Below are 56,183 nucleotides of genomic sequence, written 5' to 3' on the forward strand. Positions count from 1 at the left end.
CGCTCGCTCTCGCCGCCCTGGCTGCCGGTGACCCAGTACGCGTACACGTTCGCGGTGTCGACGAAGGTGCCGCCCGCTTCGACGTACCGGTCGAGGATCGCGAAGGACGTCTCCTCGTCGGTCGCCGAGCCCAGCAGCATGGCGCCGAGGCTCAGCACGCTCACCTCGCGGCGGTTGCGGGGGTCCTGGCCGATGGTGCGGTAGCGCATGCGGTGTCCTTGTCGCTCGAAGTGGCCGGTGCGGACCGGTGCGGAAGGGAGTCTCGCGTTTGGAGCGCACTCGAAGTCAAGGGCGGGACACGGTTGTGGATCTTCACTCAAGTGTAGTACTTCTTGTACATGAGTGAGCAGGTCTACAACAGGCTGGCAGTGGTCCGCGCGGAGCGGAAGGTGTCGCGGCAGGCGCTGGCGGACGCCGTCGGCGCGCACTACCAGACCATCGGCTACATCGAGCGCGGGCAGTACAACCCGAGCCTCGACCTGGCTCTGCGCATCGCGGCCCACTTCGGGCTCCCCGTCGAGGCGCTGTTCTCGCTGGAGCCGTTCGACCCGCTCACCGAAGAGGTCTACGGGAGGAAGCAGTCATGACAGGGACGGGCAGCACGGCGACGCGCTACGACCGGCGCGTGTACGAGCTGATGAACGACCGCAGGGCGGCGGCGCTGTACGCGACGGCCGCCCGGCGCAGGGTCCTGGTCGGCGCGCACGTCGCGCTGAGCGCGGCCGGGGCGGGCCTCGGCTTCGTGCTGCCCTTCGGGGAGCGGCCGTGGGTCCTCTTCGCGCTGCTCGGACTGCTCGTTCCCTGGTGCGTGGCGACCGGCGCGATCAACGGCGCGACGCGCGGGCTGCTGGAGCTGCGCGGCCGGATGCTGGACGAGCGGCAGCTCGCCGAGCGCGACCGGGTGCACGCGCGGGCGCACCGGCTGACCACCGGCGTGCTCGCCGCGACCGGCCTCGGCACGGCCCTGCTCGGCTGGGCGGGCGCCTTCCGCTTCGAAACGCTGGTCGCGCCCGTGCTGCTGGCGGCGCTGGCCGTGCACTGGCTGATGCCGCTGTGGGTGGCGGGCCTCGGCGTGCGGGACGAGCCCGCGGACGACAACGAGTTCTAGGAGGTACGGAGTTGTTCAGGAATCGTACGGAGACGGTACTGCTCGCGCTGCGCGAGGCGGACGCCATCACCGAAGCCCTGCGGGGCGCGCTGGAGAGCGCACCGGAGGCCGAGCGCGCGGGACTTGAGCGGGCGCTGGCGGTGGTGGCGGAGGCGACGGCCGCCGACGACGCGGCGCTGAAGGCGCGTTGGGTGCGGAAGGTGCTGGCGGAGGCGGGCTGCGAGGAGGCGCCGGACTCGGTGGCCGCGATCAAGGCGCTGCGCGCGGCGGAGCCGGGCCTGAGCCTGCTCCAGGCGGTGACGCTCGCGAAGGCGGCGGCTCCGGAAAAGGCGTGAGCGGGGGCGGGGCCGGGATCGGGGACGGGGTCCGGGGCGGAATCCGGGGCGGGGTCGGCCCGACGTGCCGGGCCGGTCAGTTGGGCGCCGGGTTCCGCACCACCCGGTAGTCCTGGACCCGGCCCGCCGATGTGAGCAGCGCGAGGAGTTCGGCGCGGCGGCGCTCCGGCATGCGCTGGGCCGCCGCGCGCAGGACGCCGTCCGCCTCCTCGTCGAGATCGTTCAGCCGCAGGTCCCGTACGAGGTCCGCCACGGCGTCGGCGGAGCGGCCGACGCCCGCCGACTCCAGGTAGGGCGCCGCGTGCGCACACAACGCCCGCCAGCGGCCCAGCACTTGGGCCGTCGGCAGGTCGGCGCCCGTGTCCAGGACCGTGTCCACCAGCCCTTGGTGCCCCTCGGCCTGGAGGACGTGCGCGAGGGCGGCGAAGGAGACCGCGCCCAGGTGCCCGGCCACGTGGTCGCGCAGGAGCAGCAGGGACGCGGGCGAGTACGCGACCCCGCCCCCGGCCGCCCCGCTCTCCGCCTCCGCTTCCGCGTCCGCGTCTCCCTCCGACTCCGGCTCCGGCTCCGCCTCCAGGAGTGCGGCGCTCTCCTCGGCCAGGACCAGGGCGGCCGCCAGTCGGCCCACGGGGTGGGCGTCGAGGGCCGGGGCCGCCAACTCGGCCGCCGGGCCCGGACCGAGAAATCCGACGAGCGTTCCGATGAAGTCCAACAGGGCTTCCGGGGTGGCCAGTTCACCCACCATGTCCAGCACGAGACCGGCCCGGAACGGCCCGTCCGGCACGTGGGCCACGGTCATGGCCGCCCGGCGGGGGTGCTGCGACAGGCGGTGGACGCTGGCGGGGTCGTCGAGGTCCGGCAGCCTGGTCTCCAGCTCCTGGAGCGACTCCTCAAGTTGGACGACCTTCCGCTGGGCCTCTTCGAGCGTACGGATGAGCCCCGCGACCTGCCGTTCCATCGCCTCGTACCGGTCCGCGACGCGCTCCGCCCGCTCTTCGGCCTCCTCTGAAGAAGCTCCCCGCTCCGCATCCCGTTCGGCGCCGTCGGCGGAGAGGTCCGCGAGCGCCCGCGTGAGGTCGTCGCCCAGCTCGCCCAGCTCCTGGCGCGCGGCGGTCAGGGCCCCGCGGAGCTCACCGGCGCGGTGCACCGCGCTCGTGCGCTCGGCGGCGAGCTGGGCGATGGCGCGCTCCAGCGGGTTGGAGTCCAGCTGCGCCGCACTGTGCAGGGTGCGGAGTTCGGCGACCGCGCGGGGCGTGGGCGGGCGGTCGGTGGCCCGGAGCGCCTCGATGATGGCGTCCAGCGTCTTCAGCGGGACGTCGACCGGCTGCCGTACGAGCTTGGAGAGCCGGGGCGTGGAGTACCGGATCTCGCCGGCGATCCAGGACCGCTGCACGCCCGCCAGGATGCGGTGCAGCGCGCTCTTGAACTCGTACAGGTCGGGCCGCCCCCGGAAGTCGTCCTCGTCGGGCGGCAGGGGAACCCGCCCCGGGCCGCGCGGGCCTTCGGGACCACCGGGGCCCTCGGGGCCCTCGGGGCCGCCAGGGCCGCCGGGACCATCGGGACCGCCGGGGCCGGGCGGGTCGCCGGGAGGGCGGGGGCCCTTCGGAGGTGGGAGCGGGTCGTCGAGGAAGCCCAACGGGTCGAGCGGGTCGACGCCTTGCGCGTACGCACCGGAGACGCCCGCGTCAGGGACGTACGCGGAGAAGTCGTCGACGACGGGGATCTCCTGGGGCGACGGGTCCGGCTCGGGCGGCGGCACCCGCGGTCCGCGCGGCCTGTCAGGACGCGGCGGCCCGCCTCCCATGGAAAACCCCACAGGTCCCCCTTCCAGGCCCCGCCTGTTTCCTCTTTTCCGGCAACAACTCCCCGGGATTCTTTCTCACTTGAGGCAATTTTTCAGCCCTGGTGTCCTCGAAGCGTCCATCCGTACCGGTCACCCCGGGTCACCCCGGACCATTCCTGGAGGCACCATGCGAGGCAGCACACCCCGACCGCTCTGGCGGCGGCTCGGCAGGACGGCCGCGTTCGGCCTGGTCCGAGGGCTCTCGTACGGCTGCGGCGCGGCGCTGGCCGCCGCTGCGGCGTGGTGGGCGCAGTCGCGCTGAGGCGGCGCGCTACGCCTTGGCGGGTGCGCCGCGCTGGTAGAGCGGCAGCCGCATCCCGAACTCGTAGGCGCGGGCGGCGGCGCGGATGCGGGCGGCCTGGTACGGCAACGCGTGCCGGTCCAGGTCGCCCATGGGCACCCACCGCAGCGCGGACAGCTCGGCGATAGCGCTCTCCGGAAGGCGCACGGCACGGGCCTCCTGGGGCGTCAGAATCCCCCCGTCCACGACGATGTTGATCCCCTCGGCACTGTCCTCGTGCGCGGGCATCTGGTCGATCATCAGCGCGTGCGAGATGTGGCGGCGCAGGCCGGTCTCCTCGAACAGCTCCCGCGCGGCAGCCGCCGCCACGGTCTCGTCCGGATGGGCGCCGCCGCCGGGGAGTTGCCAGCCGAGGCGGCTGTCGGCGTGCTTGTACGTCGGCTTCACCAGGAGGACGGAGCCGTCCTGGTCGCGGATGAGGACGACGGCGCCGATGCGGCGGCGGGGCGGGTTGGCGGGGTCGATGTCGGCGTGCGCCATGGGTGTTCCGTTCTCGTGGAGGGTCGGGAAGTCCCGTAGTCCGGTGGGTACGGGGAGCAGATGACCGCCGGGGTGGTCGGCGAACAGTTCGCACGGGGTGCCGCAGGGGTCCATGACCTGGACACGGGTGTCGGTGTGCTGCCAGCGCACCCACACCGCACGCCCGGAGGGTCCGGGCAGGAACAGCAGGTGCGCGGCGTGGTCGGCGTCGCCGTGCCGGGTCAACTCGCACTCCACGGACGGCAGTACGTCCTGCGGATCGGCATCACCGCCGGCGAGTTCGACGGCACGGCCCACCACCGGGGGCGTATGGAAGAAGCGTTCGGAGCAGCGGTTCACGAAGGGGTCCCCCAGGGACTTCATGGGCGTGCGAGGGGTGCGGCGAGGAGCCAGCCGATCGCGGCCCACGCGGCGAACGTGGCCGCGAAGACGAGCGCGGTACGCAGGTACTTCACGTGCGGGCGGGGCGCGGGATGCGGGGCGTTCGGCGGTACGCCCGTATCGGGGGCACGGCACCCACACGTACGGCATGCAGCACGTACGTCCCGGTGTGATCGGTCGCCGAGACCGCGACGGGCAGCCCGTGGCGCAACCGCTCGTACGCCACCTGCCGACTCGCCGGATCCGCACACCACGCCCGCAACTCAGCGGGCACGCTCGGGAGTTCGTTCAGCGCGGGACTGGTCACCAGCACGCCCCGCTGCGCGGGCTCGACCCAGTGCGCATCCGGGCCGGGATCGAGCCCGTCCGCCACCCGATGCGCCTGCGCGAACAGCCACCCCACCGCCATCCCCACGTACGGAGTACGGAAAGCCCCCAGCACGACCCGGACCGTCCCGCCGTCCACCGGCCCAGTCGCCGCCACCTCGGCGCGGTAGTCGCAGCGGGGAGCCTGTCTGGCGGCCTGACGTACGGCGGTGTTCACGTCCACGAATCGGCTCCATCCCCTAGCCACCTCTGCTACCTCTAAGCAACCGCACGACCACACACAGCGGTACTGTTGGCGCAGCGTGAACGTTTTAAGGCGTTTAAAGCGCCTAGGAGCGTGGGGAGTTGGGCGACCGTGGCGAACGAACCAAATCATCGCTTGGAACGGCTGTTCACAGAGAGCGGCTGGACGCTCAGCCAATGGGCACGCGCCGTTAATCTCGTGGGAAGCGAGAACGGCACACCCCTGCGATACAACGCCTCAGCCATGCACCACTGGCTGGCCGGGACGACCCCTCGAAGTCAAGTACGGCGGTTCGTCGTCGAAGCGTTCTCACGGCGACTCGAACGCCCCGTGACCTTTGCCGAGGCAGGATTCAGCGATCTTCCCGATCATTCGACACAGCAGCCGGATACGGTGGAGGGGCTGCTTGAGCTAGGGAAGGACGACATGGACCCGTCACGGCGCAGAGTGCTCGGTGCTGGTCTCTTCTCGGTGGCGCTGACCATTCCTGGTTGGCCGGACTTGGTGAGCCGGGCTGAAGCTGCACAGACCGGGCGGACAGCGCGTATCGGCATGGCCGATGTGGACATGGTCATTGCCATGACAGAGCGCGTGTCCGGCCTGGACGACGAGTTCGGCGGGCGCTATGCGCGCCCCATGGCCGCAGCGTTCCTGGTCAACACGGTCGCCCCGGCATTGCGCGCCGACGGCTCCGAAGCGGTCAAGAACGCCATGCGGTCCGCAGCCTCGGACTTGTGTTACCTCACGGGCTACATGGCCGTGGACGAGGGGTTCCACGGTTTGGCCCAGCGGTACTACCTCAAAGCCCTTGAGCTGGCCGGTACCGCGAATGACCACATCACGTACTGCACCACGCTACGCGGAATGAGCGTTCAGGCAGTTAACCTGGGCCACGGGCAGACCGCCATGCGGCTCGCGAATTCCGCAGCGGCGGCCTCCCCACAGGCGGGACCGCGAATGCGTGCGTTCCTTGCGGGCCAACAAGCGCACGCAGCGGCACAGATCGGCGACCGGCACGCGGCTCTGTCGTACCTGCGCGAAGCGGAAGCGGCCATGGACAAAGCCGAGTCGCGTGCCACCACGTTCGCTTCGTACGACCCTTCGTCGCTCACCTACCACGTGGGACAGGTGCGGTACGAACTCGGCGACGTGAAGGGCTCCATCTCGGCACTTGCCGAGTCGGACAAACTCCGCCACCACACGTTCCGCCGAAGTCGGGTGCTACACCTGTCCATGATGGCCGAACGCCAATTGGAACTCGGCCATCTCGAAGCGGCCTGCGACACGTGGGGGCGGGTGGTGGACATCTACCCGCACATCGAATCCGGGCGGTGCGACCAGCGCCTCGCGACACTCCTCGAACGCGTCCGCCCCTTCACGAAGAACCAGACAGCGCGCAGCTTGTACGAGCGGGCGGCGCTCGTTGCTCCGCCTTCGTTCACGGCTTAGCGCACCGAGCCCCGCGCACGCGGCCCCGCCCGCCGTACCGGGGACGGCAGAGACCCGCCGCCCCCGCTCCCCCGCGCCCTCCGCCCCCGCCCGCCGCCCTCGCCCGGCGCGCAGCCGACCTCAGCCGACCGGGCGGCGCGGCGCGCTCGCCACGCCCGACTCGCGGCCGCTCAGCTCCGCGTCCAGCGTTTCCTGCGCCACCCGCATGGCGTCCGCGTACTTCGGCTCCGCCATGCGCTGCCAGGCGAGGTCAGGCGCGACCTCCTCGACGCGGCTCGTCACCCACCAGATGTTGCCGAACGGGTCCCGCACCCGGCCGCCCCGGTCCCCCCACGCGCTGTCGACGACCTCGGTGACCACCTGCGCGCCGTGTGCGACCGCCGCCGCCATCGCGGCGTCCGCGTCCGGGACGTAGACCCGCAGCAGCGAGGGCATGGCAGGCCAGTCGGGGCGGCGGTCGAAGGCCAGCACCACCGTGTCGCCGACGCGGATCTCGCCGTGGCCGATGGTGCCGTCCTCGACCGGCACCCGGGCGATCTCCTCGCCGTCGAACGCGGCGGCGACGAAGTCGAGCAGGGCGCCGGTGTCGTCGGTGACCACCCACGGCGCGACGCTGGTGTAACCCTCGGGTGCGGTGCGGTTCATCGGTCTCGTCCCCTCGTCCGGTTCTTCGTGACGTGACGACAGTAGGGTTCAACTAGGACTGTTTCGGTCCTAGTTCGGACAGGGAGCGGCGGGAGCGACGGAAGCGGCGGGCGACCGCGTCGCGCCGGAGCTCATGGGGGGGGCGACGCCCCCTCACACCCTCCGCAGCACGTGCAGCAGGTACTCCTTGCGGTCCAGCGGGTTGTGGTCCGTGCGCGCCCGGACGGGATGCTGCCCGCCCGCCACCGCCGCGTAGTGGTCGAAGGCCGCCTCCAGCACGCCCTCCCCGCTGGTCAGCGTCGGCAGCCGGACCTCCAGCGCGTGGACGGACGCCGCCGGGACCGTGCCCTCCACCACGTACGCGTCCCCGCGCGCCTCGGACGTCGCCGGGACCGCCCGCAGTCGGCCGAGCACCGGCAGCACCGCGCCCAGCGCGCCCGACGGCACTTCGAGGCGGAAGCGGTGCACCGGCTCGTGGACCCGCGTCCCGGCCTCCCGCAGCGCCGCCACCAGGACCAGCGGGGCCAGCGCCCGGAAGTCCCCGGCCGTGCTGGTGATCGAGCAGAAGCCGGAGTGCGTCACGGTCACCGCGCAGTCGGGCACGGCCCATCCGCTCAGGCCCTGTTCGAGGGTCGCGCGCACCGCCTCCTCGACCGCGACGAAGAAGGCGTACGGCATGGAACCGAGCTCCACGCCGAGGCGCAGTTCCACGCCGTGCCCCGGGGGCGCGGGCTCCACGCGCAGGCCGACCGTCGCCCGGAACGGGTTGCCGTCCCGGCCCATCGGTTCGTGCGCCGCGCCCGCCCCGACCAGCCGCTCCACGCAGATCGTGGACGTCTGCCTGAAGGTCACCCCGATCCCGAACTCCTCCTGGAGCGTGTCCCGGACGACCTCCTTCTGCACCTCCCCGTACAGCGAGACGGAGACCTCGCCGCGCACCGGGTCGTGCCGCAGCCCGATCAGCGGATCCTGCTCGGCGAGCCGCCCCAGCGCGGCGTGCAGCGCCGCCCGGTCCGCCGCGCGGCACGGCACGACGACCGTCTCCAGCGAGGGCGGCGGGAACACCCCGGCGTCCGCGCCGGAGCCCGCCCGGCCGCGCGGCCGCTCGCCCAGCACGTCCCCGACCCGCACCGCGTCGAGCCCGCGCAACTGCCCGATCTCCCCCGCCCGCACTTCGTCGCGGCGCGCCACGGCCCCGCCCGCGAAGACCCCGACACCGGTGACCCGCTCCGGAGCGCCGCCCCGGAACGCGTACCGGTCGCGCACGCGCAGGGCGCCGGAGAACATCCGGACGTACGCGACCTTCTCGCCCGCCGCGCCGCGCTCGACCTTGAACACCGTGCCGGACAGCGGCCCTTCGGGATCGCCGCCCGCGCCGGGCAGCAACTCCTTGATGCCGCCGATCAGTTCGGTTACGCCCTCGCCGGTGAAGGCGGAGCCGAAGTAGACGGGGTGGACCTCGGCGCGGCCCGTCTGGCGGGCCAACTCCGCGTGCAGTACTTCTTGTTGGAGCGCCGCCCCCTCCACGTACGCCGCGAGCAGCGCGTCGCTGCGCTCCGCGAGGAGTTCCACCGTGCGCTCGGCGAACGGGTCGACCGGCACCGCGCGGACCGCGCGCGTACCGAGGTCGCGGGCCGCGCCCATGGGGACGACGGCCGGGGAGAGCTTGCGGGCCAGCTCGGCCAGGAGCGCGTCGCCGCGCGCGCCGGACCGGTCGATCTTGTTGACGAAGACGAGCGTCGGGATGCCGAGCCGCTGGAGCGTCCGCATCAGGACCCTGGTCTGCGCCTGGACGCCCTCGACCGCCGACACGACGAGCACGGCGCCGTCGAGCACGCCGAGGACCCGTTCCACCTCGGCGATGAAGTCGGGGTGGCCGGGGGTGTCGATGAGGTTGACCGTGACGTCGTCCACGGCGAAGGAGACGACGGCGGACTTGATGGTGATCCCGCGCCTGCGCTCCTGGTCGAGCGAGTCGGTGCGGGTGCTTCCCTCGTCGACGCGGCCGGGCTCGTCGACGACGCCGGCGGCGTACAGCAGCCGCTCGGTCAGGCTGGTCTTACCGGCGTCGACGTGCGCGAGGATTCCGAGATTCAGCGTGTGCAATGCGTGTCATGTCCTTCGAACAGGAGGAATTTCCCTTCGCCTGGGGCATGAACGCACGGCGCATCGACATCTCCGGATCTCTCGGCAGGGCCCTTCGACCGAAGGACCCCGCCCAGTGGAGCAGAGGCGCCGCGGCGGCGGCAACCGAATTCCCCCCTCGTGTGCGTACATTGTTCGCATTGCGCGTACGTCGTACGCTATGGTGGGCGGGCGAGCCACGGACCGACCGAGGAGGCCCCATGACCGCCGCCGACCAGCCCATCCCCTCCGTGTGGACCCGTCCGCGCAAGCAGCGGGAGCAGCTGAGCCGCGAGCAGATCGTCGCCGAGGCCGTCGCGCTGCTGGACGCCGACGGGCTCGAAGCCCTGAGCATGCGCAAGCTCGGCACCCGCCTCGGCGCGGGCGCCACCTCGCTCTACCGGCACGTCGCCAACAAGGACGAGCTGATCGAGCTGGTCGTGGACGAGATCTACGGCGAACTGTCCGTCCCGGGCGTCGGCGACCCGGCGGCCGAGGGCCCCGACGCCTGGCGGAACGCGGCGGCCGGCGTCGCGCACGGCCTGCGCGACATGGTGCTGCGCCACCCCTGGGTCGCCTCGGTGCTCGGCCAGGTCGGCCTGGTCCACCTCGGGCCCAACGTCACGGAGATGACGGAACGCATGCTCGTGGTGTTCCGCACGGCGGGCTTCTCGGACGAGGAGACCAACCGGGCGATGGGCTCGGTCATCGCGTACGTCATCGGCATGGCGATCAGCGAGGCGGCGTACCTCTCGCTGATCGCGCGCAGCGGCCGCAGCGAGCAGGACTTCATCGCGTCGCTCGGCGGGGAGCCCGGCGTCGAGGCGGGGAAGGACCCGGCCGCGGTGCGCGAGGAGAGCTTCGCGTACGGCCTGGACCGCATGCTCGACGGGCTGGCACTGCGCGTCGACAAGCCCTGAGCCCCCGCGGCCCCTACTCCCTCCCCGCCCGCTCCCGCGCCGTCTCCTCGAACACCGCGACCCGCGCCGTGCGCCCCGCGCGCCGCCACACCAGCCCGTACTCCAGCGGCGGCGCGTCGCTGAGCGGCACGTACGCGACCCCGGGCCGCACGAGGTAGCGCGCGCCCTGCTCCGCCGAGACCACCGCGCCCCGGCCGGCCGCGACGAGCGCCAGCGCCTCCTGCCAGTTGGTGTACGCGCGCTCCCGCACGACCGGTGCGCCGCCGGGCGTGCGGGGCGGATAGTGGAAGTCCAGCCAGTAGTCGGGGAGGTCGCCGTACGGGATCAGCAGCGGGATCCGCGTCAGGTCCTCCAGCGACACCGAGGCGCGCCGCGCCAGCGCGTGGTTGTCCGGCACCACCAGCGTCCGCCGCTGCGAGATGAGCACGGGGCCGGTCACCAGGTCCGGCTCCCTGACCGGGAACTCGGTGAGCTGGAGGTCGTACTCGCCGGAGCGCAGGCTGCCGAACGGATCGGACGGCGCCACCTCGCACAGCCCCACCTCGGAGCCCGGGTGACGGGTGCGGAACTCCTCCGCCGTACGCATCAGGAAGTCGCCGCTCCACGGACCCGAGAAGCCGATCTCCAGGCCGCCGTCGATGCCGCGCCCGGCCGCCACCGCCCGCTCCACCGCCTCCCGCATCGAGGCGTGCAGCGGCGCGAGGTCGTCGCGCAGCCGCTTGCCGATCGGAGTGAGCGCGACCCTGCGGCTGGTGCGCTCGAAGAGCGGTGCGCCGATGCGGCGCTCCAGCTTCTGCACGGTCTGGCTGACGTGCGCGCGCGAGACCCGCAGCCGCTCGGCCGTCCGCCCGAAGTGCAACTCTTCGGCGAGCGTGAGGAAGGACTCCAGCTCCTGCCGTTCCATGACCAACCCCCCTGGTCGACCAGGACCGTTCAGTCCCAGTGACCGATCATTCCACTCTTCGGCGTTGTTCGCGATCCCCGAACGATCGAAGGTTGAAGCATCAACCCACCGCTTCAACCACACCACTCCGAGGAGTATTCGATGTCCGGCGCCCCAAGTCCCCTGTCCCTGAGCGGTCGCTCCTGGGCCGTGCTGTTCGTGCTCTGCGGCGCGATCTTCCTGGAGGGGATCGACGTCGCCATGCTCAACGTCGCCCTTCCTTCCATCAGGTCCGACCTCGGGCTCTCCACCGGCGAGCTCCAGTGGGTGATGAGCGCCTACGTCCTCGGCTACGGCGGCTTCATGCTGCTCGGCGGGCGCGCGGCCGACCTCTTCGGCAGACGGCAGATGTTCGTGCTCTGGCTGACGGTCTTCCTTCTCTTCTCCGGACTCGGAGGTCTCGCCACCGAGGGCTGGATGCTGATCGCGGCCCGCTTCGTGACCGGTGTCGCCGCCGCGTTCATGACCCCCGCCGGGCTCTCCATCATCACCACCGGCTTCCCCGAGGGCCCGCAGCGCAACAAGGCGCTGCTCGTCTACTCCGGCACGGCCGCGGGCGGCTTCTCCATCGGCCTGGTCGTCGGCGGTCTGCTCACCGCGGTCCACTGGCGCTGGGTGTTCTTCGCCCCCGTCGTGCTCGCCGCGCTGATCCTCGTCGCCGCGCTCGCCTTCATCCCCAGGTCCCCGCGCCCCGACCGCACCGGGCAGCGCGTCGACCTGGCGGGCGCGCTCACCGTCACCGGCGGCATCGTGCTCCTCGTCCTGACCGCCGAGCGCGCCGCGCACGCCCCGCTCGGCCCCACCCTGGGCGGACTCGCCGCCTCGCTCGCCCTCTTCACCGCGTTCGTGCTGATCGAGCGGCGCGCGAAGCACCCGCTGGTGCGGCTCGGCGTCCTGCGCGACGGATCGCTGCTGCGCGCCAACGCCATGGGGCTGCTCTTCGCCGCGGGCTTCTTCGGCTTCCAGTTCGTCGCCGTGCTCTACCTCCAGGAACTGCGCGGCTGGTCGACCCTGGAGACCAGCTTCGCGCTGCTGGCCATCGGCACGGACGCGATCCTCTCGCCGCTCGTCACGCCGAAGCTGGTGGAGCGGTTCGGCAACGCGAAGGTGACCCTGGGCGGACTCCTCGTCGCGGCCCTCGCGTACGCGCTGTTCCTGCCCGTCGGCACGGACACCGTCTACGCCGCGATGTTCCCGACGATGCTGCTGCTCGGCATCGCCTTCTCGCTGGTGTACGGCCCGCTGACGATCGTCGCGACCGAGGGCGTCGACGAGGCGGAACAGGGCCTGGCGGGCGGGCTGTTCTACACGTCCTTCCAGTTCGGCGCGGCGCTCGGCCTCTCGGTCGCCACCGCCGTCGGCGTCGCGGCCACGGACGGCACCTCGCCCGGCGCGGTGCTGGACGGCTACCGCGCGGCGCTCCTGGTCCCGCTGGCCGCGGTGCTCGCGGCGGCCGTGGTGGGCGCGTTCGGCCTGCGCGGCGGCAAGGGCCGGGGCACGGTCGCGGTCTCCGGGACGCAGGCCGCCCCGGAGACCGCGGAGGCGCTGCGATGAGCGCCACGAGGACCGGCTCCTTCGCGGAGCTGCGGGACGAGTTCTTCGCCACCGTACGGGAGGTCAAGTACGCCACGATGGTGACCCTCGACCGGCAGAACCGCCCCCGGGCCCGGGTCCTCTTCCCGGTCTGGGAAGAGCCGGAAGAGGCGGAAGGGATGGAAGGGGCGGAAGACCGTCCGGTCGGCTGGCTCGCCTCGTACCGTACGCCGGTGAAGGCCGCGCACCTCGCGCACAGCCCCCACACCACGTACTCCTACTGGAGCCCGCGCCAGAACGCCGCCCACGTCGACGCGCTCTCCGCCTGGGCCGACGACCCGGCAGACAAGCTCCGCGCGTGGCGGCTGTACGAGCGGGGCGGCCCGCCCGGCGTGGGCTACGACCCGGCGCGCTACTGGCCGGGCGGGCCCGACGACCCCGGGTTCCACGTGATCCGGATCGACCCGTGGCGGATCCAGGTGGTGCGGGGGACGGACCTGCGCGGCAGGATCTGGCAGCGGCCGGTGTGACGGAGACGGAAGACGGAGGACGGAAGGGGCGGGACCCGGAGGGGTTCCGCCCCTTCCCCGCGTACGGCCCCGCTGCTCGCCCTTCCCCGCGTACGGCCCCCTACTTGCCCTTCCGCGTGCCGAACGCGACCGCGCTGACCGCCGCCACCGCCGCGCCCAGGACGCCCGTGGCCGGGGCCACCGCCCCGTGGTCGATGAAGTACTTGGCGATCCACAGGACGCCCGCGAAGGACGTCGCCGCGAAGCAGGCGCCCGCCAGCTGGAAGCGGAAGTTGATGATGTCCATGCGCATCCGGTGCCTGCTCTCGGAGCGCTGGATCTCGCGCAGCGCCGCGGAGTCCTCCTCCACGATCCGCAGCACCCGTTCGGACGCGCCGGGCACCACCTGCTCCCACTCCGTCATGTCCGTGCCCGACGGCAGCGGCCGCAGCGGCCCCGCGGGCGGGGGCTGGTCGCCCTGGCCACCCGCCCCGCCCGTGCCCGGCGCGGGCGGCTGCGGGGGGACCGGGGCCGTCACGAGAGGTCCTCGTCGGAGCGGTGCGCGGCCTCCGCCAGCCGGTCCGCGGTGCGGCGCAGGGACTCCTCCACCCGCGCGCGGGCCTCGACGGGCGGCGGTGCGGGGGCGGCGGGCGGCGCGGGCAGGCCGTGGAAGGCGCGCGGGAACACCAGGACGGTCAACAGCCCCCGGGCGAAGGCCCGTCCGGGGGTGTCGGGGACGGCGGGGACGCCGGGGGCGGCGCCGACACCGGCCGCCCGGCTCCGCACGGCGGTGATCCCGGCCGTCAACAGGGCCGACCAGACGAGGAACAGCGTCCCCGGCCACCACCCGGCGAGCAGCGCGACCGCCCCGGAGGCCGAGAGCAGGGCGAGGGCCGTCCACCGGCGCGGCCAGGCGGCGGCGCGGTGCCCGGCCGCAGGGGCGTCACCGCGCACGTCCCAGCCCTGTATGGCCTGGTCCCAGTCGGCCTCGGCCCGTACGGCTCCGGTACGGCCCCCGCGCGACCGCCGCCACACGGCCCGCCCGCCCCAGCGGGCCCAGCGGGCCCAGCCGGTCCGCCTGGCCCGCCTGGCCCGCCCGGCGCGCCCGGGGCGCGGACGGGTCTCCGGCTGGGCCCGTCCTCCGGCGCTCCAGCCCTGGGTGTCCGCGTCCCAGAGCGGATGGCTGATGCTCATGGCGCCCCGCCTCCAGTGCCGCCCCCGGAGCCGGGCCCCGGACCGTCCCCCGCGCCGCTCTCCCGCACCCGTACCGCCCCGTGCGCCACCGCCTGCACCACCGCCTGCGACGCGGCCGCGACCCACTGGCCGCCCGGCGGCACGTAGAGGCCGCCGTCGGTCACCCGCGCCGCCCTCGCCTCGAACTCGTCCGTCCGCAGGCCCGCTCCGCGCAGCGCGTCCACCACGCCGTCGACGACCGCTTCCTGGACGGATTCGACGTAGCGCCGGGTGTCCATCTCCCGGAAGGCCCCGACCGAAGGGGCCGAGCCGAGCTCGCGCACCGAGACCGCGGGCCCCTCCGGCAGGCTCACCCCGTAACCGCCGATGGCCAGCCGCCAGCTGTTCTTCACGGACCGCCACAGCACGACGGGCGCGAAGGCCACCGACACGGGCAGGCGCACCAGCGACCGGGCCACCAGAACGGGGGGCGACGTGTGCCGCTGCCGGTGCGCCCACCGGTCCGCGGCGTGGAACTCGGCCCGCACCGGGCCCAGTACGTACGGCACCACCTCCAGCCCCAGCAGCCCGCCCTGGGTGTGCGCGCGCACGAAGACGGTCGTCACGACCTCCTCGTCCCAGCCGCCCACCTGGATCCGCAGGAAGAGCCGCCGCGCCTCGCCGCCCTCCTCCGCCGCCGACTCGCGGTGGTGCTGGAAGTGCTCGGACACGTACGAGGCGACGGAGCGGGCGGGCAGCCCGTCCACCGGCAGGAAGACGACCTCCTCGACGCGGATCTCCCGCAGCCTGTCCCGCACCCCCGTGGCGTTCGGGTTCGCCTCGCGCAATGCCTCGATCCGCGTCTGTACGTACCGCAGCACCTGCCCGTTGACGAGCTGTCCGGCCTGCCTCAGCCCGACCGTCCCCTGCGGGGGCCTCAGGGGCACGGCGAGCGTCCACGCCCCGCACGCGGTGCCCGCGCCCAGGAACGGCGCCGTGACGTCGTACAGCACCATCGGGGAGTGCTGCTCGACGCGGATCCTGTCCTTGAGCCGCCGGAACCGGAAGCCGACCGCCTGCTCCGCGGGGTCGGCGGGGACGTCGCCGAAGCGCTCGCGGGACAGTTCGAGCGCCACGACCCGGGCGGTCTGCTGGCGCTGCACCACCCCCGCGACCCCCAGGGCGACGACGCCACAGGCCACGGCCCACACGTCGACGCGCGTCCAGCCGGAGTCCTTCCCCGCGCCGCCCGTGCCCCAGAGGCCGCCGAACGAACCCGGGTCGCTGTGGAGCGAGTAGAGGCTGGACGCGACGGCGAACAGCAGCAGCCGTCCCGCCCAGCGCAGTGCCGAGGCGGCCAGCCGCCGGGGGCGGCTCGGCTCCGGGCTCCCCTTCGATGCCGTGCGGAGCCGGGAGGCCGCGGCCAGCAGGGCGAAGGGCGGCAGGAAGAGGTAGACCAGTCCCCCGCTGAAGAGTCCCGTCAGCAGCCACAGCGCCACGACCGCCCCGGCCCAGGCGACGGCCAGCCGCCTGGCGCGCAGCGCGTGGGCCAGGACGCGGGCCGCGTCGAAGCCGAACGAGGGGGCGACGACGCGCTCCTCGTGGACGTACAGCTCGTCGATGACGGCGTCGCGGAAGGAGTCGTCGACGTAACTGCCGACGCACAGCAGCCGGGTCGCCTCGCTGCTGGACGGCGTCGGCGGAACGGGCGTCGGCGGGACGGACGGGGGCGGGACGGGCGAAGCCGGGACGCGTGCGGGCACCAGGCGTCCCCCTCCCCCCGTCGTCCACACCAACTGACCTGTTTCGCGGATCAGTTGATGATTAGCGGACGGCGACGGCACGCGTCAACCGGTTCCGGGAACGACGACGCCCCCGGGTGGCGGGTCGGTCGACCTGCCACCCGGGGGCGGGAGTCCGTGCGGGAGTGCTCCCCGGACGCCGTACTAGATCAGGCCGAGGCCGCGCACCGCGTCGCGCTCCTCGACGAGCTCGGCGACGGACGCGTCGATGCGCGCACGCGAGAACTCGTTGATGTCCAGGCCCTGGACGATCTCGTACTTGCCGTCCTTCGTGGTGACCGGGAAGGAGGAGATGATGCCCTCGGGGACGCCGTAGGAGCCGTCCGACGGGATGCCCATCGAGGTCCAGTCGCCGTCGGCGGTGCCGTTGACCCAGGTGTGCACGTGGTCGATCGCGGCGTTGGCGGCCGAGGCGGCGGAGGACGCGCCACGGGCCTCGATGATCGCGGCGCCGCGCTTGGCGACGGTCGGGATGAAGGTGTCGGCCAGCCACGCCTCGTCGTTCACGACCTCGGCGGCGTTCTTGCCCGCGATCTCCGCGTGGAAGATGTCCGGGTACTGGGTGGCGGAGTGGTTGCCCCAGATGGTCAGGCGCTTGATGTCGGCGACGGTCGAGCCGGTCTTCCGGGCCAGCTGCGAGATCGCGCGGTTGTGGTCCAGGCGGGTCATCGCGGTGAAGCGCTCGGCCGGTACGTCCGGGGCGGCGGCCTGCGCGATGAGCGCGTTGGTGTTGGCCGGGTTGCCGACGACGAGGACCTTGATGTCGTCCGCGGCGTTGTCGTTGATCGCCTTGCCCTGCGGCTTGAAGATGCCGCCGTTGGCCTCCAGGAGGTCACCGCGCTCCATGCCCTTGGTGCGGGGGCGGGCGCCGACGAGGAGGGCGACGTTCGCACCGTCGAAGCCGACGTTCGGGTCGTCGGTGATCTCGATGCCGCGCAGCAGCGGGAAGGCGCAGTCGTCGAGCTCCATGGCGGTGCCCTCGGCGGCCTTCAGGCCCTGCGGGATTTCGAGGAGGCGCAGTTTGACCGGCACGTCCTGGCCGAGCAGGTGGCCGGAGGCGATGCGGAAGAGCAGCGCGTAGCCGATCTGGCCGGCCGCGCCGGTCACGGTGACGTTGACGGGAGTGCGGGTCATGGCGATCTCCGTAAGACAGCTGGCGGTGGGGGTCCCTGCCCCTGGTGCGGGACATCTCCTTGATCGATCGGTGTCTCGACGTGAAGAGATATCCAGCGGTCAGGCTATCCGACCCCGGGGGTGCTGCACCCCCGGGGCCTTGTGGGACGGCTCACCCCGCGCGGCGCCCGGGGGAGCTAGGGTCCGGGCGGGGCGGTGTGTCCCGCGGGGCGCGGGGCCGGGAACGGAGCCGAGCGCGGGGCCGAGCGCGGGGCCGGGAAAGGGGCCGGGGCCGAGCGCGGGGCCGGAGCCGCGGGCGGGGCCGGAGCCGAGGCCGAGGCCGGGGCCGGGGCCGGGGCTGGTGCCGAGGCCGGGGCTGGTGCCGAGGCCGGGGCCGAGGCCGGGGCCGAGGCCGAGGCCGGGAGCGGGGCCGTCAGCCGTCCGTGCAGCCCTTCGTGCCGGAGGCGAGCGTCGCGCACGCCTTCGCGTCGGCCGCCGCCTTCACCGCCACCATCGGCGTGTACGCGTCCTTGCCCGCGTTGACCGTGCCGTTGCCGGTCTTGCCCGCGGCCTCGACGGTCACCTTGGCGCCGGGCGCCGCCTTGGTGAGGCGGGCCCAGGAGGCCGAGCACGTCTCGCTGTAGCGGACCTCGACGGTGGCCGTGCCGACGGTCGCGCGGGAGACGGTCCTGGCGTACTGGCCGCCGCACCCCATGGTCTCGGGGTCCTGCCCCGTGCACTTCGCGCCCGTGCACTTCACGTCAGCGGGCGGCTCGACGGGGGTGCTGCTGGCGGGCGCGGGCGGCGGGGTCTTGGCCCGCGGCTCCTTCTCGTCGCCGCCGAGGTCCAGGAGGAGGACGGCGGCGGCGATCACCAGGAGCGCGCCGACGACGCCCGCGAGGAACAGGGTCACCTTGCGCTTGCCGCCGCCGGTGCCGCCGGGGGCGCCGTGCCTGCCGGGGGCGCGGCCGTCGCCGCCCCGGCCGGGCCGCTGCGGGGCGGTGCGCGGCGGTACGGGGCCGTGGCCCTGGTGGGCGTACGCGTCGCTCGCGTCGCCCGCGCCGCGCTGCTGGGGCACGGCGCCGGGGTAGCCGCCGTGGCCGGGGGCGCCGGGCGCCGCCGCGTGCCCCCTGGGCGCGTCGCGCCCTTCGGCCACGGACGTCCGTGCGCCGCGCTTGCCGCGGCCCTCGTCGGGGGCGCCGCCGAACTCTCCCAGGGCCGCGCGCGCCTGGGAGATCTGGATGGCCTCCATGGTCATGTCGTGCCGCATCTCGGACCGGCTCCAGGCCCGCTCGGCCAGCTCCCACAGGGTGATGAGGTGGACGGGGTTGGCGCCGGTGACCTCCGCGAGGGCGACGATGGCGCCCTTCGGGGCGAGCAGCCGCCCGTTGAGATAGCGCTCCCAGGAGGTCCTGCTGTACCCGGTGCGGTCGGCGACGGCGGCGATGCCGAGGCCGCTCCGGTCGACGAGTCGCCGCAGCTGGTCGGCGAACTCCCTGACCTCCGGGTCGAGCTCCTCCGGCAGTGCTTTCCAACGAGGCATCGGTTCCCCCCTTGTCCCCCCGGACGTTGCTGAATCGGTCGTGCGCGGTGGTGGCCCGTAGTGCCCCCCCGGCCTCCGGATCCCGACCCGTGTCCGCTGCGGACTACCCAGTCAGATGCGCGGAGCCAGGATGTCAGTTCCCGGGGTGGGAGCGCACGGGAGCACTGTCGGCGCACGCGTGCGCCGTCGCGCGCCCCTACAGAATCCCGCCCGAAGTGTCCCACCGCCATCCCCCTCGGGCGACCACGGTTGCGTGACGATCACACGGTGGCGGAATGGTCACTTCCGTGCCACAGGGGACTGTCAACCCTTGAACGGGGTTGGCGCGTCCATGACGGTGGAGATCGCGGCGGTGCCCGTCCTTCCTCGGGGGAGGGGGCGGTCACCGTCGCTCCCCGGACGGGGGTGCGGGGCGCTGCCCGCCCCGCGCCCCCGCGAGCCGGGCGCCGCCCCTCTTTCCCACGCCACCAGGGCGGCGCCGGGCTCGTGTTTCCCACCCGACAGGGCGGCACCGGGCTTGTACTTCCCACCCGACAGGGCGGCGCCGGGCTCGCGCCCCGGCCTCACGGACGGCGCCTCACCCGCCGGCCGGTGGACGGGCGGTCGCGGGCCGGTGGACGGCGGGCCGCCTCACCTCCGCAGCTCCCGCCAGGTGCCGGGCCCGACGATCCCGTCCGCCACCAGGCCCCGCGCCCGCTGGAAGTGCCGCGCCGCGGCCTCCGTGCTTTCCCCGTACGCCCCGTCGACCGCGCCCGGGTCGAAGCCGTGCCGCCGCAGCAGGCACTGCGCCTCGACGACCTCCCAGCCGCTGCCGCCCCGGTCGAGCGACACGTCCCGGGTCGGGCTGTAACCGGCGCTCCGCGCCCCGCCCTCGCGTCCGTCGGTGCGTCCGTCGCCGCGTCCGCCCTCACGTCCGTCGCCGCGTCCGTCCGTACGTACGCCGTCGCGTCCACCCTCGCGTTCGCGTCCACCCTCGCAGTCGTACGTGCGCGTCGCGTCGTACGAGAACGCCCCGCGCCGCTCCGGCCCGGCCTCGCCCGGCCACTGCGCCGCGGCGACCAGCAGCCCCGCGGCGAACACGGCGGCCACGCAGGCCACGGGCCACGTCCGTACCGTCGGCGCGGCGAGCGGCCCCTTCCCCTTCCCATCTTTCCCACGCGGCATGCCCACTCCATGCGGTGTTGACGGTCCCCCGAGGCCCACGCCCCGCACCGGACAAGAGGGTGCCGCCGGGCACGGGGTTGGTCCGCGCTCCGCGATTGGCCTGTTCCCACCGACCCCCCGCGCCCCGGGCCCCGCCGCCCCGGGATCCGCCCTGGCCCGTCCCCCGCGCGGCGCGGCACGGGCGGCGGCACACGGGCGGCGGCAGACGGGCCGCGGCCGAAACGCGGCAGTGGCCCGCACGCCCCTCGGGTGAGGCGTGCGGGCCACTGCCGCGTCGAGCCGGTCCGTCAGCCCACCGTCTTGTGGACCGCGTCCTCCAGGAACGGGATCTGGAGCCAGGGATCGGGCTGCACCATCAGCGCGAGCACCACGATCGCGGTGCCCAGCGTCCCGTACGTGACGATGTCGGTGAAGCGCGAGCGGACCGCGAGCATGCCCACGGACGGCAGTATCCAGCGCAGGACCGCGCCCGCGACCATCCCCATGCCGATCAGGATCGTGCCGATCCGGAACGCCTCGGCGAACGGGTCGAGGCCCACGATCACCAGGCCGAGCGCGACCGCCCCTATGACGCTGAGCAGCGGCCACTGCCGTGCGGGCGCGGGCGCGTCACCGGGGGCCGCGCGTCCGCCGCCCTCGGGGCGCGCGGTGTCGCGGGTGATCGAGGGGAACCGCCGGGAGACGCGCCCCCGCACCCCGCCGCCGGACGACGCGGCCGCGGGCGGGGCGGCGGCAGCGCCCCCGCTCCCGTCCCCGGCCGCGCCTCCCGCGGCGTCCTCAGCCGGCACTGCGTTCCGCCGCCTCGACCACGTTCACCAGCAGCTGCGCCCGGGTCATCGGGCCGACGCCGCCGGGGTTGGGCGAGATCCAGCCCGCGACCTCGGCGACGCCCGGGTGCACATCGCCGACGATCTTGCCGTTCTCGTCGCGCGAGACGCCGACGTCGAGCACCGCGGCGCCCGGCTTCACGTCCTCCGGCTTGATCAGGTGCGGCACGCCGGCGGCGGCGACGATGATGTCGGCGCGCCTGAGGTGGGCGGCCAGGTCCCGGGTGCCGGTGTGGCACTGGGTGACCGTCGCGTTCTCGCTGCGCCGCGTCAGCAGCAGCGGCATGGGCCGCCCGATGGTGACGCCGCGCCCGACGACGACGACCTCGGCGCCCGCGATCTCGACGCCGAACTGCCGCAGCAGCGTGATGATGCCGTACGGGGTGCAGGGCAGCGGCGCGGGCTCGTTCAGCACGAGGCGGCCCAGGTTCATCGGGTGGAGGCCGTCCGCGTCCTTGTCCGGGTCCATCAGTTCGAGGACGCGGTTCTCGTCGATGCCCTTGGGGAGCGGCAGCTGGACGATGTAACCGGTGCAGGAGGGGTCGTCGTTGAGCTCGCGCACGACCGCCTCGATCTCCTCCTGCGTGGCGGTCGCGGGGAGTTCGCGCTGGATCGACGCGATGCCGACCTGGGCGCAGTCGCGGTGCTTGCCCGCGACGTACTTCTGGCTGCCCGGGTCGTCACCGACCAGCAGGGTGCCGAGACCGGGCGTGATTCCCCGGTCCTTGAGCGCCGCCACGCGCACGGCGAGTTCGGACTTGATCGCGGCCGCGGTGGCCTTGCCATCGAGAATCTGAGCGGTCATGCCGCCATCTTCGCGGATGACCCCTGCCCTGTTCCAATTGCGGGGAAGCACCGGGGGAACAGCGGGTTCCGCACAGAAGGCGCGTACGGCCGACGACTGGACAAAAAGTCGGCGGTAATACCACGATGACGGCGCAATGCCGCGGCGGCGCAGGGGGACAACACCGCTCGTAACCACACGTTCCTCCGCCCGTACCGCACCGTCCCCAGCGCATCACGGAGGAACCCCGCCATGAGCTTCGGCGACCCCAACAACCCTTACGGCCAGCCCCCTCAGGGCCAGCAGCCGAGCTACGGCTACCCGCAGCAGCCCCAGCCCCAGCAGCCGGGGTACGGCTACCCGCAGGCCCCGCCGATCGACCCGTACGGCATGGGCGGCGGCTTCCCCGGCGGTCCGGTGACGATGCCGGGCGGGGTGAAGGCGGCCCGCGTGATGATCTGGGTCATATCCGGCCTCCAGATCATCGCGGCGCTCCTGATGTTCGCCCTGGCGAGCCAGGTGGACAAGCTGGACGACGACGGCTCGGAGGACGTCCAGGCCATCCTCGACCTGGGCAAGGGCGGCATCACGTTCGTCGGCGTGCTGTCCCTGGTCTTCGCGGGCCTCGGCATCGCGCTGGCGCTGAAGTTCGCGAAGGGCGGCAACGCCACCCGGACCTGCGCGATCGTCTACGGCTCGTTCATCGTGCTGTTCGCCGTCTTCCAGCTGCCGCTCGGCATCGTGTCGCTGGTGCTCGGCATCCTGATCATCGTCTTCTGCGCGAAGCGGGACGGCGGCGCCTGGTTCAACCGGCCGCGCCACCAGCAGTACTGACACCGCCCCCGGCACCACCGCTGAAGGCCGCGCCCCGTCGCACGACGGGGCGCGGCCTTCCGGCTTCTCCGCCGATCGATCGACCGACCGACCGGCGGATCAGCCGGTCAGTGGAAGAAGTGCCGCGTCCCCGTGAGGTACATCGTCACGCCCGCCTTCTGCGCCGCCTCGATCACCTGCTCGTCGCGGACCGAACCGCCCGGCTGCACCACGGCCTTGATGCCCGCGGCCGTCAGGATCTCCAGCCCGTCGGGGAAGGGGAAGAACGCGTCCGACGCGGCGTACGAGCCGCGCGCCCGCTCCTCGCCCGCGCGCTCCACCGCGAGCTTCGCGGAGTCGACGCGGTTGACCTGGCCCATGCCGACGCCGACCGACGCGCCGTCCTTGGCGAGCAGGATCGCGTTGGACTTCACCGCGCGGCTCGCCCGCCACGCGAACGCCAGCTCCGCGAGCTCGTCGGCGGACAGCGCCTCGCCCGTCGCGAGCGTCCAGTTGGCCGGGTCGTCGCCCTCGGCCTGGAACACGTCGGTGTGCTGGACGACCGCGCCGCCGGAGACGAACTTCACGTCGCCCGGCTGCGCCGGAGTGCCCTCGACCCGGAGCACGCGGATGTTCTTCTTCCTGGCCAGGACCTCGACGGCGCCCTCCTCGTACGAGGGGGCCGCGATGACCTCGGTGAAGATCTCCGCGACCTGCTCGGCCATGGCCACCGACACCTCGCGGTTGACGGCGATCACGCCGCCGAACGCGGAGAGCGGGTCGCAGGCGTGCGCCTTGCGGTGCGCCTCCGCGACGTCCGCACCGATCGCGATGCCGCACGGGTTGGCGTGCTTGATGATCGCCACGCACGGCTCGTCGTGGTCGAAGGCGGCGCGGCGCGCCGCCTCGGTGTCCACGTAGTTGTTGAAGGACATCTCCTTGCCGTGCAGCTGCTCGGCGTTGGCGAGCCCGCCCGGCTGGCCGTCGGTGTAGAGCGCGGCGGCCTGGTGCGGGTTCTCGCCGTAGCGCAGCGTCGACTTGCGCTCCAGGGCCTCGCCGACGAACTCGGGCAGCCCGTTCGAGTCGTCCTCGGGGGCGTACGCGCCCGTGAACCAGGTCGCCACGGCGGTGTCGTACGCGGCGGTGTGCTGGAACGCCTCGGCGGCCAGGCGCTTGCGGGCGGCGAGGTCGAAGCCGCCCGCCCGGACGGCCGCGAGGACGTCCTCGTACCGGCGCGGGCTGGTGACGACCGCGACGGAGGGGTGGTTCTTGGCGGCGGCACGGACCATCGAGGGGCCGCCGATGTCGATCTGCTCGACGCACTCGTCGGGGCTCGCGCCCGACTGCACGGTCTGCGTGAAGGGGTAGAGGTTCACGACGACCAGGTCGAAGGGCTCCACGCCCAGCTCGGCCAGCTGCTCGCGGTGCGCGTCCAGGCGCAGGTCGGCGAGGATTCCGGCGTGGACGCGCGGGTGCAGCGTCTTGACCCGGCCGTCCAGGCACTCGGGGAAGCCCGTCAGCTCCTCGACCTTGGTCACCGGGACCCCGGCGGCGGCGATCTTCCCTGCGGTCGAGCCGGTCGAGACGAGCTCGACCCCGGCCTCGTGGAGCCCGCGGGCCAGGTCCTCAAGACCCGTCTTGTCATAGACGCTGATCAGCGCGCGGCGGATGGGCTTGTTCGGCTTATTCACCGACATGAACCTTTCGTCCCTCTATGCGGTAGCCGTTGCGGGCCAGGCGCCCCACGACCTCGACGAGCAGCGAGCGCTCGACTTCCTTGATCCGCTCGTGCAGAGCGGCTTCATCGTCCGACTCCCGCACCTCGACCACGCCCTGGGCGATGATCGGGCCGGTGTCGACGCCGTCGTCGACGAAGTGGACGGTGCACCCGGTGACCTTCGCGCCGTACGCGAGCGCGTCGCGGACGCCGTGGGCCCCGGGAAAACTGGGCAGCAGGGCGGGGTGGGTGTTCACGAACCGGCCGCCGAAGCGGGCCAGGAACTCCTTGCCCACGATCTTCATGAACCCGGCGGACACGACCAGGTCGGGCTCGTACGCGGCGGTGGCGGCGGCGAGCGCCGCGTCCCACTCCTCACGGGTGCCGTGGTCCTTGACCCGGCACACGAAGGTCGGCAGCCCGGCGCGCTCGGCCCGCTCCAGGCCCGCGATGCCCTCGCGGTCCGCGCCGACGGCGACGACACGGGCGCCGTAGCCCTCGGGGTCCGCCGCGATGGCGTCGAGCAGGGCCTGGAGATTCGTGCCGGATCCGGAGACCAGCACCACGAGACGGGCGGGAGCTGCGGCGGGGGACGGCGAGGCCACGTCGGGGCCCTTTCTCACGTTGCGGTGCTCTTGTGTGGTCGTACAAACGAATCGAGCCCCCGGATACGGGGAACTCTACGAATGCGCCGACCGTCAGCAACGATACCGGCACACCGGGCGGCCCCCACGGGACGGGTGGACGCCCGGCAGGTAGCGTCTGGGAAGCAGACGCCCGCCCCGGGGCGCGCCCGAGGCGGGAACGGGGACGCGGCCGACGTACGACCGCTGTGCGACTGATGTGCGACCGACGCTCAACCGACCAAGATGGGGAAGACGTTCACCACATGCCGGACCTTCGACGCCGTACGGATCCCACCTCACCGCTGACCGAAAGGGCGGGCGTGCTGCTGCGCGAGCGCGGCTCCCGGACGCCCCGGCCGAGCGGTGACGGCGGCAGTGGCGGCGCCCAGGACGACAACCCCTTCGCGGCGCCGCCCGAGGACCGCCCCGACCAGGAGTGGCGCCCCCGGCAGCCCGCGCAGCCCTCGCAGCCCCCGCAGGGCGAGAACGGGGACCAGGAGGGCTCGGGGCAGACGCCGCCGTCCGCGTGGGGCGGTCGCTGGAGCAGCCGCCAGCCGGGCCGCCAGGGCGGCGACTTCGGCAGCCGCCAGGGCAACGGCCAGGGCGGCCCCGGCCCGAACGGCAACGGAAACGGACCGGGGAACGGCGCGGGCCCGCGCTGGGACCCGACGGACCCGTCGCAGCGGCGTGCGCGGTACGCGCTGCTCGCGGGCATGTGGGCGTTCTTCTTCGCGATCTTCCGGCAGGAGGAGATCGCGCTGCTGCTCGGTGCGCTGGCGGCGTACTGGAGCATCAGCTCGCTGCGCGCGAAGCCCGCGGGGGCGGCAGGAGCCGCCGGTACGGGTGCGGGTGCGGGTGGTACGGGAGGTGCGCAGCCCGCGCCCCAGGCCCCGGCGCCCGCGCCCCCCGGCAACGGCCGCAGGCAGCAGCGGACGGCCGCGGTGAGCGGTCTGGTGACGGCGTCGATCGCGCTGGTGATGGTGGCGGGGTCGTTCACGGCGCAGCTGGTGTACCGGGACTACTACACGTGCCAGCGGGACGCACTGACGAAGTCGGGAGAGCTGGCCTGCAACGACCAGCTGCCGAAGCCCCTGCGCAAGATCTTCGGCACGACGGAATAGCCCCGCGCCCCGGGGGTGGACGGGGTGACCCGGCCAAGGGTGGACGCGCGGGCCGGTGGCGGCTCGCCCGCGCAGTTCCCCGCGCCCGATGTGCGGCTCCGCCGCGTGGGCGCGAGCACCAGGCGCCCCGTCAGGGGCACGGGACTGTGCCCGATGTACGACTCCGCCACACGGACACGAGCACAGGCGCCCCGTCAGGGGCGCGGGACTGTGCCCGATGTGCGGCTCCGCCGCGTGGGCGCGAGCACAGGCGCCCCGTCAGGGGCGCGGGGAACTGCGCGAGGGTGGGGCAGATGCCGCGCGTACCCACCCAGCCCCCGGCAGGGTTTCGGGAAGGGGTGGGGTGGGGAGGGGACCCGCCCGCCGCAGGTGAAAGGCGCCCACCCCGAGCCCGGGACCCTCCCGAAACACACGCCCCCTACTCCCGCTCCTCCGACGCCGCCTTGAGCGACGCCCACCGGGACTCCCGCGCCCCCTCCTCGTGCCAGGAATCCCACGCCCCCCAAGAATCCCCGCCCATGTAGTCGTACGACTCGAACTCCTCCGCGCCGCCCGGCACGGCAGCCCCCTCCTCAGCCCCCTCTTCAGCCTCAGCCTCGGCCTCCGCATCCGGCCTCCGCCAGAACCGCCACCAGGCCCGCTCCTCCACCGCCCCGGCCGCGCCAGGCAGCACCGGGCCGCCCGCCTCCTGAGCATCCCCGGCCGACGCCGCACCCTCCGGCAGCCCCCCACCCCCGGCCAACGCCGCACCACCGAGCGGCACCGCACCACCGGGCGACGCCGTGCCCCCGGTAGACACCGCGTCCCCAGCCGGCGCCACGCCACCCGAAGGCACCGCACCCTCGGCCGACACCACGCCCCCGATCGGCACCACACCCCCCGGCGGCACCGCGCCACCGACCGGCACCGCGCCCCCGATCGGCGCCGCGCCACCCCACGGCACCCGGACACCCGACGGCACCGCCCCCGAAGGCGCCGCTCCCCACTGCGGCGCGCCCGCGCGCCCCCGTACCCGCCATGCCCGAAGGCCCAGCGCTCCCGGCACCCCCACCCCCGCCGTCCACACCAGCGCCGCCGCACCGACCCGCCACCACACCGGGCCGAACTCCGCGAGCGCGCCCCGCCCCAGCGGTCCGCCCGCCGCCGCGGCGAGCCCCGCGGCGGCGACCGCGCAGAACCCCGCCGCCAGCCCCGCGACCAGCGCGGTCTCCCGCACGCTCCAGACGTCCGCCCGCTCCCCGCCCCGCGGCGCCGCCTCCCGCGCCGCGAACCACGCGATCACCGCGCCCGCCGCGACCGGCACCAGCGCGGCGAGCCAGTTCAGCCAGGTCCCCCGCCCCTCGGGCACCGCCGCCAGCAGCGGAAAGCTCGGCAGGGCCGGGCTCCCGGCGACCGCGAGCGGGGTCACCGTGGCCCCCGTACCGAGGGCGAACCCGGGCCCGAGCCCGTACGCCGCACCCCACACCGCCGCGTTCGGCACCAGCGCGAAGCAGAGCAGCAGCACCGCGAACCGCCCGGACCACTCCCCGGAGAGCCGGAGGAACGACTGCTCCGCCGCGCCCGCGTGCCACACCAGCGAGGCCCCGACGAGCAGCGCCCCGCCGCCCAGCAGCACCGCGACCGCCGCGCCCCCCGCCCGCAGCGCCGTCGCCGCCCGGAGGCGCGCGAGCCCACCGCGTACGCCCTCCGAAGCCTCCGCACCCCCCGGGAGCACCGCGCGCACCCATCCGGGCAGCGGTCCCGCGGGGCGGCCGTTCGCCGTCCAGACCCCCGCCCCCGCCGCCGACGCCACCACCGCCGACAGCCACAGCGCCGCGACGAGCGGCCGCACGGTGAGCGCGCCGCCCCGCACGTACAGCACGACGAGCGCGGCCACCACGAGGTACCCGCACACCACCGCCCCGAACGCCCCGCCCGACGACGGCCTGGGCCGCCCCTCGTCCGGCGACAGCGCGTCGCGCGCCGCGCGGTACGCCAGCCAGACGGGCAGGGCGACGAGCAGCAGCGGTACGACCCCGACCGGCGCGGACCCCCCGTTGAGCGTCTGTTCGCGCACGAGCTCCGTGCCGTGCGCGAGCAGCCAGAGCCCGGCCGCCACGTGGAGCGCGCCGCCCGGACCGCTGTCCGGGTACGGCGAGCTGATCCACACCACCATCACCAGCACCGCGAGCGTCCCGAGCCCGAGCCCCGCGGCGATCGTCCCGCGAAGGAACGCCGAGGCCAGCGCGGCGAAGCGCCGGTTCCGCTCGGCGGAGAGCGACAGCGAGGGGGGCGTCGACGGGGACGGGGCGCGGTCGGACGTCACATGGGTCACCCCGCCATGCTGCCAACGACACGCGCTTTTCCGGCGTAACAGGCGAATGGCTGTCGTGTCGCCCAATATACGTTTATGTACTTTTTCGGCCAGGGGAGGACGTCATGACGCAGGGCACGACCGGTGCCACCCCGCTGCCGCCCCCCAAGGAGCGGCGCAGGCTGCGCGAGGCGCGGGCGCTGACCGAGGAGCAGCTGGCGGCGGCGATGGGCGTCACCCGTGCGACGGTCAGGTCCTGGGAGGCGGGCCGTACGAGCCCGAGGGGCCGCAAGCGCGACGCGTACGCGAAGCTCCTCGCGTCGGGGTCCTGGGCCGCGCCCCCGAACCGTACCGGTGCCGCCCCCGCGGGCGAGGCCCGCGCCCAGGGGAGCGCCCGGCCCCGGGGCACCTCACGCACGCGGGAGCAGACGTACGCGCGAGAACCGGCCCGCCCCCTGCGGCAGGCCCGCGCGCGGGGACCCGTCCACACCCGGGAGGCCACCGGCGCCCGCGAACGGACCCGCCCCGCAGCCGTCGAGGAACCCGGCCCCACCCGAAAGCCCGGCCCCACCCGGGACCCCCGTCCCGACCGGGGATCCGGCCCCGCCCCGGAGTACCGCCCCGGCCGGGACGTCACCCCCGTGCCCGCGTCCGTGCCCCTGTCCGCGTCCGCCCCCGCCTTCGCCACCCCCGCCGAGGCGTTCGACGCGCTCTACTCGCGCACCGCGCCCGGTCTCGTACGCCAGACGTACCTCCTCACCGGGCGCCGCAAGCTCTCCACCGAGTCCGTCGAACGGGCGTTCCACCTCGCCTGGCAGCGCTGGCCCGAGGTCGCCGTCGACCGCGACCCCGCGGGATGGGTGCGGGCGGCCGCGTACGAGTACGCGATGTCCCCGTGGCACCGCCTGCGCCCCCTGCACAAGCACCCCGACGCCCCGCCCAAGGCCCCCGGCCCGCGCGCGCTGCGCGACGCGCTGCTGCGGCTGCCGCCCCCGTACCGCCGCACCGTCCTGCTCTACGACGGGCTGGGCCTCGACCTGCCGGAGACGGCGGCCGAGACCGAGGCGAGCACCCCGGCGGCCGCGAACCGCCTGCTCCACGCGCGCGCCGAGATCGCGCACCGCGTCCCCGAGCTGGCCGAGCCCGAGCTGCTCCACGAGCGGCTCGGCGACCTCGCGCTCGCCGTGCCCCCGGCCCCGCTCCCCGCCGCCCGTACCGTACGGACGGGCAGCGAGCGCCGCGCCCGGTTCTGGACCCGCGCGGCCATCGCGTTCACCGCGCTGATCATCGGCGCCACGGCCTTCACCCTGACCACGGCCCCGACGGCCTACGAGGCCCCGCACGCCCCCGGTACCCCGGTCAACGGCCTGCCCGTCTACAGCGGACCGCTCAAGCTGACCCCGCAGGACCTCGAACTCCAGCAGAGGCTCAGGGCGGAACCGGCGAACGGCCCCGGACGGCTGGTCCCCGAGCTGGAGTGACCGCCGGGCTGCAACGCGCGTGGGCCCGTACCCCCCTCGGAACGGAAGGGGTACGGGCCCACGTGCGTCACGCGCGAACGGGTCAGCCGTTCAGGATCTCCCGGGCCAGCTTCGCGGTCTCGGTCGGCGTCTTGCCGACCTTCACGCCCGCGGCCTCCAGGGCCTCCTTCTTCGCCTGCGCGGTGCCGGAGGAGCCCGACACGATGGCGCCGGCGTGGCCCATCGTCTTGCCCTCGGGGGCGGTGAAGCCCGCGACGTAGCCGACGACCGGCTTGGTGACGTTGGCCTTGATGAAGTCGGCCGCACGCTCCTCGGCGTCGCCGCCGATCTCACCGATCATGACGATCAGGTCGGTCTCGGGGTCGGCCTCGAACGCCTCCAGGGCGTCGATGTGCGTGGTGCCGATGACCGGGTCGCCACCGATGCCGACGGCGGACGAGAAGCCGATGTCACGGAGCTCGTACATCATCTGGTACGTCAGCGTGCCGGACTTCGAGACCAGGCCGATGCGGCCCGGCTTCGTGATGTCGCCCGGGATGATGCCGGCGTTGGACTGGCCCGGGGTGATGAGACCGGGGCAGTTCGGGCCGATGATCCGGGTCTTGTTGCCCTTCGAGCCCGCGTACGCCCAGAAGGCGGCGGAGTCGTGGACGGCGATGCCCTCGGTGATCACCACGGCGAGCGGGATCTCGGCGTCGATGGCCTCGACCACGGCGGCCTTGGCGAAGGCCGGCGGCACGAAGAGGACGGAGACGTTGGCGCCCGTCTTCTCCATGGCCTCGGCGACGGACCCGAAGACCGGGACCTCGGTGCCGTCGAAGTCGACGGTCGTGCCGGCCTTGCGCGGGTTCACGCCGCCGACGATGTTGGTGCCGTCGGCCAGCATGAGCTTGGTGTGCTTCATGCCCGTGGCACCGGTCATGCCCTGGACGATGACCTTGCTGTCCTTGTTGAGGAAGATAGCCATGGCTTTTCTTTCCCTCGTCCCTTACTTCGCAGCCGCGAGCTCGGCGGCCTTGTCGGCCGCGCCGTCCATGGTGTCCACGCGCTGGACCAGCGGGTGGTTGGCGTCCGACAGGATCTTGCGACCCAGCTCCGCGTTGTTGCCGTCGAGGCGCACGACCAGCGGCTTCTCGACCTTCTCGCCCTTGGAGGCCAGCAGCTCCAGGGCCTGCACGATGCCGTTGGCGACCTCGTCGCAGGCGGTGATGCCACCGAAGACGTTGACGAACACGGACTTGACGTCCGGGTCGCCCAGGATGATCTCCAGGCCGTTCGCCATGACCTCGGCGGAGGCGCCGCCGCCGATGTCGAGGAAGTTGGCGGGCTTCACGCCGCCGTGGTTCTCACCGGCGTACGCGACGACGTCCAGCGTCGACATGACCAGACCGGCACCGTTACCGATGATGCCGACCTCGCCTTCGAGCTTGACGTAGTTCAGGCCCTTGGCCTTGGCCGCGGCTTCGAGCGGGTCAGCCGCGTCCTTGTCCTCCAGGGCCTCGTGCTCCGGCTGGCGGAAGTCGGCGTTGGCGTCCAGGGACACCTTGCCGTCCAGCGCCAGGATGCGGCCGTCCTTGGTCTTGACCAGCGGGTTCACCTCGACGAGGAGCGCGTCCTCGGCGACGAAGGTGTCCCACAGGGTCACCAGCGCCTCGGCGACGCCCTCGGCCACGTCGGCCGGGAACTTCGCCAGGGCCACGATCTCGCGGGCCTTCTCGATGTCGACGCCGTCGACGGCGTTGACCGGGACCTTCGCGAGGGCCTCGGGGGTCTTCTCCGCGACCTCCTCGATGTCCATGCCGCCCTGCACCGACGCCATGGCGAGGAAGGTGCGGTTGGTGCGGTCCAGGAGGTACGAGACGTAGTACTCAGCCTCGATCTCGGGGGACAGCTCGGCGATCATCACCTTGTGGACCGTGTGGCCCTTGATGTCCATGCCGAGGATGTCGGTCGCACGGGCGACCGCCTCGTCGGCGTCGGCGGCCAGCTTGACGCCGCCGGCCTTGCCGCGGCCGCCGACCTTCACCTGCGCCTTGACGACGGACTTGCCGCCCAGCCGCTCGGTCGCCTCGCGGGCTGCCTCAGGCGTGTCGATGACTTCACCGGCCAGCACCGGTACACCGTGCTTGGCGAAGAGGTCCCTCGCCTGGTACTCGAACAGGTCCACGCGCGTCCGTCCCTTTTCAGTGGTATCGCGGTTGCGTTGTCTGCGTGGGCGTGCCGCGAAGGGCAACGTGACGGCGCTGTCACTGAGGGAGGCGTACACGGTGTCCGGTACGCGGCATGTCCGTCTTGCAGGTTATCCCCGTGGACGGTGCGACCCTAAATCGCAGATCACACCAGAGCGGTGATACCCATCACAGACAGCCCGGTCCCTACGCCTCCGGCACGGGCAGCGGCCGCTTCTCCAGCGCCGCGGCCATCACCTCGGGAAACAGATCGGGCGTGCAGGCGAACGCCGGCGCCCCCAGCGCCGCCAGCGCCGCCGCGTGCTCCCTGTCGTACGCCGGCGCCCCCTCGTCGGACAGCGCCAGCAGCGCCACGAACTGCACCCCCGCCCCCTTCATCGCCGCGACCCGCTTCAGCATCTCGTCCCTGATCCCGCCCTCGTAGAGGTCGCTGATCAGCACGACCACGGTTTCGGCCGGTCGGGTGATCTGCGACTGGCAGTACGCCAGCGCCCGGTTGATGTCCGTCCCGCCGCCCAGCTGCGTGCCGAACAGCACGTCCACCGGATCGTCGAGCTGGTCGGTCAGGTCGACGACCGCCGTGTCGAAGACCACGAGCCGGGTCCGTATCGCCCGCATGGACGCCAGCACCGCTCCGAACACCGACGCGTACACCACGGACGCCGCCATCGACCCCGACTGGTCGATGCAGAGCACCACGTCCTTCTTCACGGCCTGCGAGGCCCGCCCGTAGCCGACCAGCCGCTCGGGCACGACCGTGCCGTGCTCGGGCAGGTAGTTCTTGAGGTTCGCCCGGATGGTGCGGTCCCAGTCGATGTCGCGGTGACGCGGCCTGCTGATCCGCGCGGACCGGTCGAGCGCGCCCGTCAGCGTCGCCTTCGTCCGCGTGGCCAGCCGCTTCTCCAGGTCCTCCACCACCTTGCGCACCACGGCCCGCGCGGTCTCCTTCGTCTCCTCCGGCATCGCCCTGTTCAGCGAGAGCAGCGTCCCGACGAGGTGGACGTCCGCCTCGACCGCCTCCAGCATCTCCGGCTCAAGCAGCAGCGCGGACAGGCCCAGCCGGTCGATCGCGTCCCGCTGCATGACCTGGACGACGGAGCTGGGGAAGTACGTCCTGATGTCCCCGAGCCAGCGGGCGACCGAGGGCGCGGAGGCACCGAGTCCGGCCGACCGGTCACCGCTCCTGTCCCGCTTGCCGCGCCCGCCGGGCCCCGCGCCGTAGAGCGAGGCGAGCGCCCCGTCCATGGCGGCGTCCCGCCCCGACAGCGCGTACCCCGTGCCGTCCGCGGCCTCCCCGCCGAGCACCAGCCGCCACCGCCGGAGCCGCTCCCCCGGACCGCCCGCGGCGCTCCCCTTCCCCGGACCGCCCGCGACACCTCCGTCCACCGCACCGTCCACCGCCCCGTCCATGGCGCCTCCGTCCATCGACCTGTCCGTCACGCCGACACCGTTCGTCACGCGGGCACCGTTCGTCATGCGGGTACCGTCCGCATCTCCTGACGTGCTCAACTCGCCACCCCCACAGGCCCGTCGCCCGCGCCTTCTCCTCCGCCGCCCAGCAGCAGCCGTACCAGCGGCGCCACCGCGTCCGCCCGTTCCTCGTCGAGCCCGGGGCCGAAGCCCGGTGTCCCCGCCTCGGCGTGGACCGGCCGCCCCCCGGCGGTCGGTCCACGCCGGACGAGCTCGCCCAGGGTGCGCCGCACTCCCGGTTCGTACGCGGAGAAGGTGCGCCGCAGCAGGGGCAGCACATCGGTGAACGCCTCCGCCGGAACGCCGGTCAGCCACGCGTCCACCAGCCCGAGCAGCCGCTCGTCGTGGACCAGGAGCATGCCGCCGCCGGACGCCCCGCCGACGAACCCCTCGATCCACGCCGCCGCGTCGGCGGGCGCGCTCGCGGGCGAGAGCGCCAGGCCCATGAGCCGCCCCGACTCGTCGGCGGCCAGCCGCCCGTCGTCGAGCAGCAGCCTGGTCGCACGCCCCCGGATGACCCCGGGCACCGAATCGCGCAGCGCGAGCTTGCGCAGCACCCCGCTCCAGCGGTCCACCAGATCGGGTGATTCGAGCAGGCCCAGCACGCCCTGCACCCCGTCCACGTGGTGGCGCATCTCGTCGGCCGCGTCCCCGTCGAGCCCCGTGCAGGCGGGCGGGAGGCCGACGCAGATCCGCTCCGCGAGTCCCGCGGCGACCTCGGCGAGCGCGGCCGTGTCCGTCGCCCGCACGTCCCCGTACCGCAGGGAGCGGGCCAGGGCGGGCAGGGCCTGCGCCAGGTGCCCGACGTCCGTGTCGAGCGCGGCCCGGTCGGCGAGCGCCCGCATCACGACGGGCAGCGCGTCGGTGAGCCCGCCGAGCAGGCACTGCTCGGCGAGCCCCGTGACGTCGGCGAGCGCGGTCGCCGCCACCGCGTCGGACTCGGCCTTGGCCACGGCCGCCGACTCCACGGTCGTCCCCCACACGCCCGCCTCGGCCACCCGTACGTACAGCTCGGGCTCCCAGCGCAGCCGCCAGGTCTCCCGGAACGTGCCGGTGGAACCGCGGCCCGCCGCGGGCTCGCCCCAGTCCACCGACAGCAGCCGCAGCCGGTGCAGCAGGCGGCTGCGCGCCGCGTCGGTCTCCTTGCGCAGGTCCAGCTCCAGCTCCCGCTCCAGCGCCTCCGGCTTGAGGCGCAGCGAACGCTGGGCGCGCACGAGGTCCCGCTGGAGCGGCACGGCGGGCGCGCTGTCGGGGACCTCGCCGAGCAGGTCACCGACGATCAGCCGGTCCCTGACGAGCCCGAGCGGCACGTCGGAGCCCTCGCACATGACGGCCCGCACCGCGTCGATCGTCTCGGTGAGCCCGGCGAGCGGGCGCCCGCGCATGGCGGCCAGCGTGTCGGCGAGCCGTACGGCCTCGATCACGTGCGCCGACGAGACCGGCACGCCCTCGTCCCGCAGCAGCCCGGCGACCTTGGTCAGCCAGCGCTCGACGGGCCGGTCGGGGGCGGCGAAGAGGTGGGCGTACCAGCCGGGCGCCTCGATGCCCGCGCCGTAGCCGCTGTGCCGGGCGAGCCTGCGGTGCGTCCAGGGCACCCAGGTCACGTCCGTCTTGACCTTGGGCAGTCCCTTGAGGAGCGCGCGGTCGGCGGTGACCGTGGTCTTCGCGGCGAGCGCCGGGACGTGCCACGCCCCGCACACCACGGCGACCCGGTCGGCCCCGAACTCCTTGGCCGCGGCCCTCAGCTGGAGCCGCATGTACGCCTCGCGCACCAGGTCGCGGGCGTGGCCCCCGGCGCCGTACTCCTCGCGGAGCGCGCCCATGGCTTCGGCGAGCGCGGCGAACGCCGCCCCGGCGTCGAAGTCCCCTCCGCCGCCGCGGTGTTCGACGACGTCCTCCCACCAGCGCTCGGGGTCGTCGTACCCGGCGGTCCCGGCGAGCACCGCGATGGGGTCGACCCGCGCGGACGGCGGCCCGTCCTCCCCCTCCTCCCCCTGCTTCCCCTCTTCCCCCTCTCCCCCCTCTTCAAGGTCTTTCGGCCCCTCCCCGACCCGCTCCGCGAGCGAGTGCGTGGCGGGCAGGTCGATGAAACGCACCGGGACGCCCGCCGCCAGCGCCCAGCGGATCGCGACCCACTCCGGCGAGAACTCGGCCAGCGGCCAGAACGCCGCCCGGCCCGGGTCGTCCACGGCGTGCGCCAGCAGCGCCACCGGCGGCCGCATCCCCTCGTCCGCGGCGAGCGGCAGCAGCGCGTCGGCCTCGGGCGGGCCCTCGATCAGCACGGCGTCCGGCCGGGCCCCGTCCAGCGCGGCCAGCACCGCCCGCGCGGAGCCGGGCCCGTGGTGCCGGACCCCGAGCAGCAGCGGGCCGCTCACGCGCTCACCTCGCGGCAGGCGCGGTAGAAGTCCTTCCAGCCGTCCCGCTCCCTGACCACCGTCTCCAGGTACTCCTGCCAGATCACCCGGTCGGCGGCGGGGTCGCGGACGACGGCGCCGAGGATGCCCGCCGCGACGTCGCCGGGGCGCAGCACGCCGTCGCCGAAGTGCGCGGCCAGCGCGAGGCCGTTGGTGACGACCGAGATGGCCTCCGCCGTGGAGAGCGTCCCCGACGGGGTCTTCACCTTGGTCCTGCCGTCCGCCGTCACGCCGTCGCGTAGCTCGCGGAAGACGGTGACGACGCGGCGGATCTCGTCCATCCCCTCGGGCGCCGCGGGCAGTTCGAGGGAGCGGCCCAGCTGGTCGACGCGGCGGGCCACGATGTCGACCTCGGCCTCGGGCGTCGCGGGCAGCGGCAGGACCACCGTGTTGAACCTGCGGCGCAGCGCGCTGGAGAGGTCGTTGACCCCGCGGTCGCGGTCGTTGGCGGTGGCGATGAGGTTGAAGCCGCGCACGGCCTGCACCTCCTGGCCCAGCTCGGGCACGGGCAGGGTCTTCTCGGACAGGATCGTGATGAGCGTGTCCTGCACGTCGGCCGGGATGCGGGTCAGCTCCTCGACGCGCGCGGTCATGCCGTCGGACATGGCGCGCATGACGGGGCTGGGCACGAGCGCTTCCCTGCTGGGGCCGTGGGCGAGCAGCCGCGCGTAGTTCCACCCGTACCGGATGGCCTCTTCGGGCGTGCCGGCCGTGCCCTGGACCAGCAGCGTCGAGTCGCCGCTCACGGCCGCCGCCAGGTGCTCCGACACCCAGGTCTTGGCGGTGCCCGGCACGCCGAGGAGGAGCAGGGCGCGGTCGGTGGCGAGCGTGGTGACGGCGACCTCGACGATGCGGCGCGGCCCCACGTACTTCGGGGTGATGACCGTGCCGTCGGGCAGCGTCCCGCCGAGGAGGTACGTGGCGACGGCCCACGGCGAGAGCAGCCAGCGGGCGGGGCGCGGCCGGTCGTCGGCCGCGGCGAGCGCCTTGAGTTCGTCGGCGAAGGCGTCTTCGGCGTGCGGCCGCAGGACGGCTTCGGAAGCAGCCTGGGAAACGGTTGTGGACGCAGTCATGGATCCCCCTCCAGATCGTCGACCGGATGTGGTTCCCACCGTGCACCATGGCACTGACAGTCACCCTTGCCACCAACGTCTTCGCAGGTCAGAGCGATTGTCAGTGGTCGCGTCTAGCGTCGTTCCCATGAATCAGCAGGGGGTGCGCTGGACGGCGGAACAGGTGCTGGCCCTGGCTCCTGACAACGCGTCACGCAGAGCGGGAAGCAAACTGGGCGCGGCGGGCCCGTGGTCGGGTGCGGGCTGCACGGACGCGGGCGCCGTGTGGGGCCTGTGCAAGGGCAGCGGAAGCAAGCCGTACCAGACGGTCGTGGACACGACGGGCCCGGCCTACAAGTGCAGTTGTCCGAGCCGGAAGTTCCCGTGCAAGCACGCGCTGGGGCTGCTGCTGCTCTGGGCGTCCGACGAGCGGGCGGTGGGCGGGGCGGAGGTGCCCGACTGGGCCGACGAGTGGCTCTCGGCCCGCGCGCGGCGCACCGAGCGCGCGGAGGCGGGGGACGGGGGCGGCGGGCGGGCCGCCAAGGCCGCCGATCCCGAGGCTGCCAGGGTGCGGGCCGAGCGGCGCGCGGAGCGGATCAGCGCGGGCGCGACGGAGTTGGAGCAGCGGCTGGCCGATCTGCTGCGCGGCGGGCTGGCCGCAGCGGAGCAGGCGGGGTACGGCCTCTGGGAGGAGACGGCGGCCCGCATGGTCGACGCGCAGGCCCCGGGACTGGGCCGCAGGGTGCGGGAGTTGGGGGCGATACCGGGCTCGGGCCCCGGCTGGCCCGTACGGCTCCTGGAGGAGTGCGCGCTGCTGCACCTGCTCGACCGGGCGTGGCTGGGGCGCGAGCGGCTGCCCGCGCCGCTGGCGGCGACGGTCCGCACGCGCGTCGGGCTCACGGCGCCGGCCGAGGGCCCGCCGGTCCGGGACGGGTGGCTGGTCCTCGCGCAGTACGACGTCAAGGACGGCATGCACACCAACCGCCGCATATGGCTGTACGGCAGGGAATCGGGGCGCACCGCGCTGGTCCTCTCCTTCGGCCCCGCCGGGCGCCCGCCCGAGCTGGCGCTGCCGGTGGGCGCCGAGCTGAGCGCGGAGCTCGTGCCGTACGGCGGGGCGGGGCAGCTCAGGGCCGAGCTGGGCGAGCGGTTCGGCGCCGCCGCCCCGGTGGGCGGGCCGCCGCCCGGCGGCTCGACGGGGGCCGCCCTCGTCTCGTACGGCGCCGCGCTGCGCGACGATCCCTGGCTGGACTCCTGGCCGGTGACGCTGTCCGACGTGGTTCCCGTGCCGGGTGCGGACGGCAGTTGGCAGCTGGCCGACGCGGCGGGCGGCACGGCGCTGCCGGTCGTGTCCACCCCGCTCTCCAGACCGGGCCTGTGGAAGCTCGCGGCACTCTCCGGCGGGGGCCCGGTGACGGTGTTCGGCGAGTGCGGGCACCGAGGCGTGGTGCCGCTCGCGGCCTGGGCGCGGGACGCGCCGGAGCTCGTCCCCCTCACCGCATGACCCACCGCACGACTCACGGACGACGCGCGCGACGCGCACGACTCCGACTCATGGACGACGCGCACGACGGAAGGGAGAGACCGCACCATGACGCCCACGACAACCGCTGACGCGGACACCGGCGCGACCGCGTCCTGGGAGGAGCTGGTCACGTCCGCGCTGCTCGGCACCGACCGCAGGACGGGCGCCGGGTCCCCGGCCGAACTGCTGGACGCGGCAGCGATGCAGACCCTGCGGCGCAGGGCGGGCCTGCTGCCCGCGCCCGCGCCCGCACTCCCGGAGAGCGCGCCGCGCGACCCGAGGCCGCCGCTGCCCGAGGCCGCCCGGCGCAGACTGGTCCACCTGCTGGCCGGGCGGGCGGCCCCGGCGGGCTCGGGCGGCCGCCGGGGGACGGCGCCCGACCTCACCGAACTGCTCCCGCAGTGGCTGGCCGCCGCCAACGCGAAGGGCTTCCGGGCCCCCGCCGACGCACTGCCCGCGCTGCTCGACGCGGCGCGGGCGCGCACGGACCTGCGCCCGCAGGCGGTGGCGTTCGCCGGGCCGCGCGGCCTGTGGCTGGCACGGCTCAACCCCGAATGGAAGTTCGCGCTGCGCGGCGGCGCGTCCGGCTCGGCGCTGCCCGACCCGGACGACGCGGAGGCCACCCGACTGCTCTGGTCGGAGGGGCTGTTCGCGGAACGGGTGGCGCTCCTCACCGCAGTGCGGACGCAGGATCCGGACGCGGCGCTGGCCCTGCTCTCCTCGACCTGGACGACGGAGCGTGCGGAGGACCGGCTGATGTTCCTGGACTCGTTGCGCGCGGGTCTGTCCGGGGCGGACGAGCCCTTCCTGGAAGCGGCGCTCGCCGACCGCAGCCGCAACGTCAGGGCGACGGCCGCCGAGCTGCTCTCCGCGCTGCCCGGCTCCGCCCTCGCCGCGCGGATGGCGGACCGCGCGACGTCCTGCGTGAGCCTGGACCGTACGGGGGCGAAGGCGCCGACCGTCGCCGTGGAGGCGCCGCACGCGTGCGACGCGGGCATGGAGCGCGACGGGGTCGTGCCGGTGCCGCCCGCCGGACGGGGCGAACGGTCGTGGTGGCTGGGCCAGTTGGTGGAGGCGACGCCGCTCGCCACGTGGACCGCCCGGCTGGGCGGGCGCACCGCGGCCGAGGTCGTCGCGCTGCCCGTCGCCGACGGGTGGGGCGAGGAGCTGCACGCGGCCTGGTGCAGGGCGGCGGTGCTCCAGCGGAACCCCGAGTGGTCCCTGGCCCTGCTCGGCGCCCCGTCCGCACCGCCCGCCGCCGGACCCGGGACCGCGTCGCTCGCGGAGCGCGCCCGGCTCCTGTCGACGCTGCCCGCCGAGGGACGCGCGGGCTGGGTGGCCGCGTTCATAGCGGCGCACGGCCTGGCGGACGCGTTCCAGCTGCTGGGCGTCTGCGAGGTGCCGTGGACGGAGCCGCTGGGCCGGTCGGTGGTCGACGCGCTCGACATCGCGCGGGACGCCGGGAGTTACCCCTGGAGCTTCAGCGGGGTGATGGGCCTGGCGGAGAGGTGCCTGGACCCCGGGGAGGCGGGGCGCCTGGAGTCGCTGACGGCGGTGCCCGACGAGGCGGAGAACGCGTCGCCGGGGGCGGGGAGCTACTGGGCGGAGGCGTTCCAGAGGCTGGTGGCGACGCTGCAACTGCGTGCACGGATGGAGGAGGAGCTGTCCGGGTAACGGGGGCGCGCGCCTCGCGGAGTACGGGCCCCTGCGGGGTGCGGGCCTCGCGCAAGGTGTGGGCCCTCGCGAGACGCGGCCCCTGCGGGATACGGGCCCCTGCGGGATACGGGCCTCGCGAGATGCAGGCCCCCGCGATACGCGGCCCCTGCGAGGTGCGGGCCTCGCGGAGTGCGGGCCCTCGCGAAACGCGACCCCCGCGAGGTGCGGGCCCCCGCAAAGTGCCCGCGCCCCCGAAGGGGCGCATCCGCGCCGAACGGGGCCGCCCCGGGCAACGGGGCCCCGCACCCCCGTACCGCTCAACTCGCCGCGGGCTGCCGCACGTTCGCGTTGACCCACTCGACGATGGACGTGGTGGTGGCCCCGGGAGTGAAGATCGCGGCCACCCCCTTCTCCTTCAGCGGCTCGATGTCCGCCTCCGGAATAATCCCGCCCCCGAACACCTTGATGTCCTCCGCCTCGCGCTCCTTCAACAGCTCCAGGACCTTGGCGAAGAGGGTGTTGTGCGCGCCGGACAGGATCGAGAGCCCGATCGCGTCCGCGTCCTCCTGGATCGCGGTGTCCACGATCTGCTCGGGCGTCTGGTGGAGGCCCGTGTAGATGACCTCCATACCGGCGTCCCGCAGCGCCCGCGCGATCACCTTGGCCCCGCGATCGTGCCCGTCGAGACCCGGCTTGGCCACCACCACGCGGATCGGTCCAACCACACCCATCTGTGCCTCCACAGTGAACGAACGTTATCTACAGCATCCCGCAACCGGTCGTTTCGCGGTGGACGGGGAGGGGGAAATCACACGTGGGACATGTTCGCTGTGCACCGTACCCGTCCCGGCCGACTCACAGGTCGCGAACGGGCCCGGTCACAAAGGGGAGCCGCAAGAGGTCGCCGTACCACCGTGCCGTCAGCCGCGCGGCACGGTGGTACGGCCGTTCACGGGCCCGCACCGCACCGGACCCGTCGCCGAGTCCGTACCCGGAACGGGAAACCGCACCACCCTCCGGCGCCCTCCCCACTGATGAGGTACACGGGGGCCGGAGCCGCCTCCCCGCGTGCCGTCGCCCGGGAGGTCGGCCAATGGGGGCCCTGCCCTTCTTCCTCTTTCCGCTTCCGACCTGCCTCCGGCTGCGCCGCATCCAGGTCTCGTCCGCGCTGCTGCGGGCCACCGCCCTCGAACTCGCGATCCTCGCGGGCCATCTGTTCCTCTACCCCTCCGGCATGTCCCAGGAGCGCCGCGCCGCCGAGCGGTCCGGCGACGGGAAAGGGGAACAGGCCCCGGAAGAGACCGGGAATCCCGGAACGACGGCGCCCGACGCGGTCCTGCCGGCCACCGGCGGCGAGCCGCACCCGCCCGTCGTCCTGCTCCACGGCTTCATCGACAACCGCTCGGTCTTCGTCCTGCTCCGCCGCTCCCTCGCCAGGAACGGCTGGCGTCACCTCACGTCCCTCAACTACTCCCCGCTGACCTGCGACATCCGCACGGCCGCCGAGCTGCTCGGCCGACACGTCGAGGAGATCTGCGCCAGGACGGGGCAGCCGCGGGTGGACGTCGTCGGGCACAGCCTCGGCGGGCTGATCGCCCGTTACTACGTCCAGCGCCAGGGCGGCGACGCCCGCGTCCGTACGCTCGTCACGCTCGGCACCCCGCACGCCGGGACGGCGGTCGTGCCCCTGGCGGGCGCGCACCCCATCGTGCGTCAGATGCGCCCCGGCTCCGACGTCATCGAGGAACTGCGCCGCCCCGCGCCCGGCTGCCGCACCCGCTTCGTCAGCTTCTGGAGCGACCTCGACCAGGTGATGCTGCCCGTCGGGACCGCGCGCGTGGAGCACCCGGACCTGCTCGTGGAGAACGTGCACGTCACGGGCATCGGCCATCTCGCCCTGCCGGTCCACCCCGCGGTCGCCTCGCGCATACGTCAGGTCCTCGCGTCGCGGGAACCGGCGGCGGCGCCCGGCACGGGGTCGATCTCGGTCGCCTGACGCCGCTGAATTCGAACTGGTTTCGAACGTAGGGGCAAGGCTCTGTCCGCCGTCCACCGAAAGGCGGCTGAATGCCCGTTTCCTGAAGCTCGAAAACCTGTTGAAGATTGTCGTCGTCCCATACCGCCGGGTACAGTCGCGCCCACTGCTTTCCTCTGGGTTCCCCCCTGCCGCAGGGCCGGACACCAGACACAGTCCTGTTGCCGAGGCGAGAGAGACGTTGGTGAACGACCAGCCCCCCCACGCCGACTACGAGGGTTACGCCACAGGCGGTTTCGGCCCCGATCCGCTCTTCGGCTCCCTTCCGGGGCAGCAGTACCAGTGGGACACCGGCGCGCAGCAGACCGTGGGCTACGACACGTACACCACGCAGCAGCTCCAGCAGGACGACCCGCAGCAGTACGAGGCGTGGGTCCCGGCCCAGCCCGCGTCCCCCGACTCCACGGGCCAGTGGTCCACCGCGACGTGGGCCGACGGGTCGAGCGCGCACACCGGCGAGATCCCGGTCCCCGCGTCCTACGCCGCGTACGACTACGGCACGGTCGGCTACGACACCGGTTCGTACGACACCACCGGCTGGCACGACGTCTCCCCGGCCGACACCGGCGCCCACGCCGTCATCGCCCCAGACACGCACGGCGGCCCCGACGCTCACAGCGGCCCTGGCACGCACGGCGGCCCCGACACCGCCGAGTTCGCGGCGATCGACGTCCCCGGCCTGCCCGAGCCCACCGCCGACTTCGACTTCGACCCGGCGCCCGAGCACTCCGCCCACTCCGTCGGCCACGCCCCCGCCGGGCGCGCCGCGGGCCGCGGCCGGGGGCGGCGCCGCACCCCCGTCAAGCGCTCCGCCCTGCTGACCGTCGCCGTCCCCTCCGCCTGCGTCATGGGCGTGGCCGGGATCGCGGCCGCCTCGGTGAGCGGTCTGACCGGCAGCGCGGACGCGAAGAACAACGACAGCACGACGACGCTGGCCGCCGCCGACCCGGCCTCGGTCAAGCCGGTCGCCGCCAACAGCAAGCTGGACACCCAGCTCGCCAACCTCAGCGCCGACGCCGACGACTTCGCCGACCGGGCCAGCCGTACGCAGGAGCGCATCGACCTCAAGGCGCGCCAGGCCGCCGAGAAGAAGAAGCGCGAGGCGGAGGCCGCCCGCAAGGAGGCGCTGCGCCCGAAGTTCGCGCTGCCGGTGAAGCAGCACGGGCTCAGCGCGAGCTTCGGCCAGGCGGGCATCAACTGGATGTCGGTCCACACCGGCATCGACTTCCCGGTCGACTACGGCGTCCCGGTGATGGCCGCGACCGACGGCACGGTCCGTACGCAGTGGAACAGCGCGTACGGGAACATGGCCATAGTGACGTCGCCGGACGGCACCGAGACCTGGTACTGCCACCTCGGCAGCACGAAGATCCGCTCGGGCAGCGTCAAGGCGGGCGACGTCATCGGCTACTCGGGCAGCACCGGCAACTCCACCGGCCCGCACCTGCACTTCGAGGTGCGTCCGGGCGGCGGGGCCCCGATCGACCCGGCGGCCTGGTTCCGCTCGCACGGCCTGAACCCCAACTGACGCCTGCCGGACCGTACGCACGGCAAGAGGGCCCGGCTCCCATCGGAGCCGGGCCCTTCCGCACGCACGTGCCGTACGGGCTACAGCTTCTCGACCGGCGCGTACCGCAGGAGCAGCTTCTTCGGACGCTCGTCGCCGAAGTCGATCGTCGCCTTCGCCTGGTCGCCCGCGCCCTCGACCTGCACGACCGTGCCGAGCCCGAACTGGTCGTGGGTGACGCGGTCACCGATCACGAGCGTGATCACCGGCTTGTCGGAGGTCCGGCGGGTGGCGAAGCCCGAGGGGCCCGAGCGGGCGCGCGAGGACGACAGGGAGGAGGCGATCCCCGAGGTCGGCCCGGCGGGCGCGGCCATCGGGCCGGTCCGCTTCCACTGCACGTACTGCTCCGGGATCTCCTCCAGGAAGCGCGACGCGGGGTTGTACGAGGGCTGGCCCCAGGCACTGCGCATCGAGGAGCGCGTCAGGTACAGCCGCTCGCGCGCGCGGGTGATGCCCACGTACGCCAGGCGCCGCTCCTCCTCCAGCTCCTTGGTCTGCCCCAGCGAGCGCATGTGCGGGAAGACGCCGTCCTCCATGCCGGTCAGGAAGACCACCGGGAATTCGAGGCCCTTGGCGGTGTGCAGGGTCATCAGCGTGATGACGCCGTTGCCCTCCTCGTCCTCGTCGGGGATCTGGTCGGAGTCCGCGACGAGGGCGACCTTCTCCAGGAACTCGGCGAGCGTGCCCGCCCCTTCCTCCTCGCCGCGCTCCTGCTCGAACTCCAGGGCGACGGCGGCCAGCTCCTGGAGGTTCTCGATGCGGGTCTCGTCCTGCGGGTCGGTCGACGCCTGGAGCTCCGCGAGGTATCCGGTGCGCTCCAGGACGGCCTCCAGGACCACGGCGGGGCCCGCGCCGGACTCGACGATGGTCCGCAGCTCCTCCATGAGCGTGTTGAACCGCTTCACGGCGTTGGCGGAGCGGGCCGCCATGCCGTACGCCTCGTCGACGCGGCGCAGCGCCTGCGGGAAGGTGATCCGCTCGCGCAGCGCGAGGGCGTCGATCATCGCCTCGGCGCGCTCGCCGATGCCGCGCTTGGGGACGTTGAGGATGCGGCGCAGCGGGACGTTGTCCTCGGGGTTGGCGAGCACGCGCAGGTACGCGAGGACGTCGCGGACCTCCTTGCGCTCGTAGAAGCGGACGCCGCCGACGACCTTGTAGGGCAGGCCGACCCGGATGAAGATCTCTTCGAAGACGCGGGACTGGGCGTTCGTGCGGTAGAAGACCGCGACGTCGCCGGCCTTGGCGTCGCCGGCGTCGGTGAGCCGGTCGATCTCGTCGGCGACGAACTGCGCCTCGTCGTGCTCGGTGTCCGCGACGTATCCGGTGATCTGCGCGCCGGCTCCCGCGTCCGTCCAGAGGTTCTTGGGGCGGCGGCTCTCGTTGCGCTCGATGACGGCGTTGGCGGCGGAGAGGATCGTCTGCGTGGAGCGGTAGTTGCGCTCCAGGAGGATCGTCGTCGCGTCCGGGTAGTCCTCCTCGAACTGGAGGATGTTGCGGATGGTCGCGCCGCGGAAGGCGTAGATCGACTGGTCGGCGTCGCCGACGACGCACAGCTCGGCGGCGCCGGGGCCCGGCCCGACCAGCTCCTTCACCAGGGTGTACTGGGCGTGGTTGGTGTCCTGGTACTCGTCGACCATGACGTGCCTGAAGCGCAGCCGGTAGTGCTCGGCGACGTCGGGGAACGCCTGGAGGAGGTGGACCGTCGTCATGATGATGTCGTCGAAGTCCAGCGCGTTGGCCTCGCGCAGCCGCGCCTGGTACATCGAGTACGCCTGGGCGAGCGTCTTCTCGAAGCCGTCGGCGGCCTGGGCCGCGAAGGTCTCCTCGTCGATCAGCTCGTTCTTGAGGTTCGAGATCTTCGCGGTGAAGGACTTCGGCGGGAAGCGCTTCGGGTCGAGGTCGAGGTCGCGGCAGACGAGGGCCATGAGGCGCTTGGAGTCGGCGGCGTCGTAGATCGAGAACGACGAGGTGAAGCCGAGCTTCTTGGACTCGCGGCGCAGGATGCGCACGCAGGCGCTGTGGAAGGTCGAGACCCACATGGCGCCCGCCCGGGGGCCCACCAGCTGCTCGACGCGCTCCTTCATCTCGCCCGCGGCCTTGTTGGTGAAGGTGATCGCGAGGATCTGCCCGGGGTGCACGCCGCGGGTCGCCAGCAGGTGGGCGATGCGATGGGTGAGGACGCGGGTCTTGCCTGAGCCCGCGCCCGCGACGATGAGCAGCGGGGAGCCCGCGTGCACGACGGCGGCGCGCTGCTCGTCGTTCAGCCCGTCCAGCAGCGCGGCGGGGTCCACGACGGGGCGCGGGGCGCCGTCCCGGTAGTACGCGTCCCGGGGCGCGGGGGGCGCGTCGAAGGCACCCTCGAACAGGTCGTGCGGAACGGCCTCGTCCGGGGCGTCGTGCTCGGGCGGGGGCGGCTCCTCCTGGGAGGGCTGGAGGTTCGCCAGGAAGCTGTCGTCAAAGAGGCTACTCATCGCCTGTCGAGTCTAGGCGCCCCCACTGACAACCGGGCCCGTACGCGATTTCCGCTACGGGGAGCGGGGGCCGGCCGTCGGCGGGGCCGCCCCCGACGGCGTCACGTCCACAGGGTGGCGATGAAGATGTTCGCCGTGGTCAGCCCGCCGACCGCGGCGAACATGCCCTTGTCGACGCCCTCCTCGTCCCGCTTGACGTAGACCAGCCCGAGGACGACCACCAGGACGGCCATCTTGATGCCGATCTTGAGGTTGTTCACGGTGTTGCCGTCGGCCTGGTTGAGGCCCACCAGCACCGCGCCGGTGATCAGCATGGTGAGCGCGCCGTGCAGCATCGCCGGGGTGAACCGCGCCGTCCCCGTGCCCATCGCCTTCATCTGGGTCAGGAAACCGCCCAGCAGCGAGGCGATGCCGATGACGTGCAGGGCGACGAAGGCATTGATCAGTACGTCCATGGGTCCCGAGCCTAGCCCGCCCCTTATCACCGCTTTCCGGCGAGGTGGGGCACCTTCGGAGCTTCGGTCACGGTCGTACGGGGTTCGGGTGCACCCCCGAAAGCCCGATGATCATCCCGGGTTGCCTTCGGGGCATTTGCGGTCAGTAGCGGTCATTACGACGCTCTCCCGTGACCATCAGGTTTAGCGTCCTGCCCCAGGTGGCCGACTCCCCACCGCCGCTCCCGTCCGGGGCGGCCGTCGGCCACCACCGCCGAAGAAGCAGGCGGCGGGCCGCTCCCCCTGTGCGGTCCGCCGCCGCCAGGGAAGGACGTGGACGCCGACGTGGCAGCCCACCGCAGGCCCAAGCAGCGCCCGCTCTCCGGCCCGGTCGCCCGTACCGCGGCCACCCTCGCGATAGCGGGCGCGGCCACCGCCACCACCCTGGAGGGCCCGGTCCACGCCGAGCCCCGCCCCACCCCCGCCCAGGTGAAGGCCAAGGTCGACCGGCTGTACCAGGAGGCGGAGGCCGCCACCGAGAAGTACAACGGCACCAAGGAGCAGGCGAAGGCGGCCCAGCGGCAGCTGGGCGAGCTGCGCGACGAGGCCGCCCGCAGGACCGCCCGCCTCAACTCCGCGCGCAACGCGCTCGGCTCGCTGGCCGCCGCGCAGTACCGCGCGGGCTCCATGGACAGCACCGTCCAGCTGGTGCTCTCCTCGCGGCCCGACGACTACCTCCAGCGGGCCTCGCTCGCCGAGCGGGCGGGCGACCGGCAGGCCGCGGCCGTCGGCGCCGTGCGCAGGCAGCTCGCCGAGATCGCCCAGCTGCGCGCCAAGGCCGAGTCCCGGCTGGCCACGCTGAAGAAGCGGCAGGCCGACCTCGCGGTCCAGAAGAAGGCGATCAGGTCCCGGCTCGCCGCCGCGTCCGAGCTGCTGGACCAGCTCACCGCCGAGCAGCGGGCCGCCTACGAGGCGGACGGCGCCGCGGACGTCCGCTCCGACCGCTCCGCCCCGCGCGGCTCCCTCCGGGCCCCTGGTTCCCGGGCCGCGCAGGCCGTGGCCTTCGCCCACGGCGCCCTCGGCTCGCCGTACGTCTGGGGCGCCACCGGGCCCTCCGCCTTCGACTGTTCGGGGCTGACCCAGGCCGCCTGGCGGTCCGCCGGGGTGGCGCTGCCGCGCACCACGTACACCCAGATCGACGCGGGCCGGCGGATCTCCCGTGCCGAGCTCGCCCCCGGCGACCTGATCTTCTTCTACCCGGGCGTCACCCACGTCGGGCTCTACATCGGCGGCGGCCGGATGATCCACGCGCCGCGCCCCGGTACGGCCGTGCGGATCGCGCCGATCGACCAGATGCCCTTTGCCGGGGCGGTCCGGGTCGCGTAGCCTCCCCGGGCACCGTCCCTTCCCAACGGGCTTCCCAGGAAAGGAGTTGGGTCATTGAGCGCGGGCGAACTCACCATCCGGAGCCGCCGACGCACCGAGCACGACCGTCGGCGGCATGCCTGAAGCACCTCACATGCCACCGAAAGGCTTCACCTCACCATGGACCACCACACCGCGGACCACTCCGCCGCGGACCACTCCGCCGTGGACCATTCCGCCGTGGACCGCTCCGCCGTGGAATCCGACCTCCAGATCCGCGTACAGGACTACGTGCGCGACCTCGCCCGCCGCTCCACCGGGCACCTGAGGGTCGGTCCCTTCACCCTGCGCCACCACCCCGAGTGGGCGATCCCGCAGGCCAACTACGCCGTTCCCGACCGGGACTGCGCCCCCACCCCGGCCGAGCTCGACGCCCTGGTCGACGCCTTCCGCGGGCTCGACCGCGTCCCCGCCCTGGAGTTCCTGCCCGCCGCCGCGCCCGCGCTCGAACCGGCGCTGCTGGCGGCCGGGTTCACGGTCGACCGCAGGGCCCCGCTGATGGTCTGCACGCCCGGCACGCTGACCGCGCCGGGCCACGTCGGCGGCGTCTCCTTCGCCGACCCCCGCTCCGACGAGGACGTGCTGGACGCGGCCCGCGTCCAGCACCACGCCTTCGGCGGCAGCGGCGAGCCCGAGCCGGGCGCGGTCGACTGGCTCCGCGAAGCCCCGGGGCGCGGCGGCGTCACGGCGCTCGCCCTGGCCGAGGGCGCCGTCGCGGCGGCCGGAGGCGTGTCGCCCCCGGTCGACGGGCTCGGCGAGCTGGTCGGGATCGCCGTCGCGGAGCCCTTCCGCCGCCGCGGCATCGGCGCCGGACTCACCCGGCACCTGACGGCCGAGGCGTTCGCGCGCGGCTACCAAACGCTCTGGCTCGACCCCGCCGACCCCGACACGGAGCGGATCTACGCCTCCGTCGGCTACGTACGGGCGGGCGAGCGCGTGGACGCCTCGCTCACCGCCAGGCCGTAACACCCGGGAACCCCAACCCCACCCGGGCACGGCCCCGAGCCCCGTGCGGGCGGCCCCGGAGCGATCCGGGGCCGCCCCGCGGTGAGCCGTCCGGCCCCCGCGTACGTATCGTCGGTTGACGGCTCAATGAAAGGGCGCGGCGCAGGGGCGTGCCCACAGCGGGCCCACGGAGGCGGGAGCGGACCATGACGTACACCAACGGCTACGGAACGGGCGGCGGCCACGGCACGGGCGGCGGGCCCCGGCAGCACGGCCTGCGGGCGCTGGCGAGCAGGTACGCCCTGCTGCCGCTGCGCGTCTTCCTCGGCGTGACCTTCGTCTACGCCGGGCTCGACAAGCTCACGGACGACGCGTTCATGTCCGCGAGCGGCGTGGGCTCGATCGGCCAGACGATGCACGACCTCCGTGACTCGTCGGCGATCCCCGCCCTCGTCGACCTGGCGCTCAAGAGCCCGGTGGGCTTCGGCTACGCCATCGCGCTCGGCGAGCTGGCCGTCGGCATCGGCGTCCTGGTCGGGCTGTTCACCAGGGTCGCCGCGCTCGGCGGTGCGCTGATCTCCCTCTCGCTCTGGCTGACCTGGAGCTGGTCGGCCGACCCCTACTACTACGGCAACGACCTCCCCTACCTCATGGGCTGGCTGTCCCTGGCGCTCGCGGGCGCCCCGGTGCTCTCGCTGGACGCCCTGCTCAGGGAGCGGCGGCGCAGCCTGTAGCCGATCCAGGTCGCGAGGGCGGCGAGGCCGAGGCCGCCGCACATCACCGGAACCACCGTGTACCAGGGGGTCTGCCAGGCGTCCGCCGCGTCGCCCGCGAACGCCCCGGCCACGCCCAGCGCGGCGAGGCCGATCATGGCCCTGCCCGGCCTGAACTCATGAACCAGCACGGTCGACCTCCACCTGTCCGACTCCGACGTCCAGCTTCAGCGAGACGGTCCCGCCCCTGGGGCTGCCCTTGGGGGGCTCGATGGTCCGCCGCTCCTCCTGTTGGGGCGCGACGTCGATGTCGCCCGGCGGGTCGTCGGGGAGGCTGATGTCGCCCACGCCCGCGTCGGCCTCGATCTCCACCGTGACCGCCTTGGGCACCACGACCTTGAGCTGTCCGAGCCCCACGTCGACCGAGGTGGTCACCCGCTCGCCCGGGGGGACGACGATCCGGCTCAGGTCCAGCGTCCCGACCCCTGATCCCACCTCGTAGTGCGGCTGGACCGCCGCGGCCGTCGCCGGCGTCCAGGTCGAGCGCTTCCACTCGGTCGTGATCGACTTCGGCAGCGCCGCCGCCAGGGCGAGCAGCCCGGCCGTGAGCACCACCATCAGGATCGTGCCGAAGCCCGTGCGGCCCAGGAACGAGGCGACCACCAGACCTATGCCGAAGACGCCGAGGGCGGCGGCGAGCCCGATCTGGAGGCTCGTGCCCAGCGGCTCGCCCTGCCAGGACAGGGCCGTGCCGAGACCGCCCGCCAGCATCGCGAGCAGGAAGACCAGGCCGCCGATCGAACGCGGCCCCCGGGTCCGCCGGTCGGGCGCGGCGGACCTGCCCGGCCGGTCGGGCATCATCCCGATGCGGGTCGCCGCCGCCTGGTCCGCCAGCGCCGACGGCCCCCAGAGGTAGCCGTCGCCCGACACCGGTCCCGTCGTGCCGTCCTTGACGATCGGGTCCCGCCACCACGAGGGGCTGCCGGGCACCGGCGGAGCCTTGGTCTCCGGCGGCGCGACCTTCACCGCGTGGGCGGCGGCGGAGGCGCGCGGGTCGGCGTCGGCCGCGGTGGCGGCCCTGCGGTTCCTGGACCACACGGCGGAGCCCGCGACCGCGAGGACCACCGTCACCGTGAAGCCGATCGTGCTGCCGTTGTTCATCACCGAGAGGAAGAGGCCGCAGCCGATCAGCGCGAGCAGCACGGCCGTCAGCGACGCGCCGTCGACGCGGCCCGAGAGCAGCCTGCGGCCCTCGTTCTCCTCCTCGCCCTCCAGCGGCAGCAGCAGCCAGGCGAAGCCGTAGAAGATGAGGCCCACGCCGCCGGTCACGGTCAGCACGCCCAGCACGATGCGGAAGATCACCGGGTCGACGTCGAAGAACCGGCCGAGGCCGCCGCAGACGCCACCGAGCACCTTCTGCCGCCTGCTGCGCAGCAGGCGCGGCTGCGGCCCGTCGGGCTTCGGCGCCTCGGGCCTCGGCGCGTACGGATCCGCCGGGGCGGCGCCGTCGTCGGCGCGGCCGGCCGTGCCGACGCTGTCGTGGGTCTCGGTCATGCCTCCATGGTGACCGCCGCCACGGCCCCGCTGCCAGCAGGAGCGACCCTGGCCGGACCCTGATATTGCCCCTGCGGGGTCGCGGCGCGACAGTGCCCCGGTACACCTCAGGGTCTTGTCCGGGACGATCCCTGATTCCCCCGTCCGCCGCCGCGTGTGACCATCGGTGGCATGCCAGTCACGACGCCGTCCGGCGCGCGGAGTTTCGCCGCCGACCACGAAGAGCCTCCCCCGCGCAAGCTGTACCGCAGCGCCGACGGGCGGATGCTCGGCGGTGTCGCGCGCGGCCTCGCCGGGCATCTGGGGCTGCCGGTCGCGTGGGTGCGCTGCGTCTTCGTCGTCCTGTTCCTCTCCGAGGGCCTGGGCTCCCTGCTCTACGCCGTCTTCTGGATCGTCGTGCCGCTGGGCGTCGGCGGGATCGACGGGCCCCGGGGCCTCTTCGAGACCTCGCCCGACGGCAGGAGGCGGCTGCGCAAGCCCGACAAGGGGCAGATCTTCGCGCTGGTCGCGCTGGTGATCAGCGCCGGCATATTCGCGGCGAACGTCGAGCGGTCCGGCAGCGCGGGGCGGTACATCTGGCCGACGCTGCTGATCGGCGCCGGTGTGGTGCTGGTCTGGCGGCAGGTGGACAACGCCCGCAGGGCCCGCTGGATGGAGGTCGGCCGCAGACGCAGGCTGCTCCAGCTGGCCCGCGGCGTCGCCGGGGTCGCCCTGGTCGGCATGGGCCTGACGGTCTTCATGGTGGTGCGCGGCTCGGCGGCCCAGTTGGGGAACGTGCTGACGGCGGCGATCGCGGTGCTCTCCGGCGTCGCGCTGCTGGCCGGCCCCTGGCTGATCCGGATGACGCAGGACCTGTCCGAGGAGCGCCAGATGCGCATCCGCGCCCAGGAGCGCGCGGAGGTCGCGGCCCACGTCCACGACTCGGTGCTGCACGCGCTGACGCTGATCCAGCGCAACGCCGACGACCCCGGCGAGGTCCGCCGCCTGGCCCGCTCCCAGGAGCGCGAGCTGCGGAACTGGCTGTACAACCCGGAGGGCACGGGCAAGGACGAGGACGACGAGCCCGAGACCCTGGCCGAGGCGGTGAAGCGGGCCGCGGCCGAGGTCGAGGACAAGCACGGGGTGCCGCTGGAGGTCGTGGTGGTCGGCGACTGCCCGTTGGACGAGGGGCTGACCGCGCAGATGCAGGCGGCGCGCGAAGCGATGGTCAACGCCGCCAAGTACGGTGGCGAGGGCGGTGCCGTGCAGGTGTACGCCGAAGTGGAGGGCCGGACGGTGTTCGTCTCGGTGCGGGACAGGGGACCCGGTTTCGACCTGGATTCCGTCCCGGACGACCGGATGGGCGTACGAGAATCAATCATCGGCCGGATGCAGCGCAACGGCGGTACGGCCCGGCTGCGCTCGGTGCCCGGCGGGGGCACCGAGGTCGAGCTGGAAATGGAGAGGGCGAGCGAATGACCGAGACCACCGAGCCGCAGGGTTCCCCGGCCGAGGGGCGCCGCGTACGGGTCGTGCTCGTCGACGACCACCGGATGTTCCGCACGGGGGTGCAGGCCGAGATCGGCCGTACGGAGACCACCGGCGTCGAGGTGGTCGGCGAGGCCGCCGACGTCGACCAGGCGGTCACGGTCATCACGGCCACCCGCCCCGAGGTCGTCCTGCTGGACGTGCACCTGCCGGGCGGCGGCGGCGTGGAGGTGCTGCGCAGGTGCGCCCCGCTGATGTCGGCCGCCGAGGACCCGGTGCGCTTCCTGGCGCTGTCGGTCTCGGACGCGGCGGAGGACGTCATCGGGGTGATCAGGGGCGGTGCCCGCGGCTACGTCACCAAGACCATCACCGGCACGGACCTGGTCGACTCGGTCTTCCGGGTGCAGGACGGCGACGCGGTGTTCTCGCCGCGCCTCGCGGGCTTCGTGCTGGACGCGTTCGCCTCGACGGACGCGCCGCCGGTCGACGAGGACCTGGACCGCCTCACGCAGCGCGAGCGCGAGGTGCTGCGGCTGATCGCGCGGGGTTATGCGTACAAGGAAATCGCGAAGCAGCTCTTCATCTCGGTGAAGACCGTGGAGTCGCACGTTTCCGCGGTGCTGCGCAAGCTCCAGCTGTCGAACCGGCACGAGCTGACGCGCTGGGCGACTGCACGCCGATTGGTCTGAACCAGACGTTTTGCCCTGACTGGCCCGATCCGGAGCAACCAGAACACGTTTCCGCGCATCTTGACAGGGCGTGATGAGCTTGACGGGCACGCCCTTCTTCCTGACCACCATCGTCCTGCTCGTGGTGGCGGTGCTGCTGCCGCTGCTCCTGTGGGCCCGGGTGCGCGGCCCATTCGTGGTGCGCGCCGCACAGCGGCTGGTCATGCTGGCCTTCGCCCAGGTGACGGCGATCGCGGTGGTGTTCGTCATGGTGAACAACACGAACAGCCTGTACGGCACGTGGGAGGACCTGCTCGGCACGGGCGACCACGTCAACTCCGCACTGGACCTGGGCCCCGACGGGATGGGCGGGCAGCGACTCGCCGCCCTGCCGAAGGTCGAGCAGAAGTTCAGCGACGTCCACGAGGACGTGATGGGCAAGGGCGTGCGGATGACCGAGCTCAGCGGCCGCATATCGGGGGCGGCGGGCGAGGTGTACGTCTGGCTCCCGCCGCAGTACGACGACCCGGCGTACCGCAACAAGAAGTTCCCGGTCGTGGAGATGTTCCCCGGCTTCCCGGGCTCGCCCAAGGCGTGGTTCGGGACGCTGAAGGTGCAGCGGCAGCTGAAGCCGCTGATGGAGCGCGGCGAGGTGGCGCCCTTCATCCTGGTCGCCCCGCGCACCACGCTCTTCCCCCGCGAGGACCACTCCTGCGCGAACATCCCGGGCAAGGTCAACGCGGACAGCTGGCTCACCGTCGACGTGCGCAAGATGATCACCGACAACTTCCGGGCGATCGAGAAGCCCGAGGGCTGGGCCCTCGCCGGCTACTCGGCGGGCGGCCACTGCGCGGCCAAGCTCGCCCTCCAGCACCCCGACCGCTACAGCGCGGCCGTCTCGCTCTCCGGCTACAACGACCCGGCGGCCGAGCGCTCGTCCCTGATCAAGGACGACCAGGCGCTGCGGGACGCCAACAACCCGCGGCTGATCCTGCGGGCGGCGAACGCCGCGAACAAGCCGCCGCGGGTCTCCCTGTACGTCTCCGGCGCGCGCAACGACGGCTACGAGGCGGGGCTCGCGCTCCAGCGCGAGGCCCAGTCGCCGACGCTGGTGGCGGTGAAGCAGATCGAGGGCGCGCACGACACGGGCCTGTGGAAGCGCCAGGTGCCCGAGGCGTTCCAGTGGCTGACGCAGCAGATGCGGCTGCGGGCCAACCAGGCGGCGCAGGAGGCCGGACCCGGGGCCGCCGACCAGGGCGGCACGGCCCTCCAGGCCCCGCGTTCGCGGAACGCGGGCCCCCGGAGCGGCGAGCCGCGCCGCCCGGCCACGGGCGACAGCTACGCCAAGGGCGCCGAGGACCGCCTCATCGGCTGGTAGTTGATCCACGCGACCAGGTCGCCGCCCAGCTGCTCGCGGGTGGCCACGGCGTCGCGGTGCCCGATCAGCGCGGGCTCGCCCGCCGCCCGCGCGGCCAGCTGCACCTGTGCGCACCGCTCCATGGAGATGAACCACCAGGCCGCCGCGTCCACCGAGCCGCCCACGGTCAGCAGCCCGTGGTTGCGCAGCACGATCGCCTTGTGGGGCCCGAGCGCGGCGGCGATCCCGCGCGCCTCGTCCGCGTCGACCAGCACGCCGGTGTACGCGGTGTAGAGGGCGTGCGCCTCGTAGAACGCGCACGCCTCCTGGGTGATCGGCTCGATGAAGGAGCCCAGCGCGGCCAGCGCCCGGCCGTACGTGGAGTGGGTGTGCGCGACGGCCACCGCGTCGGGCCGCGCCCGGTGGACCTCGGCGTGCACGGTGAAAGCGGCCTGGTTGACGTGCTGCCGCCCTTCGAGCACCTGCCCGTCCCCGTTGACCAGCACCAGCTCGTCGGGGTCGAGCGCGTCGAAGGGCACCCCGAACGGATTGACCCAGTAGCAGTCGTCGAACACCGGGTCGCGCGCGGTGACGTGGCCCGAGACCCCCTCCTCGTAACCGAGCCGTCCGAAGATCCGCAGCGCCCCGGCCAGCCGTTCCTTGCGGTGGGCCCGCTCCTCCTCGGGGGTCGCGTGCACGGGCGGCATGGCGAATTCGAGCCGCTCGACGGGGACGGGTGCGGGCGGCGTGCGCGTCTCGGCTGTCATGGCCGGAAGGTAGCCGCGCGCCCGCGAACTGGCCAGGGACGCCACAGCGGTTACGGCGAAGCCGCCGCCCCCGGAACGGGGACGGCGGCTTCACGGGCGTACGAGAGGTGTCACTCCCACTCGATCGTGCCCGGCGGCTTGCTCGTCACGTCGAGGACGACGCGGTTGACGTCCTTCACCTCGTTGGTGATCCGGGTCGAGATCTTCGCCAGCACCTCGTACGGCATGCGCGTCCAGTCCGCCGTCATGGCGTCCTCGGACGAGACCGGGCGCAGCACGATCGGGTGGCCGTAGGTGCGGCCGTCGCCCTGCACGCCCACCGAGCGGACGTCGGCGAGCAGCACGACCGGGCACTGCCAGATCTCGCGGTCGAGACCGGCCGCCGTCAGCTCCTCGCGGGCGATGGCGTCGGCCTCGCGCAGCAGGTCCAGGCGCTCGCGCGTGACCTCGCCGACGATGCGGATGCCCAGGCCGGGGCCGGGGAACGGCTGGCGCTGGACGATCTCGTCGGGCAGGCCGAGCTCCTGGCCGACCATCCGGACCTCGTCCTTGAACAGCTGGCGCAGCGGCTCGACGAGCTCGAACTCGATGTCGTCGGGGAGCCCGCCGACGTTGTGGTGCGACTTGATGTTGGCGGTGCCGGTGCCGCCGCCGGACTCGACGATGTCCGGGTAGAGGGTGCCCTGCACGAGGAAGGCGACCTCGGGGCCGTCCTCCTGGAGGATCTCCAGCTGCGCCTGCTCGAAGACGCGGATGAACTCCCGGCCGATGATCTTGCGCTTGGTCTCCGGGTCGGAGACCCCGGCCAGGGCGTCCAGGAAGCGCTCGCTGGCGTCGACGACCTTGAGGTTCGCGCCGGTGGCGGCCACGAAGTC

51 protein-coding genes (2 of these 51 cut by a window edge) are annotated in these 56,183 nt (G+C 73.7%); 21 read left to right on the top strand and 30 right to left on the bottom strand.

The window, feature by feature from the left end; translation table 11 throughout:
• A protein-coding gene (locus tag ACIBNE_RS21620) for an aldo/keto reductase (RefSeq protein ID WP_399273861.1) crosses the window boundary here: on the bottom strand, positions 1–209 show its beginning. It extends 784 nt beyond the left edge of the window; 209 of the gene's 993 nt are visible here — the first part of the coding sequence; the start codon lies at positions 207–209; its stop codon lies beyond the left edge, outside the window.
• 129 nt (positions 210–338) lie between these two features.
• Here ACIBNE_RS21620 and ACIBNE_RS21625 point away from each other — a divergent pair, with 129 nt between their 5' ends.
• From ACIBNE_RS21625 to ACIBNE_RS21635, 3 genes are read left to right on the top strand one after another with little or no spacing between them, the layout of a single operon-like run.
• A complete protein-coding gene (locus tag ACIBNE_RS21625) occupies positions 339–587 on the top strand; it encodes a helix-turn-helix transcriptional regulator (protein WP_399273862.1) in 249 nt (82 codons plus the stop codon).
• Positions 584–1,108 (top strand): hypothetical protein, encoded by a 525-nt coding sequence (locus tag ACIBNE_RS21630; RefSeq protein WP_399273864.1) that lies wholly within the window; start codon positions 584–586, stop codon positions 1,106–1,108. The genes ACIBNE_RS21625 and ACIBNE_RS21630 overlap by 4 nt, the downstream gene beginning before the upstream one ends.
• An 11-nt stretch (positions 1,109–1,119) precedes the next feature.
• Entirely contained in the window at positions 1,120–1,443 is a 324-nt protein-coding gene (locus ACIBNE_RS21635; RefSeq protein ID WP_399273866.1) for a hypothetical protein, read from the top strand.
• 76 nt (positions 1,444–1,519) lie between these two features.
• On the opposite strand, the gene ACIBNE_RS21640 is transcribed toward ACIBNE_RS21635, so the two are convergent.
• Entirely contained in the window at positions 1,520–3,202 is a 1,683-nt protein-coding gene (locus tag ACIBNE_RS21640; protein ID WP_399273868.1) for a hypothetical protein, read from the bottom strand.
• 211 nt (positions 3,203–3,413) lie between these two features.
• On the opposite strand from ACIBNE_RS21640, the gene ACIBNE_RS21645 reads away from it, so the two are divergent.
• Complete coding sequence (locus ACIBNE_RS21645) at positions 3,414–3,548, top strand: hypothetical protein (protein ID WP_399273870.1); 135 nt, start codon at positions 3,414–3,416, stop codon at positions 3,546–3,548.
• A gap of 9 nt (positions 3,549–3,557) precedes the next feature.
• On the opposite strand, the gene ACIBNE_RS21650 is transcribed toward ACIBNE_RS21645, so the two are convergent.
• Complete coding sequence (locus tag ACIBNE_RS21650) at positions 3,558–4,430, bottom strand: NUDIX domain-containing protein (protein WP_399273872.1); 873 nt, start codon at positions 4,428–4,430, stop codon at positions 3,558–3,560.
• An 88-nt stretch (positions 4,431–4,518) separates the two neighbouring features.
• A complete protein-coding gene (locus tag ACIBNE_RS21655) occupies positions 4,519–4,998 on the bottom strand; it encodes a hypothetical protein (RefSeq protein WP_399273874.1) in 480 nt (159 codons plus the stop codon).
• Between the two features lie 132 nt (positions 4,999–5,130).
• Here ACIBNE_RS21655 and ACIBNE_RS21660 point away from each other — a divergent pair, with 132 nt between their 5' ends.
• Positions 5,131–6,468: a tetratricopeptide repeat protein gene (locus ACIBNE_RS21660; RefSeq protein WP_399273876.1), complete on the top strand. Its 1,338-nt coding sequence runs from the start codon at positions 5,131–5,133 to the stop codon at positions 6,466–6,468.
• Positions 6,469–6,588: 120 nt separating this feature from the next.
• On the opposite strand, the gene ACIBNE_RS21665 is transcribed toward ACIBNE_RS21660, so the two are convergent.
• Positions 6,589–7,113: a VOC family protein gene (locus ACIBNE_RS21665; protein ID WP_399273878.1), complete on the bottom strand. Its 525-nt coding sequence runs from the start codon at positions 7,111–7,113 to the stop codon at positions 6,589–6,591.
• Between the two features lie 153 nt (positions 7,114–7,266).
• Positions 7,267–9,219 carry a GTP-binding protein gene (locus tag ACIBNE_RS21670; RefSeq protein ID WP_399273880.1) on the bottom strand — a complete coding sequence of 651 codons (1,953 nt, stop codon included), beginning with the start codon at positions 9,217–9,219 and terminating at the stop codon, positions 7,267–7,269.
• Positions 9,220–9,458: 239 nt separating this feature from the next.
• On the opposite strand from ACIBNE_RS21670, the gene ACIBNE_RS21675 reads away from it, so the two are divergent.
• Complete coding sequence (locus ACIBNE_RS21675) at positions 9,459–10,157, top strand: TetR/AcrR family transcriptional regulator (protein WP_399273882.1); 699 nt, start codon at positions 9,459–9,461, stop codon at positions 10,155–10,157.
• Between the two features lie 13 nt (positions 10,158–10,170).
• Here the strand turns inward: ACIBNE_RS21675 and ACIBNE_RS21680 are convergent, their stop codons facing one another.
• Positions 10,171–11,061 (bottom strand): LysR family transcriptional regulator, encoded by an 891-nt coding sequence (locus ACIBNE_RS21680; protein WP_399273884.1) that lies wholly within the window; start codon positions 11,059–11,061, stop codon positions 10,171–10,173.
• Positions 11,062–11,202: 141 nt separating this feature from the next.
• Between ACIBNE_RS21680 and ACIBNE_RS21685 the strand changes: the two genes are divergently transcribed.
• The gene (locus ACIBNE_RS21685) at positions 11,203–12,654 is read left to right on the top strand and encodes an MFS transporter (RefSeq protein WP_399273886.1); all 1,452 of its coding nucleotides are present in this window, start codon (positions 11,203–11,205) and stop codon (positions 12,652–12,654) included.
• Positions 12,651–13,163, top strand: a complete 513-nt coding sequence (locus tag ACIBNE_RS21690; RefSeq protein ID WP_399273888.1) for a pyridoxamine 5'-phosphate oxidase family protein — start codon at positions 12,651–12,653, stop codon at positions 13,161–13,163. Before ACIBNE_RS21685 ends, ACIBNE_RS21690 begins: the two co-directional genes overlap by 4 nt.
• 100 nt (positions 13,164–13,263) lie before the next feature.
• Here the strand turns inward: ACIBNE_RS21690 and ACIBNE_RS21695 are convergent, their stop codons facing one another.
• The 8 genes from ACIBNE_RS21695 to ACIBNE_RS21730 all read right to left on the bottom strand — a co-directional run bounded on the left by ACIBNE_RS21695 (position 13,264) and on the right by ACIBNE_RS21730 (position 21,569).
• Complete coding sequence (locus tag ACIBNE_RS21695; RefSeq protein ID WP_399273890.1) at positions 13,264–13,680, bottom strand: hypothetical protein; 417 nt, start codon at positions 13,678–13,680, stop codon at positions 13,264–13,266.
• Entirely contained in the window at positions 13,677–14,336 is a 660-nt protein-coding gene (locus ACIBNE_RS21700; protein ID WP_399273892.1) for a hypothetical protein, read from the bottom strand. Before ACIBNE_RS21700 ends, ACIBNE_RS21695 begins: the two co-directional genes overlap by 4 nt.
• Positions 14,333–16,078, bottom strand: a complete 1,746-nt coding sequence (locus ACIBNE_RS21705) for a hypothetical protein (RefSeq protein ID WP_399273893.1) — start codon at positions 16,076–16,078, stop codon at positions 14,333–14,335. The genes ACIBNE_RS21700 and ACIBNE_RS21705 overlap by 4 nt, the downstream gene beginning before the upstream one ends.
• A gap of 183 nt (positions 16,079–16,261) precedes the next feature.
• On the bottom strand, positions 16,262–17,251 hold the full coding sequence (locus tag ACIBNE_RS21710) for a malate dehydrogenase (protein ID WP_399273895.1): 990 nt from the start codon (positions 17,249–17,251) through the stop codon (positions 16,262–16,264).
• A gap of 412 nt (positions 17,252–17,663) precedes the next feature.
• Entirely contained in the window at positions 17,664–18,773 is a 1,110-nt protein-coding gene (locus tag ACIBNE_RS21715) for a DUF2690 domain-containing protein (RefSeq protein ID WP_399273896.1), read from the bottom strand.
• A gap of 630 nt (positions 18,774–19,403) precedes the next feature.
• Positions 19,404–19,937 (bottom strand): peptidoglycan-binding protein, encoded by a 534-nt coding sequence (locus ACIBNE_RS21720; protein WP_399273898.1) that lies wholly within the window; start codon positions 19,935–19,937, stop codon positions 19,404–19,406.
• Between the two features lie 287 nt (positions 19,938–20,224).
• Entirely contained in the window at positions 20,225–20,725 is a 501-nt protein-coding gene (locus ACIBNE_RS21725; protein WP_399273900.1) for a DUF3017 domain-containing protein, read from the bottom strand.
• Positions 20,715–21,569, bottom strand: coding sequence for a bifunctional methylenetetrahydrofolate dehydrogenase/methenyltetrahydrofolate cyclohydrolase (locus ACIBNE_RS21730; protein ID WP_399273902.1), 855 nt, complete (start codon positions 21,567–21,569; stop codon positions 20,715–20,717). Before ACIBNE_RS21730 ends, ACIBNE_RS21725 begins: the two co-directional genes overlap by 11 nt.
• Positions 21,570–21,800: 231 nt before the next feature.
• On the opposite strand from ACIBNE_RS21730, the gene ACIBNE_RS21735 reads away from it, so the two are divergent.
• Positions 21,801–22,382 carry a hypothetical protein gene (locus ACIBNE_RS21735; protein WP_399273904.1) on the top strand — a complete coding sequence of 194 codons (582 nt, stop codon included), beginning with the start codon at positions 21,801–21,803 and terminating at the stop codon, positions 22,380–22,382.
• Between the two features lie 107 nt (positions 22,383–22,489).
• Here the strand turns inward: ACIBNE_RS21735 and purH are convergent, their stop codons facing one another.
• Positions 22,490–24,058, bottom strand: coding sequence for a bifunctional phosphoribosylaminoimidazolecarboxamide formyltransferase/IMP cyclohydrolase (purH, locus tag ACIBNE_RS21740; protein ID WP_399273906.1), 1,569 nt, complete (start codon positions 24,056–24,058; stop codon positions 22,490–22,492).
• Positions 24,045–24,701, bottom strand: a complete 657-nt coding sequence (gene purN / locus ACIBNE_RS21745; protein WP_399273908.1) for a phosphoribosylglycinamide formyltransferase — start codon at positions 24,699–24,701, stop codon at positions 24,045–24,047. Before purN ends, purH begins: the two co-directional genes overlap by 14 nt.
• A gap of 266 nt (positions 24,702–24,967) precedes the next feature.
• Here purN and ACIBNE_RS21750 point away from each other — a divergent pair, with 266 nt between their 5' ends.
• A complete protein-coding gene (locus ACIBNE_RS21750) occupies positions 24,968–25,825 on the top strand; it encodes a hypothetical protein (RefSeq protein WP_399273909.1) in 858 nt (285 codons plus the stop codon).
• Between the two features lie 418 nt (positions 25,826–26,243).
• Here ACIBNE_RS21750 and ACIBNE_RS21755 read toward each other — a convergent pair whose 3' ends face one another.
• Positions 26,244–28,139 carry a DUF6350 family protein gene (locus tag ACIBNE_RS21755; protein WP_399273911.1) on the bottom strand — a complete coding sequence of 632 codons (1,896 nt, stop codon included), beginning with the start codon at positions 28,137–28,139 and terminating at the stop codon, positions 26,244–26,246.
• A gap of 104 nt (positions 28,140–28,243) precedes the next feature.
• Between ACIBNE_RS21755 and ACIBNE_RS21760 the strand changes: the two genes are divergently transcribed.
• Positions 28,244–29,599 carry a sigma factor-like helix-turn-helix DNA-binding protein gene (locus ACIBNE_RS21760; RefSeq protein ID WP_399273913.1) on the top strand — a complete coding sequence of 452 codons (1,356 nt, stop codon included), beginning with the start codon at positions 28,244–28,246 and terminating at the stop codon, positions 29,597–29,599.
• 82 nt (positions 29,600–29,681) lie between these two features.
• Here ACIBNE_RS21760 and sucD read toward each other — a convergent pair whose 3' ends face one another.
• From sucD to ACIBNE_RS21785, 5 genes are all read right to left on the bottom strand, one after another.
• On the bottom strand, positions 29,682–30,566 hold the full coding sequence (gene sucD, locus ACIBNE_RS21765) for a succinate--CoA ligase subunit alpha (RefSeq protein WP_399273914.1): 885 nt from the start codon (positions 30,564–30,566) through the stop codon (positions 29,682–29,684).
• A gap of 21 nt (positions 30,567–30,587) precedes the next feature.
• On the bottom strand, positions 30,588–31,766 hold the full coding sequence (sucC, locus tag ACIBNE_RS21770) for an ADP-forming succinate--CoA ligase subunit beta (RefSeq protein ID WP_399273916.1): 1,179 nt from the start codon (positions 31,764–31,766) through the stop codon (positions 30,588–30,590).
• Positions 31,767–31,974: 208 nt separating this feature from the next.
• A complete protein-coding gene (locus ACIBNE_RS21775; protein WP_399274262.1) occupies positions 31,975–33,198 on the bottom strand; it encodes a VWA domain-containing protein in 1,224 nt (407 codons plus the stop codon).
• Between the two features lie 95 nt (positions 33,199–33,293).
• On the bottom strand, positions 33,294–35,672 hold the full coding sequence (locus ACIBNE_RS21780) for a DUF5682 family protein (RefSeq protein WP_399274264.1): 2,379 nt from the start codon (positions 35,670–35,672) through the stop codon (positions 33,294–33,296).
• The gene (locus tag ACIBNE_RS21785) at positions 35,630–36,745 is read right to left on the bottom strand and encodes an AAA family ATPase (RefSeq protein WP_399273918.1); all 1,116 of its coding nucleotides are present in this window, start codon (positions 36,743–36,745) and stop codon (positions 35,630–35,632) included. The genes ACIBNE_RS21780 and ACIBNE_RS21785 overlap by 43 nt, the downstream gene beginning before the upstream one ends.
• 127 nt (positions 36,746–36,872) lie before the next feature.
• On the opposite strand from ACIBNE_RS21785, the gene ACIBNE_RS21790 reads away from it, so the two are divergent.
• Positions 36,873–38,228 carry an SWIM zinc finger family protein gene (locus tag ACIBNE_RS21790; RefSeq protein WP_399273920.1) on the top strand — a complete coding sequence of 452 codons (1,356 nt, stop codon included), beginning with the start codon at positions 36,873–36,875 and terminating at the stop codon, positions 38,226–38,228.
• An 87-nt stretch (positions 38,229–38,315) separates the two neighbouring features.
• The gene (locus tag ACIBNE_RS21795) at positions 38,316–39,923 is read left to right on the top strand and encodes a DUF5691 domain-containing protein (protein WP_399273922.1); all 1,608 of its coding nucleotides are present in this window, start codon (positions 38,316–38,318) and stop codon (positions 39,921–39,923) included.
• Between the two features lie 299 nt (positions 39,924–40,222).
• Here the strand turns inward: ACIBNE_RS21795 and ACIBNE_RS21800 are convergent, their stop codons facing one another.
• Positions 40,223–40,636, bottom strand: a complete 414-nt coding sequence (locus tag ACIBNE_RS21800; RefSeq protein WP_399273924.1) for a cobalamin B12-binding domain-containing protein — start codon at positions 40,634–40,636, stop codon at positions 40,223–40,225.
• A gap of 362 nt (positions 40,637–40,998) precedes the next feature.
• Here ACIBNE_RS21800 and ACIBNE_RS21805 point away from each other — a divergent pair, with 362 nt between their 5' ends.
• Both ACIBNE_RS21805 and ACIBNE_RS21810 read left to right on the top strand, forming a co-directional pair.
• Positions 40,999–41,901, top strand: coding sequence for an esterase/lipase family protein (locus tag ACIBNE_RS21805; protein WP_399273925.1), 903 nt, complete (start codon positions 40,999–41,001; stop codon positions 41,899–41,901).
• Between the two features lie 223 nt (positions 41,902–42,124).
• A complete protein-coding gene (locus tag ACIBNE_RS21810; protein WP_399273927.1) occupies positions 42,125–43,468 on the top strand; it encodes a M23 family metallopeptidase in 1,344 nt (447 codons plus the stop codon).
• Between the two features lie 80 nt (positions 43,469–43,548).
• Here ACIBNE_RS21810 and pcrA read toward each other — a convergent pair whose 3' ends face one another.
• Complete coding sequence (gene pcrA, locus ACIBNE_RS21815) at positions 43,549–45,978, bottom strand: DNA helicase PcrA (RefSeq protein ID WP_399273929.1); 2,430 nt, start codon at positions 45,976–45,978, stop codon at positions 43,549–43,551.
• A 101-nt stretch (positions 45,979–46,079) separates the two neighbouring features.
• Complete coding sequence (locus ACIBNE_RS21820) at positions 46,080–46,433, bottom strand: hypothetical protein (RefSeq protein ID WP_399273930.1); 354 nt, start codon at positions 46,431–46,433, stop codon at positions 46,080–46,082.
• A gap of 324 nt (positions 46,434–46,757) precedes the next feature.
• Between ACIBNE_RS21820 and ACIBNE_RS21825 the strand changes: the two genes are divergently transcribed.
• From ACIBNE_RS21825 to ACIBNE_RS21835, 3 genes are all read left to right on the top strand, one after another.
• Positions 46,758–47,798 (top strand): NlpC/P60 family protein, encoded by a 1,041-nt coding sequence (locus ACIBNE_RS21825; RefSeq protein WP_399274266.1) that lies wholly within the window; start codon positions 46,758–46,760, stop codon positions 47,796–47,798.
• Between the two features lie 159 nt (positions 47,799–47,957).
• The gene (locus tag ACIBNE_RS21830) at positions 47,958–48,803 is read left to right on the top strand and encodes a GNAT family N-acetyltransferase (RefSeq protein ID WP_399273931.1); all 846 of its coding nucleotides are present in this window, start codon (positions 47,958–47,960) and stop codon (positions 48,801–48,803) included.
• 185 nt (positions 48,804–48,988) lie between these two features.
• Positions 48,989–49,516, top strand: coding sequence for a DoxX family protein (locus ACIBNE_RS21835; protein WP_399273933.1), 528 nt, complete (start codon positions 48,989–48,991; stop codon positions 49,514–49,516).
• On the opposite strand, the gene ACIBNE_RS21840 is transcribed toward ACIBNE_RS21835, so the two are convergent.
• On the bottom strand, positions 49,426–49,686 hold the full coding sequence (locus ACIBNE_RS21840; RefSeq protein ID WP_399273935.1) for a hypothetical protein: 261 nt from the start codon (positions 49,684–49,686) through the stop codon (positions 49,426–49,428). The two genes, ACIBNE_RS21835 and ACIBNE_RS21840, sit on opposite strands and share 91 nt — an antisense overlap.
• A complete protein-coding gene (locus ACIBNE_RS21845) occupies positions 49,673–51,049 on the bottom strand; it encodes a PspC domain-containing protein (protein ID WP_399273936.1) in 1,377 nt (458 codons plus the stop codon). Before ACIBNE_RS21845 ends, ACIBNE_RS21840 begins: the two co-directional genes overlap by 14 nt.
• Before the next feature lie 171 nt (positions 51,050–51,220).
• Here ACIBNE_RS21845 and ACIBNE_RS21850 point away from each other — a divergent pair, with 171 nt between their 5' ends.
• The 3 genes from ACIBNE_RS21850 (at position 51,221) to ACIBNE_RS21860 (ending at position 54,562) form a co-directional block, all read left to right on the top strand.
• Positions 51,221–52,507 carry a PspC domain-containing protein gene (locus tag ACIBNE_RS21850; RefSeq protein WP_399273937.1) on the top strand — a complete coding sequence of 429 codons (1,287 nt, stop codon included), beginning with the start codon at positions 51,221–51,223 and terminating at the stop codon, positions 52,505–52,507.
• Positions 52,504–53,205 carry a LuxR C-terminal-related transcriptional regulator gene (locus ACIBNE_RS21855; RefSeq protein ID WP_399273938.1) on the top strand — a complete coding sequence of 234 codons (702 nt, stop codon included), beginning with the start codon at positions 52,504–52,506 and terminating at the stop codon, positions 53,203–53,205. Before ACIBNE_RS21850 ends, ACIBNE_RS21855 begins: the two co-directional genes overlap by 4 nt.
• Before the next feature lie 73 nt (positions 53,206–53,278).
• A complete protein-coding gene (locus tag ACIBNE_RS21860; protein WP_399273939.1) occupies positions 53,279–54,562 on the top strand; it encodes an alpha/beta hydrolase in 1,284 nt (427 codons plus the stop codon).
• On the opposite strand, the gene ACIBNE_RS21865 is transcribed toward ACIBNE_RS21860, so the two are convergent.
• Both ACIBNE_RS21865 and guaA read right to left on the bottom strand, forming a co-directional pair.
• Complete coding sequence (locus ACIBNE_RS21865) at positions 54,523–55,308, bottom strand: class II aldolase/adducin family protein (RefSeq protein WP_399273940.1); 786 nt, start codon at positions 55,306–55,308, stop codon at positions 54,523–54,525. The two genes, ACIBNE_RS21860 and ACIBNE_RS21865, sit on opposite strands and share 40 nt — an antisense overlap.
• Before the next feature lie 110 nt (positions 55,309–55,418).
• On the bottom strand, positions 55,419–56,183 hold the 3' portion of the coding sequence (guaA, locus tag ACIBNE_RS21870; RefSeq protein ID WP_399273941.1) for a glutamine-hydrolyzing GMP synthase. The gene runs 825 nt beyond the window's last position; the window shows 765 of its 1,590 coding nt (coding positions 826–1,590); its start codon lies beyond the right edge, outside the window; its stop codon occupies positions 55,419–55,421.

The sequence above is a fragment of the Streptomyces sp. NPDC050504 genome (assembly GCF_044458065.1).
Classification (GTDB): domain Bacteria; phylum Actinomycetota; class Actinomycetes; order Streptomycetales; family Streptomycetaceae; genus Streptomyces.

Bases quoted from the DNA above. Each gene is read 5' to 3' on its own strand.
- ACIBNE_RS21625 (WP_399273862.1), top strand. From the start codon at position 339: ATGAGTGAGCAGGTCTACAACAGGCTGGCAGTGGTCCGCGCGGAGCGG.
- ACIBNE_RS21630 (WP_399273864.1), top strand. From the start codon at position 584: ATGACAGGGACGGGCAGCACGGCGACGCGCTACGACCGGCGCGTGTAC.
- ACIBNE_RS21645 (WP_399273870.1), top strand. From the start codon at position 3,414: ATGCGAGGCAGCACACCCCGACCGCTCTGGCGGCGGCTCGGCAGGACG.
- ACIBNE_RS21650 (WP_399273872.1), bottom strand. From the start codon at position 4,430: ATGAAGTCCCTGGGGGACCCCTTCGTGAACCGCTGCTCCGAACGCTTC.
- ACIBNE_RS21665 (WP_399273878.1), bottom strand. From the start codon at position 7,113: ATGAACCGCACCGCACCCGAGGGTTACACCAGCGTCGCGCCGTGGGTG.
- ACIBNE_RS21675 (WP_399273882.1), top strand. From the start codon at position 9,459: ATGACCGCCGCCGACCAGCCCATCCCCTCCGTGTGGACCCGTCCGCGC.
- ACIBNE_RS21680 (WP_399273884.1), bottom strand. From the start codon at position 11,061: ATGGAACGGCAGGAGCTGGAGTCCTTCCTCACGCTCGCCGAAGAGTTG.
- ACIBNE_RS21685 (WP_399273886.1), top strand. From the start codon at position 11,203: ATGTCCGGCGCCCCAAGTCCCCTGTCCCTGAGCGGTCGCTCCTGGGCC.
- ACIBNE_RS21690 (WP_399273888.1), top strand. From the start codon at position 12,651: ATGAGCGCCACGAGGACCGGCTCCTTCGCGGAGCTGCGGGACGAGTTC.
- ACIBNE_RS21700 (WP_399273892.1), bottom strand. From the start codon at position 14,336: ATGAGCATCAGCCATCCGCTCTGGGACGCGGACACCCAGGGCTGGAGC.
- ACIBNE_RS21710 (WP_399273895.1), bottom strand. From the start codon at position 17,251: ATGACCCGCACTCCCGTCAACGTCACCGTGACCGGCGCGGCCGGCCAG.
- ACIBNE_RS21715 (WP_399273896.1), bottom strand. From the start codon at position 18,773: ATGCCTCGTTGGAAAGCACTGCCGGAGGAGCTCGACCCGGAGGTCAGG.
- ACIBNE_RS21720 (WP_399273898.1), bottom strand. From the start codon at position 19,937: ATGCCGCGTGGGAAAGATGGGAAGGGGAAGGGGCCGCTCGCCGCGCCG.
- ACIBNE_RS21730 (WP_399273902.1), bottom strand. From the start codon at position 21,569: ATGACCGCTCAGATTCTCGATGGCAAGGCCACCGCGGCCGCGATCAAG.
- ACIBNE_RS21735 (WP_399273904.1), top strand. From the start codon at position 21,801: ATGAGCTTCGGCGACCCCAACAACCCTTACGGCCAGCCCCCTCAGGGC.
- purH (WP_399273906.1), bottom strand. From the start codon at position 24,058: ATGTCGGTGAATAAGCCGAACAAGCCCATCCGCCGCGCGCTGATCAGC.
- ACIBNE_RS21750 (WP_399273909.1), top strand. From the start codon at position 24,968: ATGCCGGACCTTCGACGCCGTACGGATCCCACCTCACCGCTGACCGAA.
- ACIBNE_RS21760 (WP_399273913.1), top strand. From the start codon at position 28,244: ATGACGCAGGGCACGACCGGTGCCACCCCGCTGCCGCCCCCCAAGGAG.
- sucD (WP_399273914.1), bottom strand. From the start codon at position 30,566: ATGGCTATCTTCCTCAACAAGGACAGCAAGGTCATCGTCCAGGGCATG.
- ACIBNE_RS21775 (WP_399274262.1), bottom strand. From the start codon at position 33,198: ATGGACGGGGCGGTGGACGGTGCGGTGGACGGAGGTGTCGCGGGCGGT.
- ACIBNE_RS21785 (WP_399273918.1), bottom strand. From the start codon at position 36,745: ATGACTGCGTCCACAACCGTTTCCCAGGCTGCTTCCGAAGCCGTCCTG.
- ACIBNE_RS21790 (WP_399273920.1), top strand. From the start codon at position 36,873: ATGAATCAGCAGGGGGTGCGCTGGACGGCGGAACAGGTGCTGGCCCTG.
- ACIBNE_RS21795 (WP_399273922.1), top strand. From the start codon at position 38,316: ATGACGCCCACGACAACCGCTGACGCGGACACCGGCGCGACCGCGTCC.
- ACIBNE_RS21800 (WP_399273924.1), bottom strand. From the start codon at position 40,636: ATGGGTGTGGTTGGACCGATCCGCGTGGTGGTGGCCAAGCCGGGTCTC.
- ACIBNE_RS21805 (WP_399273925.1), top strand. From the start codon at position 40,999: ATGGGGGCCCTGCCCTTCTTCCTCTTTCCGCTTCCGACCTGCCTCCGG.
- pcrA (WP_399273929.1), bottom strand. From the start codon at position 45,978: ATGAGTAGCCTCTTTGACGACAGCTTCCTGGCGAACCTCCAGCCCTCC.
- ACIBNE_RS21820 (WP_399273930.1), bottom strand. From the start codon at position 46,433: ATGGACGTACTGATCAATGCCTTCGTCGCCCTGCACGTCATCGGCATC.
- ACIBNE_RS21830 (WP_399273931.1), top strand. From the start codon at position 47,958: ATGGACCACCACACCGCGGACCACTCCGCCGCGGACCACTCCGCCGTG.
- ACIBNE_RS21835 (WP_399273933.1), top strand. From the start codon at position 48,989: ATGACGTACACCAACGGCTACGGAACGGGCGGCGGCCACGGCACGGGC.
- ACIBNE_RS21845 (WP_399273936.1), bottom strand. From the start codon at position 51,049: ATGACCGAGACCCACGACAGCGTCGGCACGGCCGGCCGCGCCGACGAC.
- ACIBNE_RS21850 (WP_399273937.1), top strand. From the start codon at position 51,221: ATGCCAGTCACGACGCCGTCCGGCGCGCGGAGTTTCGCCGCCGACCAC.
- ACIBNE_RS21855 (WP_399273938.1), top strand. From the start codon at position 52,504: ATGACCGAGACCACCGAGCCGCAGGGTTCCCCGGCCGAGGGGCGCCGC.
- ACIBNE_RS21860 (WP_399273939.1), top strand. From the start codon at position 53,279: ATGAGCTTGACGGGCACGCCCTTCTTCCTGACCACCATCGTCCTGCTC.
- ACIBNE_RS21865 (WP_399273940.1), bottom strand. From the start codon at position 55,308: ATGACAGCCGAGACGCGCACGCCGCCCGCACCCGTCCCCGTCGAGCGG.